The organism is Crossiella cryophila, assembly GCF_014204915.1.
In the GTDB taxonomy this organism is placed as follows: domain Bacteria; phylum Actinomycetota; class Actinomycetes; order Mycobacteriales; family Pseudonocardiaceae; genus Crossiella; species Crossiella cryophila.
This window is the reverse complement of record NZ_JACHMH010000001.1, coordinates 9,139,932-9,194,642: the sequence shown is the minus strand read 5'-3', so window position 1 is coordinate 9,194,642 and position 54,711 is coordinate 9,139,932. Positions and strand designations below refer to the sequence as shown.

Annotated in this window: 59 protein-coding genes and 1 pseudogene (2 of these 60 running past the window's edge); 36 read left to right on the top strand and 24 right to left on the bottom strand. The window is 70.9% G+C overall.

What is annotated here, in order from left to right; translation table 11 throughout:
* The 4 genes from HNR67_RS39430 to HNR67_RS39415 form a co-directional block, all read right to left on the bottom strand.
* Nucleotides 1–461, bottom strand: partial view of a S1 family peptidase gene (locus HNR67_RS39430; RefSeq protein WP_456064362.1) — the 5' portion only. It extends 625 nt beyond the left edge of the window; only the first 461 of its 1,086 coding nucleotides appear in the window; its start codon is at nucleotides 459–461; the stop codon falls past the left edge of the window.
* Between the two features lie 287 nt (nucleotides 462–748).
* The gene (locus HNR67_RS39425) at nucleotides 749–2,044 is read right to left on the bottom strand and encodes a M14 family metallopeptidase (RefSeq protein WP_185008510.1); all 1,296 of its coding nucleotides are present in this window, start codon (nucleotides 2,042–2,044) and stop codon (nucleotides 749–751) included.
* 128 nt (nucleotides 2,045–2,172) lie between these two features.
* A complete protein-coding gene (locus tag HNR67_RS39420) occupies nucleotides 2,173–3,186 on the bottom strand; it encodes a M14 family metallopeptidase (protein WP_246493960.1) in 1,014 nt (337 codons plus the stop codon).
* A gap of 168 nt (nucleotides 3,187–3,354) precedes the next feature.
* Nucleotides 3,355–4,668, bottom strand: a complete 1,314-nt coding sequence (locus HNR67_RS39415) for a M14 family zinc carboxypeptidase (protein ID WP_185008506.1) — start codon at nucleotides 4,666–4,668, stop codon at nucleotides 3,355–3,357.
* 304 nt (nucleotides 4,669–4,972) lie between these two features.
* On the opposite strand from HNR67_RS39415, the gene hisD reads away from it, so the two are divergent.
* The 5 genes from hisD to HNR67_RS39390 all read left to right on the top strand — a co-directional run bounded on the left by hisD (nucleotide 4,973) and on the right by HNR67_RS39390 (nucleotide 8,597).
* A complete protein-coding gene (gene hisD, locus HNR67_RS39410; protein ID WP_185008504.1) occupies nucleotides 4,973–6,295 on the top strand; it encodes a histidinol dehydrogenase in 1,323 nt (440 codons plus the stop codon).
* Nucleotides 6,292–7,410, top strand: coding sequence for a histidinol-phosphate transaminase (locus tag HNR67_RS39405; protein WP_185008502.1), 1,119 nt, complete (start codon nucleotides 6,292–6,294; stop codon nucleotides 7,408–7,410). The genes hisD and HNR67_RS39405 overlap by 4 nt, the downstream gene beginning before the upstream one ends.
* Nucleotides 7,407–8,006 (top strand): imidazoleglycerol-phosphate dehydratase HisB, encoded by a 600-nt coding sequence (gene hisB / locus HNR67_RS39400; RefSeq protein ID WP_185008500.1) that lies wholly within the window; start codon nucleotides 7,407–7,409, stop codon nucleotides 8,004–8,006. The genes HNR67_RS39405 and hisB overlap by 4 nt, the downstream gene beginning before the upstream one ends.
* Before the next feature lie 61 nt (nucleotides 8,007–8,067).
* Nucleotides 8,068–8,226 carry a hypothetical protein gene (locus HNR67_RS39395; RefSeq protein ID WP_185008498.1) on the top strand — a complete coding sequence of 53 codons (159 nt, stop codon included), beginning with the start codon at nucleotides 8,068–8,070 and terminating at the stop codon, nucleotides 8,224–8,226.
* Nucleotides 8,227–8,228: 2 nt separating this feature from the next.
* Entirely contained in the window at nucleotides 8,229–8,597 is a 369-nt protein-coding gene (locus tag HNR67_RS39390) for a hypothetical protein (RefSeq protein ID WP_185008496.1), read from the top strand.
* Here the strand turns inward: HNR67_RS39390 and HNR67_RS39385 are convergent, their stop codons facing one another.
* Both HNR67_RS39385 and soxR read right to left on the bottom strand, forming a co-directional pair.
* A complete protein-coding gene (locus tag HNR67_RS39385; RefSeq protein WP_185008494.1) occupies nucleotides 8,598–9,428 on the bottom strand; it encodes a MerR family transcriptional regulator in 831 nt (276 codons plus the stop codon). It lies immediately after the preceding gene.
* 37 nt (nucleotides 9,429–9,465) lie between these two features.
* The gene (gene soxR, locus HNR67_RS39380) at nucleotides 9,466–9,927 is read right to left on the bottom strand and encodes a redox-sensitive transcriptional activator SoxR (RefSeq protein ID WP_185008492.1); all 462 of its coding nucleotides are present in this window, start codon (nucleotides 9,925–9,927) and stop codon (nucleotides 9,466–9,468) included.
* 59 nt (nucleotides 9,928–9,986) lie between these two features.
* Between soxR and HNR67_RS39375 the strand changes: the two genes are divergently transcribed.
* Genes HNR67_RS39375 through priA form a run of 4 tightly spaced genes read left to right on the top strand, consistent with a single transcriptional unit; the run spans nucleotide 9,987 to nucleotide 12,970 of the window.
* Nucleotides 9,987–10,679 (top strand): thiamine pyrophosphate-dependent enzyme, encoded by a 693-nt coding sequence (locus HNR67_RS39375; protein WP_185011645.1) that lies wholly within the window; start codon nucleotides 9,987–9,989, stop codon nucleotides 10,677–10,679.
* 20 nt (nucleotides 10,680–10,699) lie between these two features.
* On the top strand, nucleotides 10,700–11,587 hold the full coding sequence (locus HNR67_RS39370) for a transketolase family protein (protein ID WP_246492699.1): 888 nt from the start codon (nucleotides 10,700–10,702) through the stop codon (nucleotides 11,585–11,587).
* Between the two features lie 9 nt (nucleotides 11,588–11,596).
* Nucleotides 11,597–12,229, top strand: a complete 633-nt coding sequence (gene hisH / locus HNR67_RS39365; protein WP_185008488.1) for an imidazole glycerol phosphate synthase subunit HisH — start codon at nucleotides 11,597–11,599, stop codon at nucleotides 12,227–12,229.
* Between the two features lie 9 nt (nucleotides 12,230–12,238).
* Nucleotides 12,239–12,970: a bifunctional 1-(5-phosphoribosyl)-5-((5-phosphoribosylamino)methylideneamino)imidazole-4-carboxamide isomerase/phosphoribosylanthranilate isomerase PriA gene (gene priA / locus HNR67_RS39360; protein WP_185008486.1), complete on the top strand. Its 732-nt coding sequence runs from the start codon at nucleotides 12,239–12,241 to the stop codon at nucleotides 12,968–12,970.
* On the opposite strand, the gene HNR67_RS39355 is transcribed toward priA, so the two are convergent.
* Nucleotides 12,967–13,368, bottom strand: coding sequence for a PPOX class F420-dependent oxidoreductase (locus HNR67_RS39355; RefSeq protein WP_185008484.1), 402 nt, complete (start codon nucleotides 13,366–13,368; stop codon nucleotides 12,967–12,969). The two genes, priA and HNR67_RS39355, sit on opposite strands and share 4 nt — an antisense overlap.
* A 23-nt stretch (nucleotides 13,369–13,391) precedes the next feature.
* Here HNR67_RS39355 and hisF point away from each other — a divergent pair, with 23 nt between their 5' ends.
* From hisF to HNR67_RS39330, 5 genes are all read left to right on the top strand, one after another.
* Nucleotides 13,392–14,165, top strand: a complete 774-nt coding sequence (hisF, locus tag HNR67_RS39350; RefSeq protein ID WP_185008482.1) for an imidazole glycerol phosphate synthase subunit HisF — start codon at nucleotides 13,392–13,394, stop codon at nucleotides 14,163–14,165.
* A complete protein-coding gene (hisI, locus tag HNR67_RS39345; protein WP_185008480.1) occupies nucleotides 14,162–14,515 on the top strand; it encodes a phosphoribosyl-AMP cyclohydrolase in 354 nt (117 codons plus the stop codon). The genes hisF and hisI overlap by 4 nt, the downstream gene beginning before the upstream one ends.
* A 62-nt stretch (nucleotides 14,516–14,577) precedes the next feature.
* A complete protein-coding gene (locus HNR67_RS39340) occupies nucleotides 14,578–14,877 on the top strand; it encodes a hypothetical protein (protein ID WP_185008478.1) in 300 nt (99 codons plus the stop codon).
* Entirely contained in the window at nucleotides 14,874–16,547 is a 1,674-nt protein-coding gene (locus tag HNR67_RS39335; RefSeq protein ID WP_185008476.1) for an alpha/beta hydrolase, read from the top strand. Before HNR67_RS39340 ends, HNR67_RS39335 begins: the two co-directional genes overlap by 4 nt.
* Before the next feature lie 16 nt (nucleotides 16,548–16,563).
* A complete protein-coding gene (locus tag HNR67_RS39330; RefSeq protein ID WP_185008474.1) occupies nucleotides 16,564–17,058 on the top strand; it encodes a hypothetical protein in 495 nt (164 codons plus the stop codon).
* Here the strand turns inward: HNR67_RS39330 and HNR67_RS39325 are convergent.
* Nucleotides 17,055–17,669: a TetR/AcrR family transcriptional regulator gene (locus tag HNR67_RS39325; RefSeq protein ID WP_185011643.1), complete on the bottom strand. Its 615-nt coding sequence runs from the start codon at nucleotides 17,667–17,669 to the stop codon at nucleotides 17,055–17,057. The genes HNR67_RS39330 and HNR67_RS39325 overlap by 4 nt on opposite strands.
* A 33-nt stretch (nucleotides 17,670–17,702) precedes the next feature.
* On the opposite strand from HNR67_RS39325, the gene HNR67_RS39320 reads away from it, so the two are divergent.
* From HNR67_RS39320 to lgt, 6 genes are all read left to right on the top strand, one after another.
* Nucleotides 17,703–19,259, top strand: coding sequence for an anthranilate synthase component I (locus HNR67_RS39320; protein ID WP_185008472.1), 1,557 nt, complete (start codon nucleotides 17,703–17,705; stop codon nucleotides 19,257–19,259).
* Nucleotides 19,249–19,824: a Trp biosynthesis-associated membrane protein gene (locus HNR67_RS46550; protein WP_185008470.1), complete on the top strand. Its 576-nt coding sequence runs from the start codon at nucleotides 19,249–19,251 to the stop codon at nucleotides 19,822–19,824. The genes HNR67_RS39320 and HNR67_RS46550 overlap by 11 nt, the downstream gene beginning before the upstream one ends.
* Nucleotides 19,825–19,908: 84 nt before the next feature.
* Nucleotides 19,909–20,718 (top strand): indole-3-glycerol phosphate synthase TrpC, encoded by an 810-nt coding sequence (trpC, locus tag HNR67_RS39310; protein WP_185008468.1) that lies wholly within the window; start codon nucleotides 19,909–19,911, stop codon nucleotides 20,716–20,718.
* 26 nt (nucleotides 20,719–20,744) lie between these two features.
* On the top strand, nucleotides 20,745–21,974 hold the full coding sequence (gene trpB / locus HNR67_RS39305) for a tryptophan synthase subunit beta (protein WP_185008466.1): 1,230 nt from the start codon (nucleotides 20,745–20,747) through the stop codon (nucleotides 21,972–21,974).
* Entirely contained in the window at nucleotides 21,974–22,768 is a 795-nt protein-coding gene (gene trpA, locus HNR67_RS39300) for a tryptophan synthase subunit alpha (RefSeq protein WP_185008464.1), read from the top strand. The genes trpB and trpA overlap by 1 nt, the downstream gene beginning before the upstream one ends.
* Nucleotides 22,769–22,853: 85 nt before the next feature.
* Entirely contained in the window at nucleotides 22,854–23,891 is a 1,038-nt protein-coding gene (gene lgt / locus HNR67_RS39295; protein ID WP_185011641.1) for a prolipoprotein diacylglyceryl transferase, read from the top strand.
* A 183-nt stretch (nucleotides 23,892–24,074) separates the two neighbouring features.
* On the opposite strand, the gene map is transcribed toward lgt, so the two are convergent.
* On the bottom strand, nucleotides 24,075–24,911 hold the full coding sequence (gene map / locus HNR67_RS39290) for a type I methionyl aminopeptidase (protein ID WP_312989128.1): 837 nt from the start codon (nucleotides 24,909–24,911) through the stop codon (nucleotides 24,075–24,077).
* A 112-nt stretch (nucleotides 24,912–25,023) separates the two neighbouring features.
* On the opposite strand from map, the gene HNR67_RS39285 reads away from it, so the two are divergent.
* Both HNR67_RS39285 and HNR67_RS39280 read left to right on the top strand, forming a co-directional pair.
* Entirely contained in the window at nucleotides 25,024–25,686 is a 663-nt protein-coding gene (locus HNR67_RS39285; RefSeq protein WP_185008462.1) for a response regulator transcription factor, read from the top strand.
* Between the two features lie 9 nt (nucleotides 25,687–25,695).
* Nucleotides 25,696–27,228 (top strand): HAMP domain-containing sensor histidine kinase, encoded by a 1,533-nt coding sequence (locus HNR67_RS39280; RefSeq protein ID WP_312989126.1) that lies wholly within the window; start codon nucleotides 25,696–25,698, stop codon nucleotides 27,226–27,228.
* 37 nt (nucleotides 27,229–27,265) lie between these two features.
* Here the strand turns inward: HNR67_RS39280 and HNR67_RS39275 are convergent, their stop codons facing one another.
* Nucleotides 27,266–28,222 (bottom strand): TAXI family TRAP transporter solute-binding subunit, encoded by a 957-nt coding sequence (locus HNR67_RS39275; protein WP_185008460.1) that lies wholly within the window; start codon nucleotides 28,220–28,222, stop codon nucleotides 27,266–27,268.
* 187 nt (nucleotides 28,223–28,409) lie between these two features.
* On the opposite strand from HNR67_RS39275, the gene dctA reads away from it, so the two are divergent.
* The 6 genes from dctA (at nucleotide 28,410) to HNR67_RS39245 (ending at nucleotide 32,246) form a co-directional block, all read left to right on the top strand.
* On the top strand, nucleotides 28,410–29,786 hold the full coding sequence (gene dctA, locus HNR67_RS39270) for a C4-dicarboxylate transporter DctA (protein WP_185008458.1): 1,377 nt from the start codon (nucleotides 28,410–28,412) through the stop codon (nucleotides 29,784–29,786).
* Between the two features lie 171 nt (nucleotides 29,787–29,957).
* Nucleotides 29,958–30,656, top strand: a complete 699-nt coding sequence (locus tag HNR67_RS39265; RefSeq protein WP_185008455.1) for a hypothetical protein — start codon at nucleotides 29,958–29,960, stop codon at nucleotides 30,654–30,656.
* Nucleotides 30,653–30,964 carry a hypothetical protein gene (locus HNR67_RS39260; protein ID WP_185008453.1) on the top strand — a complete coding sequence of 104 codons (312 nt, stop codon included), beginning with the start codon at nucleotides 30,653–30,655 and terminating at the stop codon, nucleotides 30,962–30,964. Before HNR67_RS39265 ends, HNR67_RS39260 begins: the two co-directional genes overlap by 4 nt.
* Before the next feature lie 8 nt (nucleotides 30,965–30,972).
* Nucleotides 30,973–31,215 carry a hypothetical protein gene (locus tag HNR67_RS39255; RefSeq protein ID WP_185008451.1) on the top strand — a complete coding sequence of 81 codons (243 nt, stop codon included), beginning with the start codon at nucleotides 30,973–30,975 and terminating at the stop codon, nucleotides 31,213–31,215.
* A 60-nt stretch (nucleotides 31,216–31,275) separates the two neighbouring features.
* Nucleotides 31,276–31,734: a hypothetical protein gene (locus tag HNR67_RS39250; protein WP_185008449.1), complete on the top strand. Its 459-nt coding sequence runs from the start codon at nucleotides 31,276–31,278 to the stop codon at nucleotides 31,732–31,734.
* On the top strand, nucleotides 31,734–32,246 hold the full coding sequence (locus HNR67_RS39245) for a hypothetical protein (RefSeq protein ID WP_185008447.1): 513 nt from the start codon (nucleotides 31,734–31,736) through the stop codon (nucleotides 32,244–32,246). Before HNR67_RS39250 ends, HNR67_RS39245 begins: the two co-directional genes overlap by 1 nt.
* Nucleotide 32,247: 1 nt before the next feature.
* Here the strand turns inward: HNR67_RS39245 and HNR67_RS39240 are convergent, their stop codons facing one another.
* From HNR67_RS39240 to HNR67_RS39230, 3 genes are read right to left on the bottom strand one after another with little or no spacing between them, the layout of a single operon-like run.
* Complete coding sequence (locus tag HNR67_RS39240; RefSeq protein ID WP_185008445.1) at nucleotides 32,248–33,018, bottom strand: ABC transporter ATP-binding protein; 771 nt, start codon at nucleotides 33,016–33,018, stop codon at nucleotides 32,248–32,250.
* Nucleotides 33,019–34,047, bottom strand: coding sequence for a FecCD family ABC transporter permease (locus tag HNR67_RS39235; RefSeq protein WP_185008443.1), 1,029 nt, complete (start codon nucleotides 34,045–34,047; stop codon nucleotides 33,019–33,021).
* A complete protein-coding gene (locus tag HNR67_RS39230) occupies nucleotides 34,044–34,994 on the bottom strand; it encodes an ABC transporter substrate-binding protein (protein WP_185008440.1) in 951 nt (316 codons plus the stop codon). Before HNR67_RS39230 ends, HNR67_RS39235 begins: the two co-directional genes overlap by 4 nt.
* Nucleotides 34,995–35,302: 308 nt before the next feature.
* Between HNR67_RS39230 and gltB the strand changes: the two genes are divergently transcribed.
* The 4 genes from gltB (at nucleotide 35,303) to HNR67_RS39210 (ending at nucleotide 43,334) form a co-directional block, all read left to right on the top strand.
* Entirely contained in the window at nucleotides 35,303–39,871 is a 4,569-nt protein-coding gene (gene gltB, locus HNR67_RS39225) for a glutamate synthase large subunit (protein ID WP_185008438.1), read from the top strand.
* Nucleotides 39,864–41,369 (top strand): glutamate synthase subunit beta, encoded by a 1,506-nt coding sequence (locus tag HNR67_RS39220; protein ID WP_185008437.1) that lies wholly within the window; start codon nucleotides 39,864–39,866, stop codon nucleotides 41,367–41,369. Before gltB ends, HNR67_RS39220 begins: the two co-directional genes overlap by 8 nt.
* Before the next feature lie 667 nt (nucleotides 41,370–42,036).
* Complete coding sequence (locus HNR67_RS39215) at nucleotides 42,037–42,690, top strand: DUF2461 domain-containing protein (protein WP_185008435.1); 654 nt, start codon at nucleotides 42,037–42,039, stop codon at nucleotides 42,688–42,690.
* Entirely contained in the window at nucleotides 42,690–43,334 is a 645-nt protein-coding gene (locus HNR67_RS39210) for a DUF2461 domain-containing protein (RefSeq protein WP_185011637.1), read from the top strand. Before HNR67_RS39215 ends, HNR67_RS39210 begins: the two co-directional genes overlap by 1 nt.
* 120 nt (nucleotides 43,335–43,454) lie before the next feature.
* Here HNR67_RS39210 and HNR67_RS39205 read toward each other — a convergent pair whose 3' ends face one another.
* From HNR67_RS39205 to HNR67_RS39175, 7 genes are all read right to left on the bottom strand, one after another.
* Nucleotides 43,455–44,198 carry an urease accessory protein UreD gene (locus HNR67_RS39205; protein ID WP_185008433.1) on the bottom strand — a complete coding sequence of 248 codons (744 nt, stop codon included), beginning with the start codon at nucleotides 44,196–44,198 and terminating at the stop codon, nucleotides 43,455–43,457.
* Entirely contained in the window at nucleotides 44,198–44,887 is a 690-nt protein-coding gene (gene ureG / locus HNR67_RS39200; protein ID WP_185008431.1) for an urease accessory protein UreG, read from the bottom strand. Before ureG ends, HNR67_RS39205 begins: the two co-directional genes overlap by 1 nt.
* Nucleotides 44,888–44,897: 10 nt before the next feature.
* Nucleotides 44,898–45,638: an urease accessory protein UreF gene (locus tag HNR67_RS39195; protein ID WP_185008429.1), complete on the bottom strand. Its 741-nt coding sequence runs from the start codon at nucleotides 45,636–45,638 to the stop codon at nucleotides 44,898–44,900.
* Nucleotides 45,638–47,359 carry an urease subunit alpha gene (locus tag HNR67_RS39190; RefSeq protein ID WP_185008427.1) on the bottom strand — a complete coding sequence of 574 codons (1,722 nt, stop codon included), beginning with the start codon at nucleotides 47,357–47,359 and terminating at the stop codon, nucleotides 45,638–45,640. The genes HNR67_RS39195 and HNR67_RS39190 overlap by 1 nt, the downstream gene beginning before the upstream one ends.
* The gene (locus HNR67_RS39185) at nucleotides 47,356–47,655 is read right to left on the bottom strand and encodes an urease subunit beta (RefSeq protein ID WP_185008425.1); all 300 of its coding nucleotides are present in this window, start codon (nucleotides 47,653–47,655) and stop codon (nucleotides 47,356–47,358) included. The genes HNR67_RS39190 and HNR67_RS39185 overlap by 4 nt, the downstream gene beginning before the upstream one ends.
* Nucleotides 47,652–47,954, bottom strand: coding sequence for an urease subunit gamma (locus HNR67_RS39180; protein WP_185008423.1), 303 nt, complete (start codon nucleotides 47,952–47,954; stop codon nucleotides 47,652–47,654). The genes HNR67_RS39185 and HNR67_RS39180 overlap by 4 nt, the downstream gene beginning before the upstream one ends.
* A 63-nt stretch (nucleotides 47,955–48,017) precedes the next feature.
* Nucleotides 48,018–48,320, bottom strand: coding sequence for a VanZ family protein (locus HNR67_RS39175; protein ID WP_246492698.1), 303 nt, complete (start codon nucleotides 48,318–48,320; stop codon nucleotides 48,018–48,020).
* 154 nt (nucleotides 48,321–48,474) lie between these two features.
* Between HNR67_RS39175 and pyk the strand changes: the two genes are divergently transcribed.
* Together pyk and tesB are read left to right on the top strand one after the other, a co-directional pair.
* Complete coding sequence (pyk, locus tag HNR67_RS39170) at nucleotides 48,475–49,905, top strand: pyruvate kinase (RefSeq protein ID WP_185008420.1); 1,431 nt, start codon at nucleotides 48,475–48,477, stop codon at nucleotides 49,903–49,905.
* 42 nt (nucleotides 49,906–49,947) lie between these two features.
* Nucleotides 49,948–50,907 carry an acyl-CoA thioesterase II gene (gene tesB, locus HNR67_RS39165; RefSeq protein WP_185008418.1) on the top strand — a complete coding sequence of 320 codons (960 nt, stop codon included), beginning with the start codon at nucleotides 49,948–49,950 and terminating at the stop codon, nucleotides 50,905–50,907.
* Here the strand turns inward: tesB and HNR67_RS39160 are convergent.
* Nucleotides 50,904–51,203: a DUF2218 domain-containing protein gene (locus HNR67_RS39160; protein WP_221490203.1), complete on the bottom strand. Its 300-nt coding sequence runs from the start codon at nucleotides 51,201–51,203 to the stop codon at nucleotides 50,904–50,906. The two genes, tesB and HNR67_RS39160, sit on opposite strands and share 4 nt — an antisense overlap.
* A 108-nt stretch (nucleotides 51,204–51,311) precedes the next feature.
* Here HNR67_RS39160 and HNR67_RS39155 point away from each other — a divergent pair, with 108 nt between their 5' ends.
* Nucleotides 51,312–52,118: a DJ-1/PfpI family protein gene (locus HNR67_RS39155; RefSeq protein ID WP_221490202.1), complete on the top strand. Its 807-nt coding sequence runs from the start codon at nucleotides 51,312–51,314 to the stop codon at nucleotides 52,116–52,118.
* A 139-nt stretch (nucleotides 52,119–52,257) separates the two neighbouring features.
* Here the strand turns inward: HNR67_RS39155 and HNR67_RS45390 are convergent.
* From HNR67_RS45390 to HNR67_RS39145, 3 genes and pseudogenes are all read right to left on the bottom strand, one after another.
* Nucleotides 52,258–52,368, bottom strand: a pseudogene (locus HNR67_RS45390) (oxidoreductase); the annotation flags it as partial.
* 115 nt (nucleotides 52,369–52,483) lie between these two features.
* Nucleotides 52,484–53,779 carry an MFS transporter gene (locus tag HNR67_RS39150; RefSeq protein ID WP_281403277.1) on the bottom strand — a complete coding sequence of 432 codons (1,296 nt, stop codon included), beginning with the start codon at nucleotides 53,777–53,779 and terminating at the stop codon, nucleotides 52,484–52,486.
* Nucleotides 53,780–53,833: 54 nt separating this feature from the next.
* Nucleotides 53,834–54,577 (bottom strand): zf-HC2 domain-containing protein, encoded by a 744-nt coding sequence (locus HNR67_RS39145; RefSeq protein ID WP_185008415.1) that lies wholly within the window; start codon nucleotides 54,575–54,577, stop codon nucleotides 53,834–53,836.
* Nucleotides 54,578–54,647: 70 nt separating this feature from the next.
* Between HNR67_RS39145 and HNR67_RS39140 the strand changes: the two genes are divergently transcribed.
* Nucleotides 54,648–54,711, top strand: partial view of a sigma-70 family RNA polymerase sigma factor gene (locus tag HNR67_RS39140; RefSeq protein WP_185008413.1) — the 5' portion only. Its footprint extends 497 nt past the window's final position; the window shows 64 of its 561 coding nt (coding positions 1–64); the start codon lies at nucleotides 54,648–54,650; the stop codon falls past the right edge of the window.

Genomic DNA, 54,711 nt, shown 5'->3' with positions numbered 1-54,711 from the left:
GCGGCCTTGGCGGCCTGACCCGGCTGCACGTTGACCACGACGCGGTTGTTGGCCACGTCCACGTACCAGCCGGAGACGTCGGCAGGCGCCTGGTCCTGGTTGAGCCGGGAGACCACCGAGTCCAGCTTGTTCGCGCTGTGCGCCACGAACCTCGGCTCGGCGCCCGCCGCGCGGACCTCGGCGGCCTTGGCCGCGTCCGTCACGCCGACCACGAGTTTCGCCTGGCCCGCGGCGAAGTGCGCGCCACCGAAGGAATCGGCCAGCGCGGCGCGCAGGCTCTGCTCGACCGTGCCAGCCTTGGTTTCGGCGGCGACCCGCTGCACCGCCTGGTCAGCGGTGAGGCCGAGGTCGTGCTGCATGGCCTCCAGCATCCCCTGGTTCAGCAGGGGGGAGGACTCGGCGGCGGCCGGCAGGGTGGCCGCCACGGTCGCACCGACCGCGAGCGCGAGTGCGGAGGTCACGATTTTCGTGCGTGCGTTCATCATCAAGATTTCTCCAGTGCAGTGGTTACAGGGGGACCACGCTGGACAACCGGCGGAGACCTTGTTCGTTGTCCGTGAGATGAACGCTAGGGAACCTGCCGCAAACGTTGGCACCTCCGATCGTATTGGTGCCACAGCAGTATTGAAGGCGGACATTCTGTTTAAAGGAGAACTTTCGGTCAGAGCGTCCACAAAGGAAAGAACCCCCGGTCGCCGGAGGACGGTGGCGACCAGGGGTTCTGCTTGGGGTTATGCGGGTCAGGAGGTCAGCAGGTCTTGCCGATCACCCGCGGCACACAGTCCGCATAGGACAGCATGAGATCCACCGCGCGGTCGTTGCGAGCAGTCTCACGATTGATCACGGTGTCATTGGGGTAGAAGCCGCCGATGCCGGGGCCGCCGCCGTACATCTCGAAGGTGTAGGACCAGATCTTGTGCTGCCCCCACATCCAGTCGGTGATGTCGCCGTCGGTGACGTAGAGGTCGCTGCCCTGCTCCGGCTTGTAGTTGTTGGTCGCCGCCATCTGCCTGCCCAGGGTCTGGAAGGTCCTGGCCTCGTCGGCGTTGAGCCCGGGTGCGGTGTCGGCCTTGGTCCAGCCGAAGGGCCACAGCACCAGTTCGCCGTAGGTGTGGAAGTCGATGTTGGCGGTGATCTGCTGCTTGCCGCCGACCACCCGGGAGTTGACGAAGTTGCTCAGCGCGCGGGTCTCCGGCGCGGAGAACGCCGACGGCCCCCGGTAGGTCTCACTGCTCGGCGAACCGCTGGAACCGCCGCAGCAGCCCCACTTGTAGCCCCAGTTGCGGTTGGGGTCGGTGCCCTGGCCCTGCCGGTTCTTGCGCCAGCTGCGGAAGCTGCCGGAGGCGATGTCGTACTCCGAGCCGTCCGGGTTGACGCTGGGGATCACCCAGATCTCCCTGGTGTCCACGAAGTTCTTGATCGTCGGGTTGCTCGCGTAGTTGTCGGTGAACCGGTTGATGATCTGCAGGCACATCTCCACGGTCAGGTGCTCACGCGCGTGGATGTTGCAGTTGAACAGGACCTCGGGCTCGTTCTCGTCGGTGGCCACGTTGTCGCTGATCTTGACCATCCACAGGTCGCGGTTCTCGTGCGACTTGCCGATGCTGCGCACCTGCGCGATCGCCGGGTGATCCGTCTGCGCCTTGCGGATGTTCGCGGTCATCTCCGCGAAGTTGTGGTACCCGGCATAGCCTGCCGGGAAGTCGGCGACCCCGAGGTCGCCTTCGCGGCCGGGGGACAGGGCCTTCAGCTGCTCCTCGACCGTGCCCTGCGAGGTGAGGCTGAAGCCCTTGGCGCGCAGGATCCTCGCCTGTTCGGCGTTGGCGGCCACGGTCATCTTGCCGTGCTGCGCGGAGATGACGTCCACGCCGGTGTTCGCGACTTCGGTGCGCGCGTCGGTGGTGTGCGCGCCACCGACCTCGTAGACCACATCACCAGGGGCGGCTGCCTGCGCGGGTGGCGCGCTGAGGAGGCCGAGTGGGAGGAGCAGGGCGAGACCGGCGGCCGCGACCGCGGTCACGACGCTACGGCGGATCCGCAACATGGGGGCTCCGTTTCTGACAACGTACGCAGGGGTGAGTCGAGAGTGGTTGCGGGGCAAGGGATCGGCAACCCCTCGGAAGTCGGTGTCCGAGTTGTCCGATCGTCCTCGCCCCGCCCGGTCGGCGACGGTCAGCAGGTGCCGCCGACGATGCGCGGCACGCAGTCGGCGTAGGTCAGGATCAGGTCGACGGCCTTGTCGTTGCGGGTGGTCTCCCGGCCGATCAGCTCATCCGGCGGGTAGAAGCCGTACTGGCCGCCGAACATCTCGAAGGTGAAGCTCCAGATCTTGTGCTGGCCCCACATCCAGTCCCGGACCCCGCCGTCGGTGATGTAGAGATCGCTGGCCTGCTGCGGCTTGTACCCGTTGGTGGCCGCCATCTGGGTGCCGAGTTCCTTGAACGCCTTGTGCTCGGCCGCGTTGAGGCCGGGCGCGATGTCGTCCTTGGTCCAGCCGAACGGCCACATGATCAGCTCGCCGTAGGTGTGCCAGTCGATGTGCGTGGTGATCTGCTGCTTGCCGCCGACCACCCTGGAGTTGACGAAGTTGCTGACCGCCCTGGTCTCCGGGGAGGAGAAGGCCGCGGCGCCGCGGTAGGTGTCGCTGCCCGGCGAACCGCTGGAACCGCCGCAGCAGCCCCACTTGTGGCCCCAGTTGCGGTTGAGGTCGGTGCCGAAGGTGCCGCCGGCGTTGGGCTGGCGGTTCTTCCGCCAGGACCGGTAGGAGCCGGTGGCGATGTCGTACTCGGAACCGTCCGGGTTCACGTTGGAGACGACCCAGATCTCCCTGGAGTCGACGAACTTCTTGATCGCCGGGTCGGTGGCGTAGCCCTCGGTGAACCGGTTGATGATGCGCAGGCACATCTCCACGGTCAGGTGCTCCCGCGCGTGCTGGCTGCAGGTGAACAGCACCTCGGGCTCGTTCTCGTCGGTTGCCACGTTGTCGCTGATCTTGGTCAGCCACAGGTCGCGGTTCTCGTGCGACTTGCCGATGCTGGTGGTGCGGGCCAGCCCAGGGTGGTTCGTGCCGACCTTGCGCAGCTCGGCGCCCAGCTCGGCGAAGTTGTGGTAGCCGGCGTCGGCCGGCGGGAAGTCCATCACCCCGGCCGGGGCGGCGGGCTTCGCGGTGGCGGACAACGGGATCATCGTGCCCAGGGCGAGGGCGGCGCCCAGTGCGACGGCGAGTCCTCTGGTGAGACGTCTGCGCGACATGTGTCCTTCTTCGTTGCGGTGGCAGGGAAAATGTGTTGCGGGTATGCCGAATCCGGCCGCCCACGACGTTGTGGGGCGGCCGGATCGGACGTGGTCAACGGGTCAGCAGGTCTTGCCGATCACGCGCGGCACGCAGTCGGCGTAGGTCAGCATGAGGTCGACCGCCCGGTCGTTGCGGCTGGTCTCCCGGTTGATCACCTCATCGGGTGGGTAGAAGCCGCCGCCCCAGATCGAACTCGGGAACATCTCGAAGGTGTAGGACCAGATCTTGTGCCGTCCCCACATCCAGTCGATGCTGCTGCCGTCGGTGATGTAGAGGTCGCTGGACTGCTGCGGCTTGTAGTTGTTGGTGGCCGCCATCTGCCTGCCCAGGGTCTGGAAGGTGCGGGCGTCGTCGGCGGTCAGACCGGGACCGGTGTCCGCGGTGGTGTAGCCGTAGGGCCAGAGCACCAGCTCGGAGAAGGTGTGGAAGTCGATGTTGGCGGTGATCTGCTGCTTGCCGCCGACCACCCGGGAGTTCACGAAGTCCCGCAGCCGCGCGGTCTCCGGCGCGGAGAAGGCCGACGGCCCGCGGTAGGTGTCACTGGAGGTGCTGCCGCTGGAACCGCCGCAGCAGCCCCAGTTGTAGTCCCAGTTCCGGTTGAGGTCGGTGCCGCCGGGGGCCTGCCGGTTCTTCCGCCAGGACCGGTAGGAGCCGGTGGCCACGTCGTACTCGGAGCCGTCCGGGTTGACGCTGGGGATCACCCAGATCTCCCGGCTGTCCACAAAGGACTTGATCGCCGGATCGGTGGTGTAGCCGTCGGTGAACCGGTTCACGATCCGCAGGCACATCTCCACGGTGAGGTGCTCGCGGGCGTGCTGGTTGCAGTTGAACAGGACCTCGGGCTCGTTCTCGTCGGTGGCCACGTTGTCGCTGATCTTGATCATCCACAGGTCGCGGTTCTCGTGCGACTTCCCGATGCTGCGCAGTTGCGCGATGCCGGGGTGGTCCGCCTCGGCCTTGCGCAGCTCCGCGGTGACCTCGGCGAAGTTGTGATACGCCGCGTCGGCCGGTGGGAAGTCGGCGATCCCGAGATCGCCGTGGCTGTGGTCCCCGTGCTCGCCGGCGGCCCGGAACTCCACCTCGAAGCCCTTGGCGCGCAGCACCCGCACCTCGGCCTCACTCGCCCGGACGCTCATCACGTCCCCGTCGGCGCCCATGACGTCGATGCCGGTCCGGGCCACCGCGCTGCGGAGTTCCGGGGTGCCGACCTTGTGCACGAGGTAGATCGCCTTGTCCGCGTGCGCGGCCTCGGCCGCCGCGCTGGTCTCGGCGGGGCTGGGGGTGGTGGCGCTGGTCGTCATCGGGGTCGCCAGCAGGAGCGCCGCGCAGGCCGCGGTTGCCGTCGCCAGCAGGGTGCGACGTCTGGTCAACATCGTGCCTCCGATCTTTGACGGAGCGTGATGAGACTTCAGCGTCAGGTAGCCGTGGGTCCACGGACAACCCGCCCCTCGGCGGGATTGTTCACCAGTTTTCCCCGTTGACGGGCTGCGGCCGGTCTGCGTCGGGCCTCCGGGCACTCCGCGGGCGGCGGGATGATTTCCGCCGGGACGGCCGCCTGGCCGGAATGGATTCAGCGCGGGCCGGGCCAGCCGTGATAACGCGCACCACCGGACCGGGTCGACGCGGGGACCGATTAGGCTGGGTACCTGCGTAAACCGTCTACCACGAGGAACCACGATGCTGCGCCGCACCGACCTCCGAGGTCGAGTCCCCTCCGCCGCCGAGCTGCGCGCCACGCTGCCGCGCGCCGAGGTCGACGTGGATGCGGTCCTGCATCAGGTCCGGCCGGTGGTCGAGGCGGTGCGGGCGACCGGTGTGACCGCGGCGCTGGAGTACACCGAACGCTTCGACGGCGTCCGGCCAGCCGCCATCCGGGTGCCGGTGGCCAAGCTCGGCGAGTCCCTGGCCGCGCTGGACCCGGCGGTGCGTGACGCGCTGGAGGAGTCGATCCGGCGGGCCACCCTGGTGCACGCAGATCAGCGGCGGGTGGACAAGACCACCCAGGTGGTGCCCGGCGGCACCGTGACCGAGCGCTGGGTGCCGGTCGGGCGGGTCGGGCTGTACGTGCCCGGCGGGCTGGCCGTCTACCCCTCCAGCGTGATCATGAACGTGGTGCCCGCTCAGCAGGCCGGGGTGGAGTCGCTGGTCGTCTGCTCGCCGCCGCAGGCGGAGTTCGGCGGGCTGCCGCACCCGGCCATCCTGGCCGCCTGCGAGCTGCTCGGGGTCACCGAGGTGTGGGCGGTCGGCGGGGCGCAGGCGATCGCGCTGGCCGCGTACGGCGGCACCGATACCGACGGCGCCGAGCTGACCCCGGTGGACCTGATCACCGGGCCGGGCAACGTGTACGTGACCGCGGCCAAGCGGCTGCTGCGCGGACTGGTCGGCATCGACTCCGAGGCAGGGCCGACCGAGATCGCGGTGCTGGCCGACGAGACCGCCGACCCGGTGCACGTGGCCGCGGACCTGATCAGCCAGGCCGAGCACGACACCCTGGCCGCCAGCGTGCTGGTCACCACCTCGGTGGCACTCGCCGAGGCGGTGGACGCCGAACTCGGGCGCCAGGTGGCCGCGACCAAGCACACCGAGCGGATCCGGATCGCCCTGGGCGGCCCGCAGTCCGGCTGCGTGCTGGTGTCCACTGTGGACGACGGGCTGCGGGTGGTGGACGCCTACGCGGCCGAGCACCTGGAGATCCAGACCGTGGACGCGGCTGCGGTGGCTGCCCGGGTGCGCAACGCCGGGGCGATCTTCGTCGGGGCCTACGCGCCGGTCTCCCTCGGCGACTACTGCGCCGGGTCCAACCACGTGCTGCCCACCGGCGGCTGCGCCCGGCACTCCTCCGGGCTGAGCGTGCAGACCTTCCTGCGCGGCATCCACGTCATCGACTACAGCGAGGCGGCCCTGCGTGAGGTCGCCGCCCAGGTGGTCGCGCTGGCCGACGCCGAGGACCTGCCCGCGCACGGCCAGGCCGTCACCGCCCGCTTCGGCGGCGCCTCATGAGCGAGATCATCGGCGCCGACGTGCGCCTGGACCAGCTGCCGCTGCGCGAGGACCTGCGCGGCCGCTCGCCCTACGGCGCACCGCAGCTGGACGTGCCGGTCCGGCTCAACACCAACGAGAACCCGTACCCGCCGCCGCCCGAACTGATCGAGGACGTGGCCAGGGCGGCGCGTGCGGCCGCGGAGACCCTGCACCGCTACCCGGACCGGGACGCGGTCGAGCTGCGCACCGCGCTGGCGGCCTACCTCAGCACCGCCACCGGGGCCGGGCTCGGCACCGCGAACCTGTGGGCGGCCAACGGGTCCAACGAGATCCTGCAACAGATCCTGCAGGCATTCGGCGGACCGGGCCGCACCGCGCTCGGCTTCGAGCCCTCCTACTCGATGCACCCGATCATCGCCGCGGGCACCCGCACCGACTGGCTGCCCGCGCCGCGCCGGGCCGACTTCACCCTGGACCCGGACGCCGCGGCCACGGCCATCGCCGAGCGCGCGCCGGACGTGGTGTTCCTGACCAGCCCCAACAACCCCACCGGCGGCTCCATCCCGGCGGCGGACCTGCGGCGGCTGATCGAGGCCGCGCCCGGGATCGTGGTGGTGGACGAGGCATACGCCGAGTTCTCCGCGCGGGAGAGCGCGATCGGGCTGCTGGCCGAGTTCGGCGGCAAGCTCATCGTCACCCGCACCATGAGCAAGGCATTCGCCTTCGCCGGCGGACGGCTGGGCTACCTGGCCGCCGCGCCCGCGGTGGTGGACGCGCTGCTGCTGGTCCGGCTGCCCTACCACCTGTCCACGCTCACCCAGGCCGCCGCCACCGCCGCGCTGCGGCACGCCGAGGGCACCCTGGACTCGGTGCACAAGCTCATCGCAGAACGCGAACGCGTGGTGGAGTCCTTGGCGGGCATGGGGTTCCGGGTGGTGCCAAGCGACGCCAACTTCGTCCTTTTCGGACAGTTCGCCGACGCGCCCGCCGCCTGGAAGTCCTATGTGGACCGTGGGGTGCTGATCAGGGACGTCGGCATCGCCGGGCACCTGCGGGTGACCATCGGCACGCCCGCGGAGAACGACGCCTTCCTTGCCGCGAGCAAGGAGATCTTTGTGGAGGTGACACAGTGAACCGGATCGCCAGGGTCGAGCGGACCACCAAGGAGTCCTCGATCGTGGTCGAACTCGACCTCGACGGGGCGGGCAAGGTCGACATCGAGACCGGTGTCCCCTTCTACGACCACATGCTGCACGCGCTCGGCTCGCACGCCGCCTTCGACCTGACCGTGCGCGCCACCGGCGACACCCACATCGACGCGCACCACACCGTCGAGGACACCGCGATCGTGCTCGGCCAGGCCCTGCGCCAGGCCATCGGCGACGCGGCCGGGGTGCGCCGCTTCGGCGACGCCTGGATCCCGATGGACGAGACCCTCGCGCACGCCGCGATCGACCTGTCCGGGCGGCCCTACTGCGTGCACACCGGCGAACCGGAGCTGCTCGCCGGGTTCACCATCGGCAACAACTACCCGACCGTGCTGAACCGGCACGTGTTCGAGTCGCTGGCCTTCCACGCCCGGATCGCCTTGCACGTCCGGGTGATCCACGGCCGGGACCCGCACCACATCACCGAGGCCCAGTACAAGGCCATCGCCAGGGCACTGCGCGCGGCGGTCGAACCCGACCCGCGGATCTCCGGAATCCCGTCCACGAAGGGCGTGCTGTAAGCCACTCCGCTACCCTGCTGGTCGTTTGCCCCTGCGGGGGCTGGGAACCGGAAGGTGTGTCGTGGTCTTCAAGGACTGGGTGTGGCTGATCCTGCTCGGCCTGGCTGGCTTCCTGCTGGGCGGGGTGTACGTGACCTGGAAGACCTCGAGGATGTTCGCGTTCGTGCTGCTCGCGGGCGCGATCCTGGCCGCGGTGGGCGCGGTCACCTGGATGATCTGACGGTGACCGCGCCCGATCCGGAATCAGCCGGAGTCCTGCTCGGCCAGGCCAGGACGGTGCTGCTGGAGCGTTGGGGCGACCTCGTCGAGGCCGTGTTCAGCTACGGCGCCGTTGAGGTCGACCCGGCCCATCTGACGGTGTGGGTGCTGCTCAAGGGGCAGGCGGACGGCCTGCCCGAGTGGTACCAGCCGCACCGGCAGTCCCGCCCGGCCGGACTGCCCGCGGAACTGCTGGACACCGTGGACGCGATGCGCGCCGCGGTGGTGGACTGCTTCCGCGACCACTGGCCGGACCCCGACGGGCTGCGGATCGGCTTCGACTCGGCCGAGCGGGTCCGCGACAACGGCGGGTACCAGTACTTCCGCGGCTGATCAGGCCGGGACGAGCGGCTGCTGCAGTTCGGTGACCCAGTCGGCCTGGTCGTGCTCGGGCCCGGCCACCAGGTAGAACTCCCTGGACGGTCCGGCCGGGCGGTAGCCGTTGGTCTCCACCCACTTGGCCAGGGCCTGGAACGGGCCGCCGATCTCCATCATCGAGCCGTGGTGCACCAGGGTGGCGGCCTGGCGCACCTCGGGCAGGTCCACGATGGCGAACTCCTGGCCGGGTGCGGCCTCGGTGTTCACCGGGACCCCGGCGTGGATGAGGATCGGGCCGTCCTCGCCCTCGGGCAGCTCGTAGTAGGCGATGGTCGGGCCCACCGGCTGCAGCCCGGCCTTGCCAAGGGCCGCGAACAGCCGGTCGTACAGCGGGCCGATCACCGGGCTGATGCTGCCCGGCGCGAAGTCCGCGGCGGTGCCGGTCAGCTCGGCGATGCGGACCGCGGGCAGGTTCTTGACGACGACGTCGGTGCTGGGCATGCGCCCCTCGCTCTCGATGATGCGGAGCCTCGCCTCGACCTGGTTCAGCCGCTGCCGGGCCGCCGCGATGTCCGCGGCCAGCTCGGTCCGGCGCAACCGCAGCATCCCGCGCAACTCGGCCGCGTCCACCTGCTCGTCCAGGATCGAGCGCACCTGGTCCAGGGTGAAACCCAGGTCCTTCAACGCGATCACCCGGTTCAACCGGGACAGCTGATCGACCCGGTAGTAGCGGTAGCCGGTGACCTGGTCCACCCGGTCCGGGGTGAGCAGGCCGAGCTGGTCGTAGTGCCGCAGCATGCGGACGGACACGTGTCCGTGCCTGGCGAAGTCTCCGATACTCAACATGACGAGTGCCGTTGTAGGACCTGACACCGTGTCAGAGTCAACGCCCGCCCTCCACCTGCGGCTTCAGCCGGGGCGAACCAGGGCCGTAGGCGGCCATCGCGTCGTCGGCGTTGTGCAGGAAACAGGAGCGCAGGGACAGGCAGCCGCAGCCGATGCAGCCGGTGAGCCGGTCCCGGAGCAGTTGCAGCGCCTCGATCCGGGCGTTCAGCTCCTCCCGCCAGGTGCTGGACAGCCTGGCCCAGTCCGCCTTGGTCGGGTTGCGGCCCTCCGGCAGGGTGGCCAGCGCGCTCTGGATGTCCTCCAGGGTCAGGCCGACCCGTTGCGCGGCCCGGATGAAGGCCAGTCGCCGCAGTACCGACCGGTGGTATCGCCGCTGGTTGCCCGCGCTCCGCTCGGAGAAGACGAGCTGCTTCTCCTCGTAGAACCGCAGCGCGGTGTGGGGCACTCCGCTGCGCTCGGCGACCTCGCCGATCGTCAGCCATTGGGGCAGGGCTTCCATGAACGCTTGACCTCCAGTTTGGTCGAGGTTACATGCTCGGAGCCATGACAGCGAAGGAAATGACCACACCGCGGGCCTTCGCCGAGCTGCCCGCGCTGATCGCCAGGATGACCGGCGACGAGAAGCACAGCGCCGCCGCCAACTCGACCATGGACGTGCTCTGGGTGCTCTACGACCGCGTCCTCGACGTTTCCCCGGACCGGCTGGACGACCCGGACCGGGACCGCTTCTACCTGTCCAAGGGCCACGGCCCGATGGCCTTCTACGCGGTGCTGGCCGCCAAGGGCTTCCTGGACGAGTCCGTTGTGGACGACTGGACCGCGTTCGACTCCCCGCTGGGCCAGCACCCGGACCGGGTCCTGGTGCCCGGCGCGGAGATCAGCAGCGGCTCCCTCGGCCACGGCCTGCCCCTGGCGGTGGGCACCGTGCTCGGCCTGCGCGCCCAGGGCCGCACCGGCGTGCGGGTGGTCGTGCTGGTCGGCGACGCCGAACTGGACGAGGGCAGCAACCACGAGGCCGTCGCACTGGCCGGACGGCTCGGCCTTGACCAGCTCACCGTGGTGGCGGTCAACAACTTCTCCGGCACGCACGGCTGGCCCGGCGGCATCGCCGACCGTTTCACCGTGGAGGGCTGGGCCGGTCGCACGGTGGACGGCCGGGACCACGAGGACCTGTACGCCGCGTTCACCACTCCGCACCCCGGGCGTCCGCTCGTGGTCGAGGCCCTGATCGGACTGGAGGGTTCGGAATGACCGACATCGCGGTTGCCCCGATGCGTGAGGTGTTCGCGAACACCGTCACCGCCGCCATGGACACCGATCCGCGGATCGCGGTCGTGCTGGCCGAGATCTCCAGGGACGCCTTCGCCCCCGCCGCGCGGCGGCACCCGGACCGGGTGATCAACGTGGGCATCCGGGAGCAGCTCATGGTCAGCGTCGGCGGCGGCCTCGCGCTGGCCGGGATGCGGCCGGTGGTGCACACCTACGGCCCGTTCCTGGTCGAGCGGCCGTTCGAGCAGATCAAACTGGACCTCGGGCACCAGGACGTGGGCGCGCTGCTGGTCAGCATCGGCGGCTCCTACGACGACCCGGTGTGGGGCCGCACCCACCAGGTGCCCGGCGACGTGGCGCTGTTCGACACCCTGCCCGGCTGGACCGTGCACAGCCCCGGCCACCCCGCCGAGCTGCCCGCCCTGCTCGAACCCGCGCTGGCCGGGGACGACCTGGTCTACCTGCGCCTGTCCACCCGCGCCAACGCCCGGCCCTACGCCGAGGGACCGGGATTCACCACGCTGCGCCGGGGACGCCGGGGCGTCGTCCTCGCCGTGGGCACCACCGCGGACGCCGTGCTGGCCGCCACCGAGGGCCAGGACGTGACCGTGCTCTACGCGGCCACCGTCCGCCCCTTCGACGGCGCGGGCCTGCGCGCCGCGGTCGAGCAGCTCGACCGGCCCGATGTGGTGCTGGTCGAGCCGTACCTGCGCGGCACCTCGGCGCTGCCGGTCGCCGACGCGCTGCGCCGCCAGCCGCACCGGTTGCTGTCGCTGGGAGTCAGCCGGGACAGCGAGGTCAGGGCGTACGGGACACCCGAGCAGCACGACGTGGTGCACGGACTGGACGCAGGCGGTATCGCCAAGGCCGTCCGCGAGTTCCTTGGCTAGGCTGTGCCGGTGACCAGCGTCGTTGTACTGGACTACGGATTCGGCAACATCCGCTCCGCCGAACGCGCCCTGCGCCGGGTCGGCGCCCAGGTCGAGGTGACCGCCGACCCCAGGGTGGCCCAGGCCGCCGACGGGCTCGTGGTGCCCGGCGTCGGCGCGTTCGGGGCCTGCATGGCCGGACTCCGCAAGGTCCATGGCGAGAAGGTCATCGGGCAGCGGCTGGCCGGTGGCAGGCCGGTGCTGGGGATCTGCGTGGGACTGCAGATCCTGTTCGAGAAGGGCGTCGAGCACGGCACCGAGGCCGAGGGCTGCGGGGAGTGGCCGGGCACGGTCGAGCGGCTCACCGCGCCGGTGCTGCCGCACATGGGCTGGAACACCGTGCGCGCACCGGCCGAGTCCACCCTGTTCGCCGGGCTGGACGAAGAGACCCGGTTCTACTTCGTGCACTCCTACGGCGTGCGCGAGTGGACCCTGGACCCCGAACCGCCGCTGCCGAAGCCGCTGGTCACCTGGGCGCACCACGGCGAGGACTTCGTGGCCGCGGTGGAGAACGGGCCGCTGTGCGCCACCCAGTTCCACCCGGAGAAGTCCGGGGACGCCGGGGCGCACCTGCTGGAGAACTGGCTCAAGTCCGTCGTTTAAGGTTGCCGGGTGACGTTTACGCTGCTCCCGGCCGTTGATGTGGCCGAAGGCAAGGCTGTCCGCCTGGTCCAGGGCGAGGCAGGCACCGAGACCTCCTACGGCGAGCCGTGGCAGGCCGCGCTGGCCTGGCAGGACGGCGGCGCCGAGTGGATCCATCTGGTCGACCTGGACGCCGCCTTCGGGCGGGGCAGCAACCGCGAACTGGTCGCGGACGTGGTCGGGCGGCTGGACGTCAAGGTCGAACTCTCCGGCGGCATCCGCGACGACGCCTCGCTCAGGGCCGCGCTGGCCACCGGCTGCGCCAGGGTCAACCTGGGCACCGCCGCGCTGGAGGACCCGGTCTGGTGCGCCAAGGCCATCGCCGAGTACGGCGAGCAGATCGCGGTCGGCCTGGACGTGCGGATCACCGCCGCCGGGCACCGGGTGGCCGGCCGCGGCTGGACCACCGACGGCGGCGACCTGTGGGAGGTGCTGGCCCGGCTGGACCGCGACGGCTGCCCGCGCTACGTGGTCACCGACGTCAGCAAGGACGGCACCCTGCAGGGCCCCAACGTGGACCTGCTGCGCGAGGTCTGCGCCCGCACCGACGCCCCGGTGATCGCCTCCGGCGGCATCTCCAGCGTCGCCGACCTGGTCGCCCTGGCCGAGCTGGCCCCGCTGGGCCTGGAGGGCTCGATCATCGGCAAGGCGCTCTACGCCGGCGCGTTCACCCTGCCCGAGGCCCTCGCCGCGGTCGGCTAGCCCAGCTCGTCCGGCCGGGCCGGTTCGGTCCGCGGGTCCAGCTCGATCCGGATCCCGATGGTCCGCCCGGCCGCCGGATTGGCCCGCAGCGTGGTCAGTCGGCCGATCAGCCCGTACTTCTTGTTGATCATCCGCACCACCTTCGCGGTGTGCTCGGCGTCGACCAGCGTCGCCGTCGCGGGCACCGCGGGCCCGGTCTGGCTGCCGCGCACCGTGCACGGCGCCACCCGCACCGCGCCGTCCCGCCGGAGCCGCTTGATCTTGCCGGCCGAGGCGTTGGACCAGGCGTAGAGCAGCTCGCCCTCGGCGACCACCCAGACCGGGGTGTCCACCGCGGTGCCGTCCCGGCGGAAGGTGGTCAACAGCAGGTACTTGGCCGACCTCAGATCGCTGGTCACAGGGGTCACCTTAGGCTGTTCCCATGTCCGTCGCTGTTCGTGTCATCCCCTGCCTGGACGTTGATCGGGGCCGGGTCGTCAAGGGCGTCAACTTCACCAACCTGGTCGACGCCGGCGACCCGGTGGCGCTGGCCACCGCCTACGACGCCGAACATGCCGACGAACTGACCTTCCTGGACGTCACCGCCTCCTCCGGCAACCGCGAGACCACCTACGACGTGGTCCGGCGCACCGCCGAGCAGGTCTTCATCCCGCTCACCGTCGGCGGCGGTGTGCGCAGCGTGGAGGACGTGGACAAGCTGCTGCGCGCGGGCGCGGACAAGGTCAGCTTCAACACCGCCGCCATCGCCCGCCCCGAACTGCTGCGCGAGGCATCCGTTCGCTTCGGCGCCCAGTGCGTGGTGCTGTCCGTGGACGCCCGCCGGGTCCCCGAGGGCGGCAAGCCCACCCCGTCCGGCTTCGAGGTCACCACGCACGGCGGCCGCACCGGCACCGGCATCGACGCCGTCGAGTGGTCCGCCCGCGGCCAGGAACTCGGCGTCGGCGAGGTCCTGCTCAACTCCATGGACGCCGACGGCACCAAGGCCGGCTTCGACCTGGAACTGATCCGCGCGGTCCGCAAGGTCATCGACGTGCCGCTGATCGCCAGCGGCGGCGCGGGCGCGGTCGAGCACTTCCCACCCGCGGTGGCCGCCGGCGCCGACGCGGTGCTCGCCGCCAGCGTCTTCCACTTCGGCCAGCTGCGCATCAGCGAGGTCAAGGACGCCCTGCGCGCAGCCGGGGTGACCGTCCGATGACCAGCCCCCTTGACCCGGCCCTGGCCGCCCGCCTCAAGCGCAACCCCGACGGCCTGGTCTGCGCCGTCGCCCAGCAACGCGGCACCGGTGAGGTGCTCATGGTCGCCTGGATGGACGACGAGGCGTTGCACCGCACGCTGACCACGCGGAAGGCGACGTACTTCTCGCGGAGCAGGCAGTCGTACTGGGTGAAGGGGGAGACCTCGGGGCACACGCAGCACGTGCACGAGGTCCGGCTGGATTGTGACGGGGACACGTTGCTGCTGGTGGTGGATCAGGTGGGGGCGGCCTGTCACACGGGGGAGCGGACCTGTTTCGACGCGGACGTGCTGCTCCGAATGGAGGACTGAGTAGCGACCGGCCGGGGTAGGCGCTGCTACGGTCGGCGGGGAGGACGATCAAGGGGGGAACCTTGACGGGGAAGCTCGCGGTCAGCGCCGACCAACTCACCAGAGCCGGCCGGGACCTGCTGGCGATGGCCGACCAGACACACCGGGACATCCGCGCCAACAGCGGCGCGCAGGACGGCGACGCGGCGGCCAACACGTCATTCGCACTGGCCCAGGCCCTGGCCCAGTGCGAGGACACCTGGTCGCTCGCCCTCACCGGCATCGCGACCAAGATCGCGGTGGCAGGCGACACCCTGGAGCTGAACGCGCGGACCTACGCCGAGGCGGAGGACACCGCACGTGGCGGGCTGACGCCGAAATGACCACGGTCGACGAACTGCGCGAGGCCGAACCCACGGTGTTCACCCGCGCCGCGCAGCGCTGGCAGGACCTGGCCAAGTCGATGACCACCCGCGCCGAGGAGGCCACCAGGGCGCTGGGCGCGCTGGCGCAGTGGCGCGGGGCAGCGGCCGAACAGGCCAAGCAGCAGATCAGCGGCCAGCGCACCCGATTGGGTGACCTCGCGCGCGGCCTCACCGGCATCCCGCCGGTGCTGCGCGACGCGGGGGAGCGCCTGACCCGTGCGCAGGAGATCCTGCGCACCGCGCTGCACACGGCGCACCTGCACCGCCTGCGGGTCTCCAGCGACGGCTACGTCGCCGATGACGCGGTGGTCGTGGCCACTCCGTCCCAGGCAGGTCACCCGAACCGGGCACAACTGTGCGCCGAACTGACCACCACCCTGCGCGACGCCCTCCGGCAGGCCGCCACCGTGGACGCTGAGGCCGCCGCGGCGATCCGCCGGATCACCCAGGAGGCGACCGGCATGGCGCCGGGCGGCATCCAGGTGTGCACCCCGGCGAGCGCCACCGTCCCGGCTGCTGGCACCTCGCCCGCCGAGGTGAAGAAGTGGTGGGACGGGCTGAGCATCGCCGACCGCGAGTCGCTGCTGGCCACCGACGGCGCCCGGATCGGCGCTCTGGACGGCATTCCGGCGGTGGTGCGGGACCGGGCCAATCGGGTGGTGCTGGCGGGGTTGCGGGCGAGCCTGGGGGAGGAGCGCACGCGGCTGGAGGCCAAGGCGTACCGGACGCCGGACGACGAGAAGCGGTTGGACGAGTTGCGGGGGAAGCTCAAGGGTCTGGACGCGATCGCCCAGCGGCTGGCCGCCCCGCCCAGCGAACGCCAGCAGCAGCCGTTCCTGCTCCGGGTCAGCGCCGACGGCCAGGGACGGGCGGTGGTGGCGATGGGCGATCCGGACCGGTCGGCGAACGTGGCCACGCTGGTGCCGGGCACCAAGTCCGGACTCGCAGAGGGCGGGAGCTACCTCAATCACGCCGACGCCATGGCCTACGCGGCGGCGCGGGCGGGGTCGCCATCGACCTCGGTGATCAGCTGGGTTGGCTACGACGCCCCGCAGAGCATCGTCCCCGGTGCGGCCCAGGACAGCTACGCCGACAACGCCAGGGCTGACCTGGCCCGGTTCCAGGACGGCCTGCGCGTCACCCATGAGGGCGCGCCGTCGCACAACACCGTGGTCGGGCACAGCTACGGCTCCACCGTGGTCGGGCACACCGCCAGGGACATGGGGATCAAGGCTGACGAACTGGTCTTCATCGGCAGCCCGGGAGTCGGTGTCGAGCGGGCCGATCAGCTCAACATGCCGCCGGATCGCGTGCACGCCAGCGTCGCCCAGCACGACATCATCAAGGGCACCAACATCCCGATCCCGGCTGCGGGGCTGCCGCCCAGCGCGCCGGACCCGATGGTGCCGGGGCCGGGGCAGCCTGGGCCGCGGCTGGAGATCGATCCGCATGGCCCCGACCCGGCCAGTCCCGGATTCGGGGGCAAGGTGTTCACCTCCGATCCCGGCACTCGCGGTCCGGCTTTGCTGGGCGGGCTGAGCGAAAAGGCCCACAGCGAGTATTGGGAAGAGCGCAGCAGCTCGTTGCGGAACATGGGGAGGATCATTGCCGGGAAGCCGACGGACTAGGCGCTGGTTCCTCGGCGTGGCCATCGCCGTGGTGGCGGTGCTGGTGGCCGGGGTGGCCGTGTACGTCTACCAATGGAGCAGGAGAGGGATGCAGCCGACCATCACCGCCGCGGAAGGCGCCCGCCGGGTCGAGGAGTACACGCGGCAGGCCGCTGCGCGCCTGCCCGCCCACGCCCGTCTGGTGAACTCGGGTGGCACCGAGTTGTTCAGCACCGCCCCCTGCGACCAGCCGTCCGACCATGGACCACAGGGGCGGGTCCAGGTGTCGGTCAGCTACCAGATCCACGACCTGGACCCGGCGAAGTTCACCGAGTACTTCGACGCGCTCAGGGCATTCTGGAGCGGCAATGGCTACACCGTGCTGACCGACTCCCGCCCGAAGGACTGGTACCTGTGGGTGCAGCGGGAACCTGATGAATTCCGGTTCAGCCTCGAAGGCAACGACCTCGGCAAGCTCTACCTCGGCGGCGTCACGCCGTGCCTGTGGCCCAACGGCACCCCGCCCGCCTAACCCGCCCCCAGATCCCCCGTCAGATACCGCTGCAACGTCGGCGCCACCGCAGCCACCACCGTGTCATGATCCGCCGAAGCCAACGGCTCCACCTTGATCACGTACCGCATCATCCCCAGCCCGGCCACCTGCGACCCCACCAGCGCCGCCCGGAACTCCGGCCGGTCCGCCTCGATCGCCCGCGCGATCCGCCCGAACAGGGCGTGCGTGATGAACTCGCGCAGCATGGCCGCGGCGTCGTCGTGGCTGGAGGCGCTGCGCATCAGGGCCACGAACGGGCCGCCGCCGGTCTCGTCCCAGACCGAGACGAAACGGCGGACGATGCGGGCGCCGAGTTCATCCTTGGGGCCGGGGATGACCGTTTCCAGGATCTGTTCCGGGGTGATCGGCATCTGCACGGCGGCGGCGAAGAGGCTTTCCTTGCCGCCGAACCAGTGGTTGACCATCGCCGGGTCGACCTGGGCCCTGGCCGCGATCATCCGGACGGTGGCGCCGTCGTAACCCTGTTCGGTGAACACCGCCCGCGCGGCGCTCAGCAGCGCCCCCTTGGTGTCCTCGCCCGCGGGACGTCGCCCGCGTCGTCTGGGTGCAGTGCTCTCGGCCACCGGCACATCATCTACCACCGACCCGGCACAATGTCCCGCATGGTCAGCGCGGTCAGCCCCACAGTCACCAGCACCCGCCCCGGCGGCACGCCGATGGGCGAGGTCAGCCCGAGCCGGGAGGAGTTCCGCGAACTCGCCCGCGGTCGCCGGGTGATCCCGGTGGTGCGCCGACTGCTCGCCGACGGCGAGACCCCGCTCGGGGTGTACCGCAAACTCGCCGCCAGCCGGCCCGGCACCTTCCTGTTCGAGTCCGCCGAGAACGGGCGTTCCTGGTCCCGCTGGTCCTTCGTCGGCGTGCACAGCCCGGCCGCGCTCACCGTGGCCGACGGCGAGGCCGTGTGGACCGGCACGCCGCCGGTGGGCATGCCCAGTGGTGGCGACCCGCTGGTCGCGCTGCGACAGACCGTCGAGGCACTGCACACCGATCCGCTGCCCGGTCTGCCGCCGCTGACCGGCGGCATGGTCGGCTACCTCGGCTACGACACCGTGCGCCGCCTGGAACGGCTGCCCAGCCTGGCAACGGCCGACCTGGACATCCCCGAGCTGGTCATGCTGCTGGCCACCGACCTGGCCGCGCTGGACCACCACGAGGGCGTCATCACCCTCATCGCCAACGCGGTGAACTGGGACGACACCGACGAACGGGTCGACGCCGCCTACGACGACGCGGTGGCCAGGCTGGAGCGGATGACCGCGAACCTGTGCACCGCGGCCGCACCCACCGCCGCGGTCTTCCAGCGTCCGCAGCCGCGCTTCGACCGGCAGCGCACCAGCACCGACTACCGGGCCGCGGTGGAGACCGCCAAGGAGGCCATCCGGGCCGGCGAGGCGTTCCAGATCGTCATCTCGCAACGGTTCGAAGTGGACACCGACGCGGACGCGCTGGACGTCTACCGGGTGCTGCGCACCACCAACCCCAGCCCGTACATGTACCTGCTGCGGCTGGACGGGTTCGACATCGTGGGATCCAGCCCCGAGGCGTTGGTCACAGTCCGGGACGGCAAGGTGACCACCCACCCCATCGCGGGCACCCGCTGGCGCGGCGCCGACGACGAGGAGGACGCGCTGCTGGCCAAGGACCTGCTCTCGGATGAGAAGGAACGCGCCGAGCACCTGATGCTGGTCGACCTGGCCCGCAACGACCTCGGCCGGGTCTGCACGCCCGGCTCGGTGCACGTGGTCGATTTCTTCAGCGTGGAGCGGTACAGCCACGTCATGCACATCGTCTCCGCGGTCACCGGTGAGCTGGCCCCCGGCCGCACCGCCTTCGACGCGGTCACCGCCTGCTTCCCGGCAGGCACCCTCTCCGGCGCGCCCAAACCGCGCGCGATGGAGCTGATCGAGGAGCTGGAGCCCAGTCGCCGCGCCCTCTACGGCGGCGTGGTCGGCTACCTCGACTTCGCCGGGGACGCCGACACCGCGATCGCCATCCGCACCGCGCTGATGAAGCAGGGCCGGGCCTACGTGCAGGCGGGCGCGGGCGTGGTGGCCGACTCCGATCCGGTCGCAGAGGACACCGAATGCCTCAACAAGGCGCGCGCGGTGCTGGCCGCGATCGCCACCGCGGAGACCCTGGAGCTGGCCAGTGAGCGCTGAACCAGAGCCCGTCGGCGAGCCGGCGTCCGCACCGGCGCCACGGCGGCCCGGCAGCGGTCCACTGTGGACTGTCCTGCTGCTGCTCGCGGTCACCGCCGGTCTGCTCTGGGGCGCCAGTGGACTGGCCGCCGGACTGGCCCCGGCGGCCGGATTGGCCGCCTTCGCGGTGGCCGCCGTCGCGGGCGTGCTGGCCGCGGGCGGTTGGTTCCGGCGGGTGCTCGGCGGGATCGTCGCGGTGGTCGCCTGTGGCGGCGCGGTGTTGCTGTGGGACGGGTTCTCCTCGCACTCCGTGGCTGGTTCAGCACTCGCGGTGGTTGGCCTGCTTACCCTGTTCGGCAGTGGGATCCTGGTGCTGGTCAAGGGGCACCGAATGCCGCGGATGGGTGGAAAATATGCCGCGTCAAGCCAGGTCCGCCGATCGGTTGACGCTGATCGTCGCCTGTGGGACAGCCTCGACTCCGGGGCCGATCCCACCCTGCGCGACACCGCCGAAACGACGAACGACCTTGCTACCCAGGGCGGATCTGCCGACCCGATGCCAGAAGCCGACCGGCGGCGGGGTTAGCATCCTTTCGGCGCTTCGGCGCGGCGGGAAGGGGTTTCAAGTGCGGGAGCTTGCGAGCGAGCTGAGGCAAAACGGGGAGTGCGCGTGAGCATCCTGGAGGAGATTGTCGAGGGTGCGCGCGCGGATCTGGCCGTCCGTGAGGCGGAGGTCCCCTTCGAGTTGATCAAGGAACGCGCCCAGTTGGCCCCGGCGGCCAAGGACGTGCTGGCGGCGTTGCGTGCGCCGGGTGTCGGCGTGATCGCGGAGGTCAAGCGGCGCAGCCCGTCCAAGGGCACGCTGGCCGACATCCCGGAACCGGCCGAGCTGGCCAAGGATTACGCGGCCGGTGGCGCCAGGGTGATCAGCGTGCTGACCGAGGGCCGTCGCTTCGGCGGCTCGCTGGCCGATCTTGACGCGGTGCGCGCGGTGGTCGATGTTCCGTTGCTGCGCAAGGACTTCATCGTCACCCCGTACCAGGTGCACGAGGCGCGGGCACACGGCGCGGACATGGTGCTGCTGATCGTGGCGGCGCTGGAGCAGTTCGCGCTGGAGTCGCTGCTGGACCGGGTCGAGTCGCTCGGGATGACCGCGCTGGTCGAGGTGCACACCGCGGAGGAGGCCGACCGCGCGCTGGAGGCCGGTGCCAAGGTGATCGGGATCAACGCCCGCAACCTGCACACGCTGGAGGTCGACCGGGACGTGTTCGGGCGGATCGCGCCCGGCCTGCCCTGGGAGACCATCAAGATCGCCGAGTCCGGTGTGCGCGGTCCCGGCGACCTGATGGCCTTCGCCGGGGTCGGCGCGGACGCGGTGCTGGTCGGCGAGGGCCTGGTGACCAGTGGTGACCCCAGGGCAGCGGTGACCCAGTTGGTGACCGCCGGATCGCACCCCGCGTGCCCGCGACCCAGTCGCTGAACTCGCTCTAGGAGAGCAAGCACAACATGAGCGTCAACCAGTCCGAACAGCTCCTCGAGCACGGCCCGGACGACCGTGGCCACTTCGGCCCCTACGGCGGCCGGTTCATGCCGGAGGCCCTGGTCGCCGCGCTGGACGAGCTGTCAGCGGCCTATGAGTCGGCCAGGGTGGACCCGGAGTTCACCGGCGAGCTGGACCGGTTGCTCAAGGACTACGCGGGCCGCCCGTCCCCGCTCACCGACGCCCCGCGCTTCGGTGAGCACGCGGGCGGCGCGCGGATCCTGCTCAAGCGCGAGGACCTCAACCACACCGGCTCGCACAAGATCAACAATGTGCTGGGCCAGGCGTTGCTGACCAAGCGGATGGGCAAGACCCGGGTGATCGCGGAGACCGGGGCCGGGCAGCACGGCGTGGCCACGGCCACCGCCTGCGCGCTGCTCGGGCTGGAGTGCCTGGTCTACATGGGCGAGGTCGACACCGAGCGGCAGGCGCTCAACGTGGCCCGGATGCGGCTGCTGGGCGCCGAGGTCATCCCGGTCAAGACCGGGTCGCGCACGCTCAAGGACGCGATCAACGAGGCGCTGCGGGACTGGGTGGCCAACGTCGACCGCACGCACTACCTGCTGGGCACCGCGGCCGGTCCGCACCCGTTCCCGGTGATCGTGCGCAACCTGCACAAGGTCATCGGGCAGGAGTCGCGGGAACAGGTGCTGGCGCGCACCGGGAAGCTGCCCGACGTGGTGGCGGCCTGTGTGGGCGGCGGGTCCAACGCGATCGGCATCTTCCACGGCTTCATCGACGACCCGGCCGTGCGGCTGGTCGGCCTGGAGCCCGGCGGCGAGGGCCTGGACAGCGGCAGGCACGGCGCGACGCTGTCCGCCGGCAGCCCCGGCGTGCTGCACGGCACCCGGTCCTACCTGCTGCAGGACGAGGACGGGCAGATCACCGAGGCGCACTCGATCTCCGCGGGGCTGGACTACCCGGGGGTCGGGCCGGAGCACTCCTGGCTCAAGGACATCGGGCGGGCCGAGTACCGGCCGGTCACCGACGCCGAGGCGATGGCCGCCTTCCAGCTGCTCTGCCGCACCGAGGGCATCATCCCGGCCATCGAGTCCGCGCACGCGCTGGCCGGCGCGCTCGAACTCGGCCGGGAACTCGGTCCCGACGGCACCATCCTGGTGTGCCTGTCCGGGCGCGGGGACAAGGACGTGCACACGGCGTCGAAGTGGTTCGGCCTGGTCGGAGAGGACGCCTGATGTCGCGGCTCGCCCCGCTGTTCGAGACCTGCCGCGCCGAGAACCGCGCGGCACTGGTCGGCTACCTGCCCGCGGGCTACCCCACGGTCCCCGAGGGCACCGCGCTGCTCTCGGCGATGATCGACGGCGGCTGCGACCTGGTCGAGGTCGGCCTGCCGCACTCCGACCCGGTGATGGACGGCCCCACGGTCGAGGCCGCCGCGCACCAGGCGCTGCGCAACGGCTTCCGGGTGCGGGACCTGTTCCCCACCGTCGAGGCCCTCGCCGCCAAGGGCGGCCGCGCGGTGGTCATGACCTACTGGAACCCGGTGCACCGCTACGGCGTGGACGCCTTCGCCCGCGACCTGGCCGCCGCCGGTGGCCTCGGCGTGATCACCCCGGACCTCATCCCGGACGAGGCCGAGGACTGGCTGGCCGCCGCCGAGACGCACGACCTGGACCGCATCTTCCTGGTCGCCCCGGCCTCCACCGACGAACGCCTGGTCCGCGCGGCCAAGGCCAGCCGCGGCTTCCTCTACGCCGCCTCCACCATGGGCGTCACCGGCGCCAGGGACACCGTCAGCAGCATGGCCCCGACCCTGGTCGGCCGCCTCCGCCAGCACACCGACATCCCGGTCGGCGTCGGCCTCGGCGTCCGCTCCGGCGCGCAGGCGGCCGAGGTGGCCGCGTTCGCGGACGCGGTCATCGTCGGCTCGGCCTTCGTCTCGGCCACGGCGCGTGGCGAACAGGGCGTGCGTGAGCTGGCCGGGGAACTCGCGGCGGGCGTGCGGTCGGCGGTCGTGACCGGCGCGTGATCGGCAGTTCCCCTCCCGGCACACCGTGAGCTGACGCCGGGGGGCTACGGTGTGGCCTGTGACTGGCGCGACGCTGACCGCACTGATGGCCGATTCCTCGGCCTTCCTGGCGACCATCCCCAGCCCTGACCGCGGCGTGTGGCAGCTCGGGCCGTTCCCGTTGCGTGCCTACGCGCTGTGCATCATCGCGGGCATCATCATCGCGATCTGGTGGGGCGAACGCCGCCTCATCGCCCGCGGTGGCGAGTCCGGCACGGTGGTGGACGTCGCGGTGTACGCGGTGCCCTTCGGGCTCATCGGCGGCAGGCTGTACCACGTGGCCACGGACTGGCCCAAGTACTTCGGCCCCGACGGCAACCCGATCGAGGCCCTCTACATCTGGAACGGCGGCCTTGGCATCTGGGGCGCCATCGCCCTTGGCGCGGTCGGCGCCCTGATCGGCTGCCGCCGCCGGGGCGTCCCGCTCGCCGTCTTCGCCGACGCGGTCGCCCCCGGCATCGTGGTCGCCCAGGCGGTCGGCCGCCTCGGCAACTGGTTCAACCAGGAACTCTTCGGCGGCCCCACCGACCTGCCATGGGGCCTGGAGATCTACCGCCGCATCAACCCGGACACCGGCCTCCCCGACGCCCTCGGCGGCGTCGCCACCGACCACACCCCCATCGCGGTGGTCCACCCCACGTTCCTGTACGAGCTGATCTGGAACCTGGGTGTGGCCCTGCTGCTGGTCTGGGCCGACCGCAAGTTCCGGCTGGGCCACGGCCGCGTCTTCGCCCTCTACGTGGCCGGCTACACCGCGGGCCGCTTCTGGATCGAGATCATGCGCACCGACACCGCCACCCTGGTGTTCGGCGTCCGCATCAACGTCATCGTCAGTGCCGTGGTCTTCCTGGGCGCCGTCGCCTTCCTGCTCCTGGTCCGCGGCAAGCGCGAGGACCCGGCCGACTGGCGCCAGGACCCAGCCCCGGACGAGGACGACCCCACCAGGCCCACCCCCGAAGGCGAAGAACCCCCCGCCGGCCTGGGCCCCAAGCCCGAGGAGGCCAAGGTCCCCGCCGACACCCCCGCGGACCAGGCCCCCAAGGACCCGGCACCCCGCAAGGAAGACCCCAAGCCCGAAGCCTGACCCGCCCACAACGGCCAACAAGGCGTACAAGAACGGCCAACACGCCGTACCAGAACGGCCAACACGCGGTACGAGAACGGCCAACACGCCGGCAGGGTTGAAACCCTGTCGGCGTGTTGGCCGTTGTGGGACGGGTCGTTGGCCGTTGTGGGCGGGTGGAGTCGCCTGGGTCGGTCTTGGCGATCAGCCCAGGTGTGACAGCTCAGTCCGTCCCAGTTCCTCGGGGCGAGCGGTCAGTACCCGGGGTCCGCCCTCGGTGATCGCCACCGTGTGCTCCCAGTGGGCCGCCGTGCTCCCGTCCACCGTCACCACGGTCCAGTCATCCCCCAGCGTCCGGAACCCAGGATGCCCCGTCGTGAACATCGGCTCGATAGCCAGCACCAACCCAGGCTTCAGCCGCAACCCCCGCCCTGGCCGTCCCCGCCCAGGCACGAACGGATCCTCATGCAGCGACCGCCCGATCCCATGCCCCCCGATCGCGTGCCCGTTGTGGTCCGACACCACCCCGTACCCCCCGGCGGCCCCCACCGCCCCGATCGCCGCCGAGACATCCCCGATCCGATTACCCACCCGCAACGCCCCGATCCCGGCCCACAGCGCGCGATAGGTCTCCGCCACCAGCACCCGCAACGGCTCCGGCGCGGCCTCCTCGCCACCCACGATCCACGTGCAGGCCGCATCCGAGTGGAACCCGTTCCAGACCACCCCGCAGTCCAGGCTGAGCACGTCGCCGGCGCGCAGCTTCGTCTCCCGCGAGGGGATGCCGTGCACGATCTGGTCACCAACCGAGGCGTTGATCACCGCGGGGTAGCCGTTGTAGCCGAAGAAACCGGGTTTCGCGCCGCGCTTCTCGATCGTGCGCGCCGCCACCTTGTCCAGATCAGCGGTGGTCAGGCCGGGGCGCAGGGCCGCGCGTAGTTCCTCGTGCACCTCGGCCAGGATCGCTCCCGCCGTCGCCATCTGCTCGATCTCGGCATCCGTTTTCCGGATCACCATGGCCGCCTCCAGGCGTGTGGTCACTCACTCCGGTGGCCTGGTGCACTGCCGGTGGTTCGAATTCTGCCATGTCCGAGTCGATCTCGGCGGCGTAGTGGACATCAGTGCCCTCCGCCGCGGCCTAGTATCGATCCTCATGCGGATCCTCGTAGTGGAGGACGACGACCGGGTGGCACGCGGGCTGGTGACCGCGTTGCAGCACGCCGGCTACGAAGTCCTCCGCGCCGCCACCGCGGCCGCGGCGCTCCAGGCGGCCCCGGCCGATGTGGTGCTGCTCGACCTCGGCCTGCCCGACGCCGACGGTCTGGACGTGCTGCGCAAACTCCGGCAACGCGAGGGCACCGCGGTCATCGCCGTCACCGCGCGCAGCGAGGAACGCGAACGCGTGCTCGGCCTGCGCAGCGGCGCCGACGACTACGTGGTCAAACCCTTCGGCACCGCCGAGCTGCTGGCCAGGATCGAGGCCGTGCTGCGCCGCACCAGGGCCGCCCGCGCGGACAGCGAGGAGCACGAGGTGATGGAGGTCGGCCCGCTGCGGCTGGACCTCGGCTCGCGCACCGCCACCGTCTCCGGCGAGCAGATCACGCTCACCCGCAAGGAGTTCGACGTGCTCGCCCTGCTCGCCGCCCGGCCGGGCAGCGTGGTCAGCCGGGACCGCATCCTGGACCAGGTCTGGCACGCCAGCTGGGAGGCCCGCTCGCGCAGCCTGGACACCCACATCGCCACCCTGCGCGGCAAGCTCGGCCCGTTCGTGCGCATCGAGACCGTGCGCGGCGTCGGCTACCGCATGGCCCGGTAGGGGGCCGGGGTGCTCCGCCGACTGCTCGCGGTGCTGGTGCCGTTGCTGGTGGCGATGGCCGCCGCCTTCGGGGTGCCACTGGCCGCCGCGATCGGCCAGCAGGAGACCCAGTCGGTCTACCTGGACCGGCTCAGCGACGCCAGCCGGTTCGCCGCGCTCGCCGAGAACGTGCTCGCGCTGGACCGCACCGCCCCGCTGCAGGACGAGCTGACCCGCTACCACCGGCTCTACAACATCCCCGCCGTGCTGGTCGACCCCGGCGGCAACGTGATGCTGCCCTCCGACACCCCCATCGACCTCAACACCCCCGGCGTGCGCGAGGGCCTGAGCGTGGCCTTCGCCGGCTACCGACCCAACCCGCCCGGCGTGGTCTGGCCCTGGCAGACCACCCCGCTGGTCGTGGTCGAACCGGTCGGCCGGGACAGCCAGGTGGTGGCCGCCGTGGTCACCGTGTCCCCCTCGGACAGCCTGCGCCACCAGATCGTCAACACCTGGCTGTTGCTCGCGCTCAACGGCCTGGTCCCGCTGCTCGCCCTGATCGGTGCCGCCTGGCCGGTCTCCCGCTGGATCCTGCGGCCCATCCGCCGCCTGGACGAGGTCACCGCCAGGGTCGCCAGCGGCCGCCTGGACGCCCGCGCCGACGTGCACGGACCACCCGAACTGCGCACCCTGGCCAGCTCCTTCAACACCATGGTCGACGTGGTCGGCCGGGCCCTGCGCAGGCAGCGGGACTTCGTCGCCGACGCCTCCCACCAGCTACGCAACCCACTCGCGAGCCTGCGCCTCGCGGTGGAGAACCTGGAACCGCACCTACCCGACGAGCCCGCCCGCCAGGCCCACCAGCTCGCGGTGGAGGAGGCCGAGGAGATGGGCCGGGTGCTGGACGCCCTGCTCGCCGCCACCCGGCTGGACAGCGCCGCGGCGGCCGAACCGGTCGAGCTGGACGAACTCGTCGCCGCGCACGAACCGGCCTGGCAGGCCAACGCGCAACGCGCCGCGATCCGGCTGCGCCTGGACATCCCCGAGGGCCTGCGCGTGCTCGAACCACCCGGCGGACTGGGCAGCGTGCTGGACGAACTGGTCGGCAACGCGATCCGGCTCTCCGGCGGCACCAGGGTCCGGGTCTGGGCCCGGCACGAGGATCCGGCCGACAGCACCGAGGACGGCCACGTGGAACTGCACGTCATCGACGACGGCGTCGGTCTGGACGAGGCCGAGCTTTCCGTCGCACTGCACCGGTTCTGGCGTTCGCCCAAGCACCAGAACATCTCCGGCACCGGCCTCGGCCTGGCCATCTGCAGCGAACTGGTCACCTCGGCGGGCGGCGAGTTCCGGCTGCACCAGGCACATCCGCACGGCCTGGACGTGGCCATCCGGCTGCCGGTCGCCCCGGCCGAACAGCTCTTCGACCCCACCGACCCGGCCGACGGCCGCCCGGACGGCGAACGCAAACACCTCTCCCGCCCGCCGGTGCTCCCGCCCGAGGACGAGGACGACGACCCGCCGCCACCACCGCCGAGCACCCTGCCCGCAGGCATCTAGCCCGCCGCGGCCAGCCCGCCGCATCTAGTCCGCGGCCTCAGACCAGCCGCTTGTACTCCCGGAACCAGGCCGCCGCGCCCGGGTGCAGCGGCACCGGCCCGGTGGCGATCCCGGTGCTGCGGTTGATCCGCCGCGCCTCCGGGTGGTTGATCGCGATCGAGTCGGCCTGCGAGAACACCGTGTTGGCCACGATCTTCACCACCTCGGCCGGCAGGTCCTCCCTGGCCACCAGCAGGTTGGGCACCGAGACCGTGCGCGCGGGCTGGACGTAGGTGCCGTAGGTGGTCTTCGGGATGGTCGCGGGCACGTAGGCCGAGGAGTCGCCACTGGCCAGCACCTCCGCCTGTTCGGCAAGCGGCACCAGCCGGATCGCCACCTGCCGCCGGATCATCTCGCTGATCGCCGGGGTCGGGATGCCGGTGAGGGTGAAGAAGGCGTCGATCGCGCCCTCCTCCAGCTGTTTGGCCGCCTCGGCCTGGGTCAGCCGCACCTCGTTGAAGTTCAGCCCGGCGATCCGGCGCAACTTCTCCACCGTGTACTCGGTGCCCGAGCCCGCCGCGCCGATCGCCACCCGCCGCCCCGGCAGGTCCTTGGCGGTGCGCACCTTGGAGTTGTTGAGCACCACCAGGTGCAGGAAGCTGTCGTAGAGCCGCCCGACCGCGCTCACGCCGAGCACCGGGCTGGTCTGGCGGGCCAGCATGGCATCCAGTGAGACGAACCCGAGCTGGGCCTGGTTGCTGCTGAGCAGCGTCAGGTTCTCCACCGACGCGCCGCTGGGCCTGGTGCGCACCGCGGTGCGCTGGAGGTACTTCTGCAGCTCGTCGGCCAGCGCGCCGCCGATCTCCCGGTAGACCGCGCCGGGCGGCCCGGTGGCCAGGATCAACTCGGGCAGATCGGGCAGGGTGCTGGGCGTGCAACTGCCCACGGTGGCGGTCACCAGCGCGCCGGCTCCGCCCAGCAACAGCGCGCGGCGGGTCAGCGCTGGATGCGGCATTCTCACAGGCTAGTCCGTCAGGATGAACCGGGCACGCATGCTACGGCCTGGCGGTGTTCTGGTAACGGCCTTATCACCGAGCCCGGAAATTTGTCAGGACAGTCTCAAGTTTCGCCCAGGTCGCTTGCCGGTGAACTTCTCCGGTCACGAGCATTCGGCCCGGACAAGGACCAATGTCGAGGAGGACATGTTGGCAACGACCGCTGCTGGGGGGCGAACGCGGAAGCCGATCTACCGGCACCTCTACTTCTGGGTGCTGGTCTCGATCGCGGCGGGGATCCTGGTCGGGATCCTCTTCCCCGTGCAGGCAGCCGGGCTGAAGTGGCTCGCGGACCTGTTCATCAATCTGGTGAAGATGGTCATCGCGCCCACGATCTTCTGCACGATCGTCGTCGGCATCGCGGGGCTGGGCAACCTCGCCAAGGCCGGCGGCCTGGCACTGCGCACCATCATGTACTTCATCGTGATGACGCTGATCGCGCTGGTGATCGGCATGATCGTGGTGAACATCCTGCAGCCGGGTGTCGGCCTGGACATGCAGCCCAGCGCCGCCGACCTCAAGGCGGGCGCGGACGCGCAGAAGAAGGCGGCGGGCACGGAGGGTTTCACCGGGTTCATCCTGCACCTGGTCCCGGAGTCCTTCGTCGGCGCTTTCACCAGCGGCCAGCTGATCCAGGTGCTGGTGCTGGCGGTGCTGGTCGCGGTCGCGATCGGCATGATGGGCGAACGCGGCGCCAAGGCCCTGCAGGCGCTGGACACCGTCGCCAAGATCATGTTCGGCGTCATCAAGATCGTCATGTACGCGGCGCCGGTCGGCGCCTTCGGCGGCATGGCCTACACGATCGGCACCAACGGCGCCAAGGTGCTGACCTCGCTGGCGTTCCTCATGATCGCCTTCTACCTGACCTGCGTGCTGTTCATCATCCTGGTGCTCGGCGGCGTGGCGAAGCTGGCCGGGTTCAACATCTTCAAGTTCATCCGCTTCATCAAGGACGAGCTGCTGATCGTGCTGGGCACCTCCTCCAGTGAGGCGGTGCTGCCGCGGATGCTGGTCAAGCTGGAGGCCGCGGGCGCGCAGAAGTCGGTGGTCGGCCTGACCATCCCGACCGGCTACTCGTTCAACCTGGACGGCACCTGCATCTATCTGACCATGGGCGCCCTGTTCATCGCCCAGGCCACCGGCGCGCACCTGCCGCTGTGGACCCAGATCGGCCTGCTGCTGTTCATGCTGCTCTCCAGCAAGGGCGCGGCAGGCGTCACCGGAGCCGGCCTGGTCACCCTGGCCGCCTCCCTGGTCGCCTTCCAGAACGTCATCCCCGAGGCCAGCATCGGCATCGCCCTGATCGCAGGCATCGACCGCTTCATGTCCGAAGCGAGAGCCCTCACCAACCTGATCGGCAACGGCGTGGGCACCCTGGTGGTCGCCAGGTGGCAGAACGCGCTGGACCGCGAACAACTGGACCGGGTGCTCCGCGACCCGTCCCTGGTGGACATGGACGAGCTGATGAAGGCCGAGAACGGCGCGGCCGAGGACAAGAAGGAGAAGGCGGGGAGTTCTTCCTAGCACTCCGTCGCCGGGATCTCCCGGCATCGCACTGAAGGCCGTGGGCCGGGTTCGCGTTTCGCGAGTCCGGCCCACGGCTTTTGTGTCGGAGCGTGATTGGTTGTGCGGGTGCGGTGACGGTATATCGGGTACGTTCGCCTTGCCGACTTCATTCCAGAGGGGGGAATGCGGATGAGTGACGATCAACGCTGGGGTTTTGAGGACGCCGACGACTGGGAGCCGACACCCAAGTCCCGGCCGGCCCCGGAGGCGGACTCGGCGGAGCCGGACGGGATCACCGGGCAGGACGCCGACCGGGTGGTGACGGTGGCGGTGGGGGAGCTGGGCGAGGTGTTGTCGGTCCGGCTGGCGGCGGACTGGCGCCGCTCGGTGGATCCCAGGGCGTTGGCCGGCAGTGTGCTGAGTGCGGCCAACAACGCGACGATGCAGGCCCTGGCCAAGCAGGTCGACGAGGTGCGGCAGGCTGATGTCCCACCCTGGCCCGTGCCGACCAGGCCGCCGGAGACCACGCCACTCACCGCGGACGCGGCCTTCCGGCTGATGGACGCGGTGGACGCCGAACTGGCCACCCTGACCGATCGGCTGGCCGCGGTCCAGAACCAGCGGACCGAGGTGGAGAGCGCGGGCGGGCATGTGCGCGGCACCGCGATGAACGGTCAGGTCAGCACACTGACGGTGGACCCGTACTGGGCCGACTCGGCACGTAACCCGGAGATCGAGGGCGAGTTGACCGAGGTGCTGCGCGAACTGCGCCGCCGGAGCACACCCGACCCGGATCTCACCACGTGGCCGACCAGCCCGGCGATCACCGAACTGACCGGACTGGTGAGCGACCCGTCCCTGCTGCTGCGCCGATTGGGGCTGTCATGACCGATCTTTCCGCGGCCTATGAGGCCCTGCGCGCCGACGCCGTCCGCTGGGACGAGGCGGCGGACGCCCTGGAGGAGCCGCGCCGAGCGCTGGACGGCCTGCACCTCGGCCCGCCGGAACTGTCCAAGTGGGCGGTCAAGGCGGGACTGGACCAGACCTACCTCCAGGCCCGCACGACCATGGGCGACATGATCGGCAAGGCATCGGAGACCTTCCGGCTGATCAGCGAGACGCTGCGGCAGGCAGCGGACACGTATCAGCGCGAGGAAGAGGCCAACCTGCACACGCTGAAGAACACCACGAAGTAGGGGGAGCAGTGAGTGAGGCTGTGCAGCGGGCCAACCAGCGCCTGCGTGAGATGGACGAGGGCCTGAAGAAGTTCTTCGGCCAGGTGAACCAGGCGATCAACAGCGTGCCGGAGCCACTGCGCTGGATCATTCCGCGGATCGACCTCCTGGTGGAGGCGCTGGCCCGGAACAGCATGCAGCTGGGCCACCAAATCGAGGATCTGCTCGGTGACCGGGGGGACGCCAGTCGGGTCCGGGAAGCTGCTGAGTAGTGGTCGACGGAGGTCGCGGGCAAGCTGAACGACCTGGCCGGTGCGCTTGACCCGAGCAAGATGGACACCACCTTGGAATGGGATGGCAAGGCTGCGGAGGCCTATCGGCTGACAATCCCGACCCAGGTCAGCGGCCTGAACGGGCTGAAGGACCTGGCGACACAGATGCGCGGCTCGCTGGTCAACCTGGGTAATTCCATCGAGAGCTTCTGGGTGGGCATCACGGTCGCTGTGGTGGTCGCCATCATCAGCATCGCCTCCGCGGTGGCGCTGGTCACCACCGTCGTCGGCATCCCGCTGGCGCTGGTCATCCTCGTTGCCGCGCTGCCGTCGGTAGCGAGTCTCATCGGCAGCTTCATCACCGGCCTGCTGGCACACGTCAACACCTGCCAGGCCGAGCAGTCCGCGCTCCAGGAGAAGCTGCGGATGGTCGGCGAGACCTGGTCACAGGGCCGGATCGGGCAGATGGGCGACGCCAGCGTCCAGGATGGCGATGGGTCTGACTGGAAGCCGCGCTAATGGCGATCTACCTCGGACAGCCGCCGGTCTGGGTGCCGATCCCCGCCGAACACGCGCGGCGACTCCGCACCCTCGGCGGCTGGTTCGCCATGCTCATCGGATCCTCAGCGGTGGTGCTGGCGGTGCTGGTCGTCCTGCTTGGTGCGCAGTTGCTCAGCAGAGCCGATGTGATCATCTCGTTCGTCTACATCTTCGCGCTGACGATGGACGTTTTCCTGGCCATGTCCGGGTTTCTGGTGCTGAACCCGTGGCGGCACCTGCGGGGCGATCAGATCGAGTTGTTGCTGGTGCAGCGGAGCCGCCAGATGCTGGGGTGGATCTGGGGCTTCCTCTTCTTCTTCGCGCTGGGTCTGACCTTCTTCCTGCTCGGGGTCATGCGGACCGAGATCAGGCGGGGTGGACACATCGACGGCTGGGACTGGGTGTTCGTGGTGGTCGCCTACCTGCCGATCGCCCTGCAGGGCCTGGCGTTCTTCGTCGGCCGCCGCCTGTACCCCCGCCCCAACCTCTGACTCACCCCGCCCGCACCGGCGTCACCACCCGGCTCCCATCCGGCGCCGTCAACACCTCGGCCCGAGCCCCGTAATGCCGCGAAACCCGTTCCGCCGTAAGCACTTCCGCCGGAGCCCCCGCCGCGACCACCCGCCCCCCGTCCAGCATCAGCAACTGATCCGCGTACTGCCCGGCCAGCGTCAGATCGTGCAACGTGCTCACCACAGTCGTCCCATCCGCCAGCCGCAACCGATCCACCAGGTCCAACAGCGACTGCGCGTGCCCGATGTCCAACCCCGTCGTCGGCTCGTCCAGCAACAGCAACCCCGCCTGCTGCGCCAGCACCCTGGCCAGCACCGCCCGCTGACGCTCCCCGCCGGACAGTGTCGGGAGTGGACGGTCGGCCAGGTGGGCCAGGTCCAGGCGCGCCAGGACATCGGCGACCAGGGTGAGGTCCGAGGTGCCTTCGCGGGCCAGGAAGCCCAGGTGCGGGGTTCGGCCGAGGAGGGCGTAGTCGGTGACGGTGAGGCCTTCGGGCAGGGTGGGGGTTTGGGGTGCGTAGCCGATCTGGCGGGCTCGGGCCCGGTTGGTCAGGGTGGTTACGGGGGTGCCGGACAGGGTGATGGTGCCGGTGTGGGGGACGGCGTTGGCCACGGCTTTCAGCAGGGTGGACTTGCCTGCTCCGTTGGGGCCGATCACGGCCAGCCAGCTGCCCTGGGGGACCGTCACCGTGACGTCGGCTACCGCGATCCGGCCGCGGTAACCGGCGGACACCTGGTTGATCTCCAGCATCTACAGCCTCCGGGAGCGGCGCAGCACGACCGCGAAGAAGGGGGCGCCGGTGAAGGCCGTGATGACGCCGATGGGCAACTCGCCCGGCGCGATCACGGTGCGGGCCACCATGTCGGCCAGCACCACGAAGCTCGCGCCGCCCAGCAACGACAGCGGCACCAGCACCCGGTAACTGCCCGCGACCAGCAGGCGGACCACGTGCGGCACCACGATGCCGACGAAGCCGATCAGCCCGCTCACCGACACCGCCGCCGCCGTGGCCAGGGACGCCGCGCCGAGCACGATCAGCCGGACCCGGCGGGGGTGCAGGCCCAGCGCGGCGGCCTCCTCATCGCCCACGCCCAGCACGTCCAGCAGCCTGCCGCTGGCGCACAGCACGAAGCTGGACAGCGCGATGTAGGGCAGCACCACCAGAACCTGGGACCAGCCCGCGCCGCCGAGGCCGCCGAGCATCCAGGTGTAGATGGTGCGCAGGCTGTCCACGTCCAGGGTCTGCACGAAGGTCTGCAGGGCGGTGAGGAAGGCGGCCACCGCGACCCCGGCCAGCACCAGGGTCGCGGTGCCGGGACCGGCTGAGCGGCCAAGGGCCCAGGTGAGGCCGACGCCGAGGACCGCGCCGGCGAAGGCGGCGATGGGCAGCGCGCCAAGGCCGGTGCTGAAGGTGGGCACCGCGAACACGGCCAGGGTGGCGCCAAGGCCAGCGCCTGCCGCCGCGCCCAGCAGGTACGGGTCGGCCAGGGGGTTGCGGAAGACGCCCTGGAAGGCGGCGCCGGAGGAGGCGAGGGCGGCGCCGACCAGGCAGGCCAGCACCACCCTCGGCACCCGCAGCTCCCACAGGATCGCGGCCTCGCGTGCGGACAACGGGGACAGCCCGCCGGTGAGCTGGGCGAGGATCTCGCCCAGCACCCGTTGCCAGCCAAGGTCGATCGCGCCGAGCAGCACCGCGAGGGTCACCACCGCCAGCAACAGCAGCAGGGTGAGTGCCAGGTGGGTGAACCGGAGCCGGGTGGGGACAGCGGCGGCGGTCACTTCTTCCCGGCGGCGGTCACGGCCTGGGACACGGTGCGCACCAGCTCGACCACCCTCGGTCCCCAGCGGGAGGCGATGTCGTCGTCCAGGGCCACCACGCCGCCCTCGCGCACCGCGGGCACCGTCGACCAGCCCGGCCGCCCGCCCACCGCGGCCGCGTTCTGGCCGCAGCAGCGCACATCGGCCAGGAAGATCAGCCGCGGCGCGGCGTTGACCACCTGCTCGGCGGAGAGCTGCGGGTAGCCGCTGCCCGTCTTGTCCGCCGCGTCGGCCACGTTGACCAGGCCGAACTGGGCGTAGATCTGACCGATGAAGGTCTTGGAGGTCACGGTGTAGAAGGTCGGGTCCAGCTCGTGGTAATACTTCAGCCCCTCGGCGGGCCGCGGGGTTTCCCGGACCAGCTTGCTGATCTCGCCCTTCATCTTGTTGACCACTTCGTTGGCCGGCGTGCCGTGCCCGGTGGCCTGACCCAGGATGCTGATCTGCCCGTACGCCTCGTCGAGGGTCTTGGCCGCGGGCAGCAGCAGCACCGGGATCTTCAGCTTCTCCAGCCCGGCCACCACGCCCTCGGCGTCGTTGGAGGCGATCACCAGGTCCGGCTGGTGCCCGGCGATGGCCTCCACGTTCGGCTTGAACCCGGACAGCGTGGTCTTGGGCGCCTCGGCCGGGAAGTTGGACTGGTCGTCCACGGCCACGACCTGCTTGCCGGCCCCGATCGCGAACAGGCTCTCGGTGCTGGTCGGGTTCAGCGAGACGATCCGCTCCGGCCGCTTGGCCAGGGTGAGCGGTTTGCCGCCCGGCGCGGCCACTTCCACCGGGAACGGCGCTTCCGCCGCACCCGAGGTTTGGCTGGGGGCTGGATCGGGAACCCTGCTCGCGCACCCGCCAACGAGGGCGATGGCGCTGACGGCGATGAGTGCTGCGCGGAAACTACGAGGAAGTCGCATCGAGTCCTCTGCGGTCGTTCGGGTGAAAACTGCCCGGGACGTTACCGCTGTGTTCCGCTCCGTACCCGGGGAAGTACCAGGACACGCGTACTGTTGGGTCTGCGGCTATGTCGCATGGAGCAGGTAAATCGTTACGGCGCAATGACGGACATCACCCTAGGAGGGGTGTTTCCAGGTTTCCTGCCTGTTACAGTCCGGATTACCTGTCGCTACCGGCGCGTACGCCGGTGTGACCTCGCGGGCCACCGTCGTCCCGTGCCCAGCATTCCACCACCTGAGCACGGAACACGACGAGGGAGGTCTTCAGCGTGATCTTCTCCGCCATCCCCGCCAAGCAGGGCTTGTACGACCCGGCCGACGAACGAGACGCCTGCGGTGTCGCCATGGTCGCCGATATCCAGGGCCGCCGTTCGCACGGGATCGTGATCGACGCCCTCACGGCGCTGGCGAATCTCGAACACCGCGGCGCGGCGGGCGCCGAGCCCACGAGCGGGGACGGGGCAGGCATTCTGTTGCAGCTGCCCGATGAGCTGCTGCGCGCCGAGTGCGCGGACCTGCCGGAACCCGCTCCCTCCGGCGATCACACCTACGCCGCGGGCATCGCGTTCCTGCCCGCCGAGGACGATCTGCGGGTCAAGGCGGTCGCGCTGATCGAGCGGATCGCGGCCGAGGAGGGCCTGCGGGTGCTCGGCTGGCGCGAGGTGCCGGTCAGCCCGGAGGCGGCCGGTGTCGGACCGACCGCGCTGTCGGTGATGCCGCACTTCTCGATGCTGCTGGTGACCGCGGCCGAACCGGGCGCCGACGGGCGATGTCGGGCCGGCGTCGAGCTGGACCGCCTCGCCTTCGCGCTGCGCAAGCGCGCCGAGCACGAGAGCGAGCAGGAGGGCTGCGGTGTGTACTTCCCGTCGCTGTCCGCCCGCACGCTGGTGTACAAGGGAATGCTCACCACCGCGCAGCTCCCCGCGTTCTTCCTCGATCTGACCGACACCCGGCTGGCCAGTGCGATCGCGTTGGTGCACAGCAGGTTCTCCACCAACACCTTCCCCTCGTGGCCGCTGGCGCACCCGTTCCGGTTCGTCGCGCACAACGGTGAGATCAACACCATCCGCGGCAACCGCAACCGCATGCGCGCCCGCGAGGCCCTGCTGGAAAGCGACCTCATCCCCGGTGACCTGAGCAGGCTCTACCCGATCTGCGCGGGCGACGGCTCGGACTCCGCCTCCTTCGACGAGGTCCTGGAACTGCTGCACCTCGGCGGCCGCACCCTGCCGCACGCGGTGCTGATGATGGTCCCCGAGGCGTGGGAGAACCACGCCACCATGGACCCGGCCCGCCGCTCCTTCTACCAGTTCCACGCCAGCCTGATGGAACCGTGGGACGGCCCGGCCTGCGTCACCTTCACCGACGGCACCCTGGTCGGCGCGGTGCTCGACCGCAACGGCCTGCGCCCGGCCCGCTGGTGGCAGACCGCCGACGGCCGCGTGGTGCTGGCCTCGGAGACCGGCGTGCTCGACGTGCCAGCCGACCAGGTGGTGGCCAAGGGCCGCCTGCGGCCCGGCCGGATGTTCCTGGTGGACACCGTCGCCGGGCGGATCGTGGACGACAACGAGGTCAAGTCCGAACTCGCCGCCGGGCTGCCGTACGACGAATGGCTGCACGCCGGTCTGCTCAACCTGGCCGACCTGCCCGACCGCGAGCACGTGGTGCAGAGCCACGAGTCCGTGGTGCGCCGCCAGCTCACCTTCGGCTACACCGAGGAAGAGCTGCGCGTGCTGCTCACCCCGATGGCGGTCAGCGGGCTGGAACCGTTGGGCTCCATGGGATCGGACACCCCGATCGCCGCGATGTCGCAGCGCTCCCGGATGCTGTACGACTACTTCGCCCAGCACTTCGCGCAGGTCACCAACCCGCCGCTGGACGCCATCCGGGAGGAGATCGTCACCTCGGTCGCCAGGGTGATGGGCCCCGAGCGCAACCTGCTCGACCCCGGCCCCTCCTCGTGCAGGCACATCCAGCTGCCGTACCCGGTCATCGACAACGACGAGCTGGCCAAGCTCATCCACGTCAACGATGACGGCGACCTGCCCGGCTTCGCCTGCGCTGTCCTTAGTGGACTGTACGAAGTGGACGGTGGCGCGGACGCGCTGGCCGCCGCGATCGAGCGGGTCCGCCGGGAGGCGTCGGAGGCCATCGCCAACGGCGCGCGCATCCTGGTGCTCTCCGACCGGGACTCCGACCACCGGCTGGCCCCGATCCCGTCCCTGCTGCTGGTCTCCGCGGTGCACCACCACCTGGTGCGCACCAAGGAGCGGCTGCGGGTGGCGCTGGTGGTCGAGTCCGGCGACGCCCGCGAGGTGCACCACATCGCGCTGCTGCTGGGTTACGGCGCGGCCGCGGTCAACCCGTACCTGGCCTTCGAGACCATCGAGGACATGGTCAACCGCGGTGCGGTGACCGGCATCGAGGGTCGCAAGGCGGTGCGCAACTACGTGAGCGCGCTGGTCAAGGGCGTGCTCAAGGTGATGTCCAAGATGGGCATCTCCACCGTGGGCGCCTACACCGCCGCGCAGGTCTTCGAGGCGGTCGGCCTGGCCACCGACGTGGTCGCCGAGTACTTCGTGGGCACCGCCTCCAAGCTCGGCGGCGTCGGCCTGGACGTGCTCGCCACCGAAGTGGCGCAACGACATCGGCTGGCCTACCCGGACAACCCGACCGACCGCGCGCACCGCGGCCTGCCGGTGGGCGGCGAGTACTTCTACCGCCGCGAGGGCGAGCTGCACCTGTTCAACCCGGAGACGGTGTTCCTGCTCCAGCACGCCACCAAGACCCGGCAGTACGACGTGTATCGCCGCTATACCGCCGAATGCGACCGCCTGGCCAAGGAGGGCGGCGCGCTGCGCGGGCTGTTCGATCTCCAGGACTCCGGCCGCAAGCCGGTGCCGATCGAGGAGGTCGAGCCGGCCAGCGCGATCGTCAAGCGGTTCAACACCGGCGCGATGTCCTACGGCTCGATCTCGGCCGAGGCGCACGAGACCCTCGCGGTGGCGATGAACCGGCTCGGTGGCCGCTCCAACAGCGGTGAGGGCGGCGAGGACCCCGAGCGCCTCTACGACCTGACGCGGCGCTCCGCGGTCAAGCAGGTCGCCAGCGGCCGGTTCGGTGTCACCAGTGAGTATCTGGTCAACAGCACCGACATCCAGATCAAGATGGCCCAGGGCGCCAAGCCCGGTGAGGGCGGTCAGCTGCCCGGGTACAAGGTGTACCCGTGGATCGCGCGCACCCGGCACTCCACGCCGGGCGTCTCGCTGATCTCGCCGCCGCCGCACCACGACATCTACTCGATCGAGGACCTGGCCCAGCTCATCCACGACCTGAAGAACGCCAACGAGCAGGCGCGGGTGCACGTCAAGCTGGTCAGCGAGGTCGGCATCGGCACCGTGGCCGCTGGCGTGGCCAAGGCGCACGCGGACGTCATCCTGGTCTCCGGCCACGACGGCGGCACCGGCGCCTCCCCACTCACCTCGCTCAAGCACTGCGGCACGCCCTGGGAGATCGGGCTGGCCGAGGCGCAGCAGACGTTGGTGCTCAACGGTTTGCGCGACCGGATCACCCTGCAGGTGGACGGCGCGATGAAGACCGGGCGGGACGTGCTGGTCGCCGCGCTGCTCGGCGCGGAGGAGTTCGGTTTCGCCACCGCGCCGCTGATCGTGGCCGGTTGCGTGATGATGCGGGTCTGCCACCTGGACACCTGTCCGGTGGGCGTGGCCACGCAGAACCCGGAGCTGCGCAAGCGGTACACCGGCAAGGCCGAGTTCGTGGAGAACTTCTTCTACTTCGTCGCCGAAGAGGTCCGCGAATACCTTGCCGCCCTTGGCTTCCGCAACCTGGACGAGGCCATCGGGCACGCCGAGCTGCTCGGCAGGGACCAGGCCATCGACCACTGGAAGGCCGCCGGTCTGGACCTGTCGCCGATCTTCGAGGTCGTCGAGGGCCCGCAGGGCAGCGCCAAGCGCCGGGTCCGCGACCAGGACCACGGCCTGGACAAGGCGCTGGACCGCACCCTGATCCAGCTCGCCGAGGCGGCGCTGGAGGACGCGCACCCGGTGCGGCTGGAACTGCCGGTGCGCAACGTCAACCGCACCGTTGGCACCCTGCTCGGCTCCGAGGTCACCCGCCGCTTCGGCGGTTCCGGCCTGCCGGACGGGACCATCCACATCAGACTGAACGGCTCCGCCGGCCAGTCCCTCGGCGCGTTCCTGCCCGCCGGTGTCACCATCGAGATGGTCGGCGACACCAACGACTACGTTGGCAAGGGCCTCTCCGGCGGCCGGATCATCGTGCGCCCGCACGACGACGCGCCGTTCCGGGCCGAGCTGCAGGTGATCGCGGGCAACGTGATCGGCTACGGCGCCACCGGCGGCGAGATCTTCCTGCGCGGCCAGGTGGGCGAACGCTTCTGCGTGCGCAACTCCGGGGCCACCGCGGTGGCCGAGGGCGCTGGCGACCACGCCTTCGAGTACATGACCGGCGGCCGGGCCGTGGTGCTCGGGCCGACCGGCCGCAACGTGGCCGCCGGCATGTCCGGTGGCATCGCCTTCGTGCTGGACCTGGATCCGGTGAAGGTCAACACCGCGATGGTGGAACTCCAGCGGCCCAACGCGGATGACCTCCGCTGGCTGCGGGAGACCGTCGCGAAGCACCACCAGCTCACCGGATCCACGGTGGCGGCGTCGCTGCTCGGGGACTGGCCGCGCCGCTCGGCGGCGTTCACCAAGGTCATGCCCAGCGACTACCAGCGGGTTCTCGAAGCGGTGCGGATCGCGCGCGCCGAGGGTCGCGATGTGGACGAGGCGATCATGGAGGCTTCCCGTGGCTGACCCGAACGGATTCCTGAAGCACGCCCGCACCGAACCGGCCAAGCGCCCCGCGGGCGACCGGGTCGCGGACTGGCACGAGGTGTACGCCGAGGTGGAGCCGAAGGTCCGCGAGGACCAGGTGCGCACCCAGGCGACCCGCTGCATGGACTGCGGGATCCCCTTCTGCCACAGCGGTTCCGCCGGTTGCCCGCTGGGCAACCTGATCCCGGAGTGGAACGACCTGGTCCGCCGCGGTGACTGGGCGCACGCCGGGGACCGGTTGCACGGCACCAACAACTTCCCCGAGTTCACCGGCAGGCTCTGCCCCGCACCGTGTGAGTCCGCCTGCGTGCTCGCGATCTCGCCGCTCTCCGGCGGCGCGGTGGCGATCAAGCGGGTTGAGCAGGCCATCGCGGACCAGGTGTGGGAGATGGGCACGGTGGGCCCGAACCCGCCGTCGGTGCACTCCGGCAAGAAGGTCGCCGTGGTCGGCTCCGGCCCCGCCGGCCTGGCCGCCGCCCAGCAACTGACCAGGGCCGGCCACGAGGTCACCGTGTACGAGCGCGACGACCGCCTCGGCGGCCTGCTCCGCTACGGCATCCCCGAGTTCAAGATGGAGAAGCGGATCCTGGACCGCAGGCTGTCCCAGCTGCGCGCCGAGGGCACCAAGTTCATCACCAACTGCGAGGTCGGCGTCGACCTGACCGTCGAACAGCTGCGCGCCGACTTCGACGCCGTGGTGCTCGCGGTCGGCGCCCTGCGCGGCCGGGACGCCCCGGACATCCCCGGCCGCAACCTGGCAGGCGTCCACCTGGCGATGGAACACCTGGTGCCCGCCAACAAGTTCTGCGAAGGCGACGGCCCCACCCACATCGACGCCGCGGGCAAGCACGTGGTCATCATCGGCGGCGGCGACACCGCGGCCGACTGCCTCGGCACCGCACACCGCCAGGGCGCCGCGGGCGTACTGCAACTCGACCAGTACCCCATGCCCCCCACCGCCCGCGACGAGGAACGCTCGCCGTGGCCGGTCTGGCCCGTGGTCCTGCACACCTACCCAGCCCACGACGAGGGCGGCGAACGCAAGTTCGCGGTAGCCGTCGAGGAATTCGTCGACAACGGCGAAGGCCAGGTCCGCGCGGTGCGCCTGCGCAAGGTCCGGGTGGAAAAGGACGCCGACGGCCGCCGCGCGGTGATCCCCGTCTCCGACGAGGTAGAAGAACTCCCCTGCGACCTGGCCCTGCTCGCCATCGGCTTCGAGGGTGTGGAACACATGCCCCTGCTCCCGGAACTGGGCATCGACCTGAACAAACGAGGCTCCATCTCCTGCGGCTCCGACTGGCAAACAGACGCCCCCGGCGTCTTCGTCTGCGGCGACGCCCACCGAGGAGCCTCCCTGGTCGTCTGGGCAATCGCCGAAGGCCGCTCAGCCGCCCACGCCGTAGACACCTACCTAACCGGCGCCAGCACCCTCCCCAGCCCAGTCCGCCCCAACCTGGTCCCCCTGGCAGTCCGCTAACACCCAACCCCCCGCACAACAACAGCCAACACGGCGTACCAGAACGGCCAACGTGCCGTCCCATAACGGCCAACACACCGTACGACAACGGCCAACACGCCGGCGAGGGGTTCGAGTTCGAACCCCCTCCGCGCGTGTTGGCCGTTGTCGTACCCAGTGTTGGCCGTTCTTGTACGCCTTGGGCGATTGCGTGCGGGCGAAGCCCGAACAGGCGGCCGGGGTGGCTTTTCAACACTCCCCGAGCGGTTCCCCCATCCCCGTCAGCCTGGAGAGGACACACCGCATCCCGGGCAAGCGGCCTGCAACCTGCCGCCGCCCTAGCCTCTCAACCGCAACGGGCCGCTTGCCCGGGATGTGGTTTGGTATCGGAGGGCTGACGGGGATGGGGGAACCGTACGAGCACTGTTCTCTGCTCTTGACTTTCCCCCCCATCCTTTGATTTCTGCCCGTCCGGCGAGGACGCCCTTGATCTTGACTTTGGGTTTTAGATCAAGAGCAGGGGCCACTCGGCGAGGCGCGGTCAGCAAGCTCCAGGCCGTACGGAGAACACACGAGAACCCTCGTCGTGGGGTTTTCACCCCCAACCCCAACCCCCGCCCCGTCCGGGTTTGTGAACCCTGGTTAGCCGGATCGGGGAGTGTCGGGGGGCGGTCGTAGGCTGCGCCGCATGGAGTTCTCGGGGTTCGGGGAGTACGCGGTCGACTTCTTCGACGGGCTGGTGGCCGACAACTCCAAGTCCTACTGGACCGACAACAAGCCCGTCTACGACCGCGACATCCGCGCCCCCATGGAACGCCTGCTCACCGAACTCGAACCCGAGTTCGGCGCGGGCAAGGTGTTCCGCCCCTACCGCGACGTCCGCTTCAGCAAGGACAAACGCCCCTACAAGGACCACTGCGGCGGCGTCGTCGAGCAGGGGCGTGGCGGCGGGGCCTGGTATGTGGAGGTCGGCGCCGAGGGGCTCATGATCGGCGGCGGGTCCTTCGCGATGGCCCCGGACCAGCTCGCCCGCTATCGCACCGCCGTGGACGACGAGCGGCGCGGGGAGCAGTTCCGGGTCATCCTGGCCAAGTTGGTCAAGAAGGGCTGGGAGGTGTGTGGCGACGTCATGAAGACCAAACCCCGTGGCGCCGACCCCGAGCACCCGCGCCTGGACCTCCTGCGGCACCGCTCCATCTACGTCGCCCGGCGCTGGCCCCCTGACGACGACCTGCACGGCCCGGAATGCCTGGAACGCGTCCGGCTGGGCTGGCGGGAACTGAACGCGATCAACGAATGGTGTGCCGACCATGTCGGCCTCAGCGACCAGTGGCGGCGATGATGGGATTCACCGGGTTCGGCGAGCACGCCGTTGACTTCTACGACGGTCTGGAGGCTGACAACTCCAAGGCCTACTGGACCGATCACAAGGACACCTACGACCAGGATGTCCGGGCGCCGATGCTCGCGATGCTGGCCGAGCTGGAAGAGGAGTTCGGCGCGGGCAAGTTGTTCCGGCCGTACCGGGATGTCCGGTTCAGCCACGACAAGTCGCCCTACAAGACCGCGGCTGGCGCGCTGGCCGGGGGTGAGCTGGGGGAGTCCACCTACTACGTGCAGATCTCCGCGAACGGGCTGATGCTCGCCGGTGGCTGCTACCGGCTGGCGACCGACCAGGTGGCCCGCTACCGCACCGCGGTGGCCGAGGACCGGCGCGGCGGCGAACTGGTCAAGGTCCTGGCCAAGCTCACCAAGGCGGGCTGGTCGGTGCAGGGCGATGTCATGAAGACCCGCCCGCGTGGTGTCGAGGCCGACCACCCCCGGCTCGACCTGCTGCGGCACCGCTCGCTGCACGCGAGCCGGGCCTGGGAACCCGGCGACTACCTGCACGAACGGGAATGCCTGACCCGGGTGCGCAAGCACTGGCGGGCGCTGGCCCCGCTGACCGCCTGGCTCGCCGACCACGTCGGTCCCCCCAGCGGCTGACGCGGCCGGCGAGCCGCCACCCGCCGGACAACCCCGGGCGGCACCACTGTTCTACGTCGAACGCGTTGTCCGGCGCCGGGACCGATCGCCGGACAAACCAACCACCGGACAACCCCCGCCTCACCCGGACAGCTTGTCCAGCCAGCCCTCGGTCAACTCGGCCAGCCCGGCCGCCGCCGCCACCGTGTCCGCGGCCAGCACGCTGACCAGCGCCGCCTCCGGCAGCACGTGCACCGCGCCCCGCCCACCGGACAACACCCGCTCCGGCGGCGCCAGCCCCGGCGCGGCCACCAGCACCGTGGTCAGCACCCTGGCCTGGCCGAGCAGGGCGGGGGAGCGGTAGCCGGCCGGGTCCAGCAGCGTGGTCGTGGTGCGCAGCAGCGGCCGCCCGGCCCGGCGCACCCGCCAGCGCTGCACCGCCCGGCCTGCCGGTTCCGCGTGCCTGCCCAGCACCGTGGTCTCCCGCCAGCACAGCGTCGCGTCCGCGGCCAGTTCGACCTCGGTGCTCGCGTGCAGCAGGCACCCGGCGGCCAGCACCGTCGGCTCCAGCCCGACTTCCAGCGTCGCGCCCGCGCCGACCGTGGCGGACATCCGCACGCTCGCCGCCCGCCCGTCCAGGTCCGGCTGCACGAGTTGCGCGCTGGTCGAGCGCAGGTGCAGGGCCGCCCCCGGCCCGACCTCCAGTGCCAGGCTCAGCTCGTCGCCGCCGAGCGGGCCGCCGGCCGAGCCGACCAGGCAGACCCGCGCACCCGGTCCGGCCGCGCGGGTGCGGCGCAGGGTCAGCGGGGGGCGGGAGCGCTGCACCGACAGCACCGACCGGCCGTCCGGGGTGGCCAGCACGGTCAGTGCCGCGTCCGCACGCATCAGTGCTGGTGCGCGGGTGTCAGCTCGGCCAGCATCTCGCGCACCCAGGCCGTCACGCCACTGGCCGCCGGGTCCGCGGTCAGCGAGCTGAACAGCACCGGCAGCTCGCCCCGGATCGCCGCCGCGTCCCTGGCCATCACGTCCAGGTCCGCGCCGACCAGCGGGGCCAGGTCGGTCTTGTTGATCACCAGCAGGTCGGCCAGGGTCACCCCTGGCCCGCCCTTGCGCGGGACCTTGTCGCCGCCGGCCACGTCCACCACGAAGATCTGCCGGTCCACCAGGCCCTTGCTGAAGGTCGCGGTCAGGTTGTCCCCGCCGCTTTCCACCAGCACCAGGTCGAAGGCCCCGTGCCGGGCCTCCAGGTCCTCGATGGCGTCCAGGTTCGCGGTGATGTCGTCCCGGATCGCGGTGTGCGGACAGCAGCCGGTCTTGACCGCGCTGATCCGGTCGTCGGGCAGGATCGCGTTGCGGCGCAGGAACTCCGCGTCCTCGGTGGTGTAGATGTCGTTGGTCACCACGCCCAGCCGCAACTCGGTGCGCAGGGTCCGGCAGAGCGCGGCCACCAGCGCGGTCTTGCCGGAGCCGACCGGACCGCCGATGCCGATCCGCGGACTCGCACCCAGCCGGTGCAGGTGCGCGTGCGGGTCGGGGCCGTCGTCGTGCGGGCCGTCGCCGTGGTAGGCGCCCATGGATCTCCTTTCAGGACACGAAAAGCGTGTCGGTGAGCGTGGGGTGGGTGTCGGCGAGGACGTCCAGTGCGGGCGCGCCCTCGTCCGGGAGTTCGCTCCAGGGCAGCGGAATGGCGGCGGTGGCCGCGACACTGTCCACTGTGGAGGAAAGGGAGTTGAGCACGGACTGGACCGCGAACGGGTCGAAGGCGAGCAGCCGGATCGCGGCCGAGGCCGGTCCGGTCACCGCGGCCAGCGCGATGGCCACGGCGGCGTCCTCGGCACTCGCGCCCAGGATCGCCGCGCCCGCGCCGAAAGCGAGCGGATGATGGGCTCCGGCCGGACATCCGGCCCGCAACGCAGCCAGCACCGCGGCCGCGTCGACCTCCGCCCCGCCGAGCCCGGCCGCCGCGTCAGGCCGCGCCCCGAAGTCCGCCGCCCGCCGGGGCAAAGCGCGCAACAACCCCCGCCCCTGCTGCCGCGAAGCAATCCGCTGCCCAGCCGCCGGAGTCCGCGCGTCCAGCTCCGCGTCCAGCTCCGCCCAGCAAGCCGCGTCCCCACCATCCAGTGACCCGGCCAGCCGGGTAGCCGCCGCCGCGAACGCCGCCGTCACCAGCCCCGCCGACACCAGCCGCCCGCGCAGGAACCCGTGCAGCGAAGCCACATCCGTCACCGCCCCGGCCCGCACCGCCGCCTCCACACTGCCCGAGTGCACGTGGCCGCCCGCGGGCAGCCGGGCGTCCGCGAGCAGCAGCAGTCCCGCCGCGACCATCAGAACAGGAAGTACCGCTGCGCCATCGGCAGCGATTCGGCCGGTCGTGGCTCGACGACATCGCCGTCGATGCGCACGGTGAAGGTGTCCGGATCCACCTCGATCCGGGGCAGCGCGGTGTTGTTCGGCAGGTCCGCCTTGCCGCGCGAACGCGTGTTCGCCACCGGCACCAGTCTCCGCCGCACGTCCAGTCGCTCCGCGAGGCCGTCCTCCAGCGCGGCCGGGGCCACGAAGTGCACCGAGGAATGGGCTGCCACAACGGGTTCCGCGCCCCACATCGGCCGGGCGAACACCGGTTGCGGGGTCGGGATGGACGCGCCGGGGTCACCCATCGCGGCCCAGGAGATCAGCCCGCCCTTGACCACCACGTGCGGTCGCACGCCGAAGAACGCGGGCTCCCACAGCACCAGGTCCGCCAGCTTGCCCGGTTCCACCGAGCCGACCTCGTCGTCCAGGCCGTGTGCCACCGCCGGGCAGATCGTGTACTTGGCGACATACCGTCGCGCGCGCAGGTTGTCCGCGCCGCCGTCGCCGGGCAGCGCGCCCCTGCGCAGCTTGTTGACGTGCGCGGTCTGCCAGGTGCGCACGATGGTCTCGCCGATCCGGCCCATGGCCTGTGAGTCCGAGCTGATGATGGAGATGGCGCCCAGGTCGTGCAGCACGTCCTCGGCGGCCATGGTGCTCGGGCGCATCCGGGACTCGGCGAAGGCCAGGTCCTCCGGCAGCGTCGGGTCCAGGTGGTGGCACACCATCAGCATGTCCAGGTGCTCGTCCAGGGTGTTCACCGTGAACGGCCGGGTCGGGTTGGTCGAGGAGGGCAGCACGAAGGACTCCCCGGCCATCTTGATCACGTCCGGCGCGTGCCCGCCGCCCGCGCCCTCGGTGTGATAGGCGTGGATCGACCGGCCCGCGATGGCGTCCACTGTGGACTCCAGGAACCCGGCCTCGTTCAACGTGTCGGTGTGGATGGCCACCTGCACCCCGGAGGCGTCCGCGACCCGCAGACAGGCGTCGATCGCGGCAGGCGTGGTGCCCCAGTCCTCGTGCAGCTTGAACCCGCTCGCCCCGGCCCGCAGCTGTTCCCACAGCGCTTCCTCGCGAACGGTGTTCCCCTTGCCCAGCAAGGCCACGTTGACCGGATAGCCGTCCAGCGCGACCAGCATCCGCTCCAGGTGCCAGGACCCGGGCGTGACCGTGGTGGCCCTGGTGCCGTCGGCCGGGCCGGTGCCGCCGCCGACCACCGTGGTGATCCCGGCGGCCAGCGCCTCGGGCAGCTGCTGCGGGCAGATCAGGTGTACATGCGCGTCCACCGCGCCCGCGGTCAGGATCATCCCGTTGCCCGCCAGCACCTCGGTGGACGGGCCGATCACCAGTTGCGGGTGCACCCCGTCCATGGTGTCCGGGTTGCCCGCCTTGCCCAGTGCGACGATCCGCCCGTCCCGCACGCCCACATCGGCCTTAATGATGCCCCAGTGGTCCAGCACCACCGCGCCGGTGATCACCAGGTCGGGCGCGCCCTCGGCCCTGGTGGCCGCGGACTGGCCCATCGACTCCCGGATCACCTTGCCGCCGCCGAAGACCACCTCCTCACCGGCGCGGCCCGGTCCGCCGCAGCGGTCCTCGGTCACCTCGATCAGCAGGTTGGTGTCGGCCAGCCGCACCCGGTCGCCCGTGGTCGGGCCGTACCTGGCCGCGTACCCGGCCCGGTCCATCGAACTCACTCCGGCCTCCGCAGGCTCAGTCCCGGCACCACACCCCGGCCGGCCAGGGGCACCAGGTCCACCTCGCGCACCACGCCCGGCTCGAACCGGATCGAGGTGCCGGCCGGGATGTCCAGCCGGTGCCCCTCGGCGGCCGCGCGGTCGAATTCCAGCGCGGGGTTGACCTCGGCGAAGTGGTAGTGCGAACCGACCTGGGCCGGCCGGTCGCCGGTGTTGGCCACCCGCAGCCGCCGTCGCGGCGCGCCCGCGTTCAGCTCGATCCGGCCTGCCGCCGGGATGATCTCGCCGGGGATCACGGGATCGGCTCGTGGATGGTGACCAGCTTGGTCCCGTCCGGGAAGGTCGCCTCGACCTGCACCGAGTGCAGCATCTCCGGCACGCCCTCCAGGACGTCCTCCCGGCTCAGCACACCGCGGCCGGACTCCATCAGCTCGGCAACCGAGTTCCCGTCCCGCGCGCCCTCCAAAACGAAGGAGGTGAGCACGGCGACCGCCTCGGGGTAGTTCAGCCGCAGCCCACGGGCGCGGCGCCGGGCCGCCAGGTCGGCGGCCACGTGGACGAGCAGTTTCTCCTGCTCGCGGGGCGACAGACGCATCCTTCAGAACCTAGGCGTTGATCGTCGCCGTTCCAACGCCCAGGCGGCTGGCACGGACGGAGTTCACCCGTCGGAAACATTCCCCCGATCGCGTGACCGCCGCCAGGACCGCACCAGCAGCCACACCGCCAGCGCGACCGCGGCCCCGAGCAGGTCTGCCAGCGCGTCCGGCAGCCCGCCGGTCCGGCCGATCGGCAGCACAGCCTGGAGGAACTCCGAGAGCCCCGCCCACACCACCAGCCCGGCCACCAGGAAGGGCAGCCGGAAGCCGGCGATCATGCCAGTCACCGCCAGTAGCGCGAACAGGCTGAAGTGGATCACCTTGTCCGTGCCGGGCGGCGCCGATGGCACACCTGACGCGGGCATGAACAAAACCACAACGCTCAGTAGCGAGGCGACGACAAAAGGGACCACCCGAACGTTCGCTTGACGCACAGTTCTTCATCTTGCCGGAACAAGGTGGACAAGTTCCCGTATCGGTACCGTGATCGGTACAGCCGGGCGGCTAAGCTGCTAGACCGTGAGCCGACGAGCGAAGATCGTCTGTACGATGGGGCCCGCTACGGGGACCCCTGAGAAGGTGCGCGACCTGGTTGCCGCTGGCATGGACGTCGCCCGGCTGAACTTCAGTCACGGCACCCATGCCGACCACAAGCAGATCTACGACATCGTGCGCCAGGCCAGTGACGAGGCCGGCAAGGCGGTCGGCATCATGGCCGACCTGCAAGGACCCAAGATCAGGCTCGGGCGTTTCGCCAACGGGCCGGTCGAATGGCGCACCGGCGACCGGGTGCGGATCACGGTCGAGGACATCTCGGGCACCCATGACCGGGTGTCCACCACCTACAAGGGACTGGCCGAGGACGCCAAGCCGGGCGACCGCATGCTGGTCGACGACGGCAAGGTCGGCCTGGTCGTGGTCGGCGTCGAGGGCCAGGACGTGGTCTGCGACGTGACCGAGGGCGGCACGGTCAGCGACAACAAGGGCATCTCCCTGCCCGGCATGGACGTGTCCGTGCCCGCGCTGAGCGAGAAGGACATCGAGGACCTGGAGTTCGCACTCGCCCTGCGGGTGGACTTCATCGCGCTGTCCTTCGTGCGCTCGCCAGCCGACATCGACCTGGTGCACCAGGTGATGGACCGGGTCGGCAACGGCCGCCTGCCGGTGATCGCCAAGCTGGAGAAGCCGGAGGCGGTCGACAACCTGGAGGCCGTCGTGCTGGCCTTCGACGGCATCATGGTCGCCCGCGGTGACCTGGGCGTCGAGCTGCCCCTGGAGCACGTGCCGGTGGTGCAGAAGCGCGCGGTGCAGATCGCCCGCGAGAACGCCAAGCCGGTCATCGTGGCCACCCAGATGCTGGACTCGATGATCCAGAACTCCCGCCCCACCAGGGCGGAGGCCTCCGACGTGGCCAACGCGGTGCTCGACGGCGCCGACGCGGTCATGCTCTCCGGTGAGACCAGCGTCGGGCGTTACCCGATCGAGACCGTGGAGACCATGGCGCGGATCGTCCGCTACGTGGAGACCGAGACCACCACGGACACGGTCCCGCCGCTGACCCACGTGCCGCGCACCAAGCGGGGCGTGATCTCCTACGCCGCCCGCGACATCGGCGAGCGGCTCAACGCCAAGGCCCTGGTCGCCTTCACCCAGTCCGGTGACACCGTGCGGCGGCTGGCCCGCCTGCACACCACGCTGCCGCTGCTGGCCTTCACCCCGGAGGCCGAGGTGCGCAGCCAGCTGTCGCTGAGCTGGGGCGTGGAGACCTTCCTGGTGCCCGAGGTGGACTCCACCGACGCCATGGTCCGGCAGTGCGATCACGCGATGCTGTCCATCGGCCGGTACTCGCCGGGTGACCTTGTGGTCATCGTCGCAGGTTCCCCGCCCGGGACCGTGGGCTCGACTAACCTCATCCGAGTACACCGCCTGGGTGAAGAGGACCACGCCTGAGTCACTCGCCTGGGCCTAGCGCCCATTGGGGAGTGTCCTGACGTGACTGAGGCAGCCCGCGCCGCAGCCGCTGACCCGTCCGGGGTCCAGGGAGCGCATCCCGCGCCCCTGGCCCTGGACGGTGTCCCGCACGGCCAGCCGATCCTCGACCGCCTGGTCGCGCTGCTCGACCTGGAGAAGATCGAGGAGAACATCTTCCGCGGGGTCAGCCCCTCGGTCTCGCCGACCAGGGTGTTCGGTGGCCAGGTCGCCGGTCAGGCGCTGGTCGCCGCGGGCCGCACGGTGCCGCCGGAGCGCAAGGTGCACTCGCTGCACGCCTACTTCATCCGCGGCGGCGACCCGAGGGTCCCGATCGTGTACGAGGTGGACCGGATCCGGGACGGCCGTTCCTTCACCACCCGCCGCGTGGTGGCGGTCCAGCACGGCAAGGCGATCTTCTCGCTGTCCGCCTCCTTCCAGGTGGTCGAGGAGGGTCTGGAGCACGCCAACGAGATGCCGAAGGTGGCCGCGCCGGAGACCCTGCCGACGTATGCCGAGCGCACCGCGCCCTACCGCGAGCAGCTCAAGGCGTGGGCGACCATGCCGCGGCCGATCGACGTCCGCTACGTGACCGACCCGCCGTGGGTGTCCAAGGACTCGGGTCCGCGCCCGGAGGCCAACAACCAGGTCTGGATGCGTGCCGACGGCAAGCTGCCCGACGACGACCTGCTGCACGTGTGCCTGCTGGCCTACTGCTCGGACATGACCCTGCTGGACGGCGTCCTGGCCAGGCACGGCCTGAACTGGGGTTCCGACGGGGTGATCGGCGCCAGCCTGGATCACGCGATGTGGTTCCACCGGCCGTTCCGCGCGGATGAGTGGCTGCTCTACGACTGCGTGTCGCCGAGTGCCTCTGGCGGGCGAGGGCTCGCCACCGGCCGATTCTTCTCGGCCGACGGCCAGCTGGTCGCGACGGTGGTGCAGGAGGGCCTGATGCGGCTCGCGACGGAGTCCCCGCTCTAGAGCCGGGTCCAGTCGACGACGAGTTCGTCCCGCTGGCCGAAACGCACCAGGTGGCTGGCCACCACGTGTTCCATCCGGTCCAGGTTCTCCGTGGAGTCGGCGTGCACGCGCAGGCGCAGCACGCCGTCCTCCGCGGTCAGCTCGCAGCTACCGGCGGAGAACTTCAGGTCGCCGCGTTCCTCGGTGAACTCGGCGGACTCGATCTTGTGCGCGAAGTGCTTGCAGAGCTGGGTGAGGTAGCGCCCCGGGCGGTCGGTGGTGACCGCGGCCTCGGCGCTGATCAGGTTGGTCGTCATGTCCTGAGCATAGCTAAAGACTTGTTAGGTTCGCCTTAGTTGAACCACGCCCCGGTGTGCCCCGTGACCAAGGTGACGGCGACCGCACCACGATCGGGGTGAGCCCGCATGGCCGAGTTCGACGGTTTCCTGCCTGGTCCGCGCCTGTCCCGACGGCTGTTGCTGCGTTCGACCGCGGTCGCGGCCGGCGCGCTGACCCTGGCCGCCACCGTGCCCGCGCCGCGGTCGAGCTGGCCGGATGGCGAGGGCGTGCGGATCGCCTTCCTCGGGTTCACCGGCATGACCGTGCTGGACCTGGTCGGCCCGTGGCAGGTGCTGCGCATCGCCGACGGCACGGCCAGGCTGCACGTGCTGGCCGCCGACTCCGGGCTGATCCGCAGTGACAGCGCGATGGGGGTGGAGGCCACCGCCACGCTGGCCGGGACCCCTGGCGCGGACGTGATCGTGGTGGCGGGCGCGGCCAACCCGTTCCCGGCGCTGCGCGACCGGCGCAACATCGACTGGCTGCGCGAGCACGGCCCGAAGGCCCGCTACCTGACCTCGGTGTGCACCGGCTCGCTGCTGCTGGCCGAGGCCGGGCTGCTGAACGGGGTCCCGGCGACCACGCACTGGGCGTTCCGGGAGGAGCTGGCCGCCCGCGGCGCCCACCTGAGCACCGAGCGGGTGGTCAGGCACGGCAACGTGATCACCGCCGCCGGGGTGTCCGCGGGGATGGACATGGCACTGCACCTGGCCGCCGCGCTGTGGGGTCAGGAGGCGGCGATGCGGGCCCAGGCGCTGATCGAGTACGCGCCCGAACCGCCGTTCGCCGCGGGCCACCCGGAGCAGCTGCCGCCCGCGTTGGGCGCGGCGTTGCGGGAGTCGATGCGAACCCATGTGGCCAAGGCGAGGCACGGGCAGCCGCACGGGCTCTAGAGGTCCACCACGAGCCGGGCACGGGACACGCACGGGTACATCCGGCTGGCCCTGGCGAAGAGCACCTCGAAGGCCCGTTCCGGCGCGAATTCCTTGGCCACCGGCCGAAATCGCTCCACGTGCAGCCGTCCGGCTGCGCCGGGTCGCCGCAGAGCGAGTACTGCCGGGTGAGCCAGTTCGGCAGCATCAGGTCGATGTGCGCGCCCGGCCGCCACGGCGCCAGCGGGGTGCCGGTGGCACGCAGGTCCATGGTGAGCACGTCCTCGGCGACCGGGGTCAGGTGTTCCTGGGTGGTCTGCTCGCTTTCGAGCGTGCTCGGGACCAGCCTCGGCAGTGGGTCCGCGCCGTGGCCGCTCGCGTTCGGGCTAGACCGCGGCCAGTGCCCGGGGTCGGGAGAGTGCCAGCGCGGGCAGGGCCGCCGCGGCGACCAGCACGGCCAGGCCGAGGGCCAGCCGCATGCCGGGCAGGGTGTACCCGCTCAGCGCCCACAGGGTGGTGGCCAGCGCCGGGCCCAGCGCGAAGCCGATGCTGCGGGCCAGTTGCACGGTCGCGGCCGTGGTGGCGATCTGACCGCGCGGCGCGGCGCCCATGGCCAGGGACTGCACCGGGCCGCCGTAGAGCCCCATGCCCAGTCCGGCCGCGAACAACCGCCAGGCCAGGTCGATCGGTTGCCAGGACTCGGCCAGCGGCAGCACCAGCAGCAGTCCACCGGCCACCACCGCCACGCCGAGCAGGCCGGTGCGCCTGGCTCCCCAGCGGTCGCCGAGCAGGCCGCCGAGCGGTCCGGCCAGTGCCATGCCCACCGGGAAGGCCAGGATGGTCAGGCCGGTGGTGGACGGATCGGCGTGCAGCACGCGTTGCAGGTAGAACGGCAGGATCAGGTTCATCGCGGCGAAAGCCAGTCCCACGGCCAACAACGTCAGTTGTGGACCGGCCATTCCAGGGCGGCGCAACAGCTCCAGCACCTCGACGCTGGTCGATCGCCTGCGCCACAACAGGAACAACGGCACCGCGAGTAGTGCCAGCGCCAGCCAGGGCAGGCCGTCGCGGGCGGCGAAGGTGACCCCGAGCAGCACCGCGGACACCGCGCCGGCCACCAGCGCGGCCTCGGCCAGCCAGCTCCGGTCCGGCCACCGCAACGGGCGGTCCGCCGGGATCGCGCGCAGCCCGATTCCCAGTACCAGCAGGCAGATCGGCGTGTTCAGCAGGAACACCGCGGGCCAGCCGGAGACCTCCAGCAGCAGCCCGCCCAGCGCCGGACCGGTGAGCGCGCCCAGTGGGGCGAGGGTGGCCAGCACGCTCATCGCCCGCGCCCTGGCCTCCGGCCGCACCGCCCTGGTGGCCAGTGCCGGGGTGAGCGCGAGCATCAGCGCGCCGAAGCAGCCCTGCGCGATCCGCACCGCCAGCAGCAGCGCGAAGTCACCACTGGCCGCCCCGGCCAGGCTGGTCAGCGCGAATCCGCCGACCGCCAGCGCCAGCGCGGGCCGGGCGCCGACCCGGTCCAGCCAGCGGCCGCTGGGCAGCACCAGCGCGATCAACGGGAGCTGATAGGCCAGCACGATCCATTGCGCCGCGCCCGGGTCCACGCCGAATTCGTGTTGCATCGTCGGTAACGCGATGTTCACACTGTTCATCGTCAACAAGGATGTGAACGCCACCATTCCGGCGGCGAACACCAACGACCATTGATTGCGCTGGTGAATTTCCGGCATCAATCAGGCCACATGTCGCCGGTCGCGCGCGCTGGCCGCGCCAGGGCGACCGGGATTGAGCCGGGGAATATCGGCCACCGGAAACAACGGTCCGTGCGGATTGTCGTACTCCTCGTGATCGGCCAGGTCCGCGGGAGCAGGCCGGTACCGGGAGTCGCCGAAACGGGCCAGCAGCACGATCAGCACCAGCCCGGCCAGCGCCACCAGGTGCGCGGCCACCCTGGTCGGCGCGACCCCGCCGCGCACCAGGTCGAGCAGGCTCACCCCGAACAGCACCACCACGAACGTGCCCAGCACCGGCACCAGCCCGGCCACCTGCCGGGTGCGCAGCGCGGCCCAGCCGAAGGCCACCCCGAGCGCCAGGTTCCAGGCCGCGCTCTCGTGCGAGAGGTGGGTGGCGCCCGCGTCGAGCAGCCCGGTGCCGTGGTGGTCGCCGCCGCCGGGGCTGAGGAAGACCGACATGGCCAGGGTGACCTGGGCGATGCCGAGCAGGCCGAGTGCCCAGCGCAGTGCGGCCAGCAGGCTCACCCCCCGGCGCGGCGGCAGCTCGGCCAGCACCGCCGCGACCAGGTCCGGCCCGGTTTCGGCCACCCCGGTGCGAGCCAGCCGAGTGATCCGCGCTGCCCGGTCGTACCAGGCAGAACAGTCCGCGCAGGCGTCCAGGTGCGCGTCCAGCCGGGCAGTATCGGGCGGCTCCTCGCCGTCCAGCCGGGCGGAGAGCAGCTCCTGGTAGTTCGAGCAGTCCACGTGTCTCAAGGTCGGTCTGAACCCTCGTCCGGTTCCCTCCGTTCCCACTTTCGTGGTTAAAGTTCCGGCCATGGCCGATGACACCCAGATCACCGAGTGGGCGCTGGCCGCCGGCCGGGGCGACCAGGTCGCGG

What these genes read in the sequence shown, in the direction of transcription:
- dctA (WP_185008458.1), top strand. Translation starts at nt 28,410, where the DNA reads ATGTTGGCAACGACCGCTGCTGGGGGGCGAACGCGGAAGCCGATCTAC.
- HNR67_RS39420 (WP_246493960.1), bottom strand. Translation starts at nt 3,186, where the DNA reads ATGATCCCGTTGTCCGCCACCGCGAAGCCCGCCGCCCCGGCCGGGGTG.
- HNR67_RS39375 (WP_185011645.1), top strand. Translation starts at nt 9,987, where the DNA reads ATGACCACACCGCGGGCCTTCGCCGAGCTGCCCGCGCTGATCGCCAGG.
- hisF (WP_185008482.1), top strand. Translation starts at nt 13,392, where the DNA reads ATGTCCGTCGCTGTTCGTGTCATCCCCTGCCTGGACGTTGATCGGGGC.
- HNR67_RS39215 (WP_185008435.1), top strand. Translation starts at nt 42,037, where the DNA reads ATGGAGTTCTCGGGGTTCGGGGAGTACGCGGTCGACTTCTTCGACGGG.
- HNR67_RS39250 (WP_185008449.1), top strand. Translation starts at nt 31,276, where the DNA reads ATGGACACCACCTTGGAATGGGATGGCAAGGCTGCGGAGGCCTATCGG.
- HNR67_RS39385 (WP_185008494.1), bottom strand. Translation starts at nt 9,428, where the DNA reads ATGTTGAGTATCGGAGACTTCGCCAGGCACGGACACGTGTCCGTCCGC.
- HNR67_RS39155 (WP_221490202.1), top strand. Translation starts at nt 51,312, where the DNA reads ATGGCCGAGTTCGACGGTTTCCTGCCTGGTCCGCGCCTGTCCCGACGG.
- HNR67_RS39265 (WP_185008455.1), top strand. Translation starts at nt 29,958, where the DNA reads ATGAGTGACGATCAACGCTGGGGTTTTGAGGACGCCGACGACTGGGAG.
- HNR67_RS39260 (WP_185008453.1), top strand. Translation starts at nt 30,653, where the DNA reads ATGACCGATCTTTCCGCGGCCTATGAGGCCCTGCGCGCCGACGCCGTC.
- HNR67_RS39285 (WP_185008462.1), top strand. Translation starts at nt 25,024, where the DNA reads ATGCGGATCCTCGTAGTGGAGGACGACGACCGGGTGGCACGCGGGCTG.
- HNR67_RS39425 (WP_185008510.1), bottom strand. Translation starts at nt 2,044, where the DNA reads ATGTTGCGGATCCGCCGTAGCGTCGTGACCGCGGTCGCGGCCGCCGGT.
- HNR67_RS39415 (WP_185008506.1), bottom strand. Translation starts at nt 4,668, where the DNA reads ATGTTGACCAGACGTCGCACCCTGCTGGCGACGGCAACCGCGGCCTGC.
- HNR67_RS39195 (WP_185008429.1), bottom strand. Translation starts at nt 45,638, where the DNA reads ATGGTCGCGGCGGGACTGCTGCTGCTCGCGGACGCCCGGCTGCCCGCG.
- HNR67_RS39320 (WP_185008472.1), top strand. Translation starts at nt 17,703, where the DNA reads ATGGTCAGCGCGGTCAGCCCCACAGTCACCAGCACCCGCCCCGGCGGC.
- HNR67_RS39150 (WP_281403277.1), bottom strand. Translation starts at nt 53,779, where the DNA reads ATGGTGGCGTTCACATCCTTGTTGACGATGAACAGTGTGAACATCGCG.
- soxR (WP_185008492.1), bottom strand. Translation starts at nt 9,927, where the DNA reads ATGGAAGCCCTGCCCCAATGGCTGACGATCGGCGAGGTCGCCGAGCGC.
- trpA (WP_185008464.1), top strand. Translation starts at nt 21,974, where the DNA reads ATGTCGCGGCTCGCCCCGCTGTTCGAGACCTGCCGCGCCGAGAACCGC.
- trpB (WP_185008466.1), top strand. Translation starts at nt 20,745, where the DNA reads ATGAGCGTCAACCAGTCCGAACAGCTCCTCGAGCACGGCCCGGACGAC.
- HNR67_RS39240 (WP_185008445.1), bottom strand. Translation starts at nt 33,018, where the DNA reads ATGCTGGAGATCAACCAGGTGTCCGCCGGTTACCGCGGCCGGATCGCG.
- HNR67_RS39370 (WP_246492699.1), top strand. Translation starts at nt 10,700, where the DNA reads ATGCGTGAGGTGTTCGCGAACACCGTCACCGCCGCCATGGACACCGAT.
- HNR67_RS39245 (WP_185008447.1), top strand. Translation starts at nt 31,734, where the DNA reads ATGGCGATCTACCTCGGACAGCCGCCGGTCTGGGTGCCGATCCCCGCC.
- hisD (WP_185008504.1), top strand. Translation starts at nt 4,973, where the DNA reads ATGCTGCGCCGCACCGACCTCCGAGGTCGAGTCCCCTCCGCCGCCGAG.
- HNR67_RS39335 (WP_185008476.1), top strand. Translation starts at nt 14,874, where the DNA reads ATGACCACGGTCGACGAACTGCGCGAGGCCGAACCCACGGTGTTCACC.
- HNR67_RS39210 (WP_185011637.1), top strand. Translation starts at nt 42,690, where the DNA reads ATGGGATTCACCGGGTTCGGCGAGCACGCCGTTGACTTCTACGACGGT.
- HNR67_RS39180 (WP_185008423.1), bottom strand. Translation starts at nt 47,954, where the DNA reads ATGCGTCTGTCGCCCCGCGAGCAGGAGAAACTGCTCGTCCACGTGGCC.
- HNR67_RS39175 (WP_246492698.1), bottom strand. Translation starts at nt 48,320, where the DNA reads ATGCCCGCGTCAGGTGTGCCATCGGCGCCGCCCGGCACGGACAAGGTG.
- ureG (WP_185008431.1), bottom strand. Translation starts at nt 44,887, where the DNA reads ATGGGCGCCTACCACGGCGACGGCCCGCACGACGACGGCCCCGACCCG.
- HNR67_RS39205 (WP_185008433.1), bottom strand. Translation starts at nt 44,198, where the DNA reads ATGCGTGCGGACGCGGCACTGACCGTGCTGGCCACCCCGGACGGCCGG.
- HNR67_RS39160 (WP_221490203.1), bottom strand. Translation starts at nt 51,203, where the DNA reads ATGACGACCAACCTGATCAGCGCCGAGGCCGCGGTCACCACCGACCGC.
- lgt (WP_185011641.1), top strand. Translation starts at nt 22,854, where the DNA reads ATGGCCGATTCCTCGGCCTTCCTGGCGACCATCCCCAGCCCTGACCGC.
- HNR67_RS39230 (WP_185008440.1), bottom strand. Translation starts at nt 34,994, where the DNA reads ATGCGACTTCCTCGTAGTTTCCGCGCAGCACTCATCGCCGTCAGCGCC.
- hisI (WP_185008480.1), top strand. Translation starts at nt 14,162, where the DNA reads ATGACCAGCCCCCTTGACCCGGCCCTGGCCGCCCGCCTCAAGCGCAAC.
- HNR67_RS39275 (WP_185008460.1), bottom strand. Translation starts at nt 28,222, where the DNA reads ATGCCGCATCCAGCGCTGACCCGCCGCGCGCTGTTGCTGGGCGGAGCC.
- HNR67_RS39405 (WP_185008502.1), top strand. Translation starts at nt 6,292, where the DNA reads ATGAGCGAGATCATCGGCGCCGACGTGCGCCTGGACCAGCTGCCGCTG.